The organism is Chitinophaga sp., from assembly GCF_039596135.1.
Lineage (GTDB): Bacteria > Bacteroidota > Bacteroidia > Chitinophagales > Chitinophagaceae > Chitinophaga.
This window is the reverse complement of record NZ_JBCNKH010000045.1, coordinates 1-54,154: the sequence shown is the minus strand read 5'-3', so window position 1 is coordinate 54,154 and position 54,154 is coordinate 1. Positions and strand designations below refer to the sequence as shown.

Here is a 54,154-nt window from a genome sequence, read left to right as displayed (position 1 = left end):
GATGGGTTGCGGAAGCAGGGAAGGAGGGTTGTTTTTCTGGCTGACGCCAGTGAGGAGAGACGGAATTGATGGCAATGAATGTTTGGTGATGGGTTGCGGCGGCAGGGAAGGAGGGTTGTTTTTCTGGCTGATTTTTAATACAAGAATATTTGATTGCTTTTGCCTGCAGGCAAAAGCAATTTTTTTGTAATTTCCCCCTGTAATTTAGAATTATGGGCTTGCTTGAAGTTAGAAATTTACGTAAAGATTATGCCTCGCATACAGCTGTAGATGATATTAGTTTTGTTATCCCTGAAGGTAGCATCTTTGGGCTGCTTGGCCCCAATGGCGCAGGAAAAACCACCCTGCTCCGCATGATCACCGGCATCTTTTATCCCGATCAGGGAGAAATACTTTTCAAAGGCAAACCTTTTCACCAGGAAAATGACATTCATTCCATCGGCTACATGCCGGAGGAAAGAGGGCTGTACAAAAAAATGAAAGTAGGGGAACAAGCACTCTACCTCGCACAGCTCAAAGGCATGACGGAAAAAGAAGCCAAAGAAAAAATCAAATATTGGTTCGATAAGTTTGATATCAACGCATGGTATAATAAAAAAGTGGAAGAGTTGAGTAAAGGCATGCAACAAAAAGTGCAGTTTATTTCCACCATTATCCATGAGCCATCACTGTTAATACTGGATGAACCCTTCTCAGGGCTGGATCCGATCAACTCCAACCTGATCAAACAGGAAATATTTGACCTTGCCTTGAATGGTACCACCATCATCTTCTCCACCCATCGTATGGAACAGGTAGAAGAGATCTGCGACCGTATCATTCTCGTGAATAAAGGGAAAAAAATTCTGGATGGAGAAGTGAAACAGATCAGGCATGATTTCAAACAACACCTGTTCCGGATAGGCTTGGGCAGAGTACCTAACTTTGCAGAGGTAATGACTTATCATTTCACAATTGTTTCACAGGAAGAGAGCGGTTATATCGTGAAACTCACTGAGGGCAGTACGACAAATGATATTCTGGCGCACTTTATCAGGCAGGAAATCCCTATTATATCCTTCCAGGAAATACTACCTTCTATCAATGAAGTGTTTATACAACAGGTACAGCAAATAGAAGAACCAATTAATTAATCCTATGAATAAAATCTGGCTCATCATCAAAAGAGAGTTCACTTTCCGCGTGCGCAAGCGGTCATTTCTCGTTGTCACCCTGCTGGTGCCCCTGTTCTTTGCTGCGATGATTGTAGTGCCGGTGCTGATAGCGACCAGTTCTGCCGATGAACAGCGCATTGCGGTGATAGATGATAGTCATTTGTTTCTGAACAAGCTGCCTGATGAGAAGGGGATTTATTTTAAGTTCCTGACGGAGACGGCTATTGATACGTTTAGCAAACATTATGAGGAGTATGGTTATTCTGGTGTGTTGTATATTCCTGCAATTGATATTGAAAGACCTTTGGGCATCACATATTACAGCAGTGGCCAGCCGGGTTTGGGTATAGAGAGCCACCTGAACAGGTACCTGAATACACGGATTGAAGAGGTGCGGATGGAGAAGGCAAATATTGATATTGCACAGATCAAAGGATTTAAATCTAATATTAGTATTGACTTCAGGTCAGGGAAGGAGGAGAAGAAAGGGAGTTCGGTGATTGCTTATGCAGTGGGGTATTCCAGCGGATTCATTATTTATATTATCCTGATGTTTTTTGGGATGTCAGTGATGAGAGGCGTGATGGAAGAGAAGGTAAACCGTATTGCAGAGGTGATGGTGTCTAGTGTAAAACCTTTTCAACTGATGATGGGAAAGATTGTAGGGATTGCGGGTGTAGGATTGTTACAGTTTTCTATATGGGTGGTGTTGATTTGTGTGCTACAATTATTTATACCTACGGCGGTGATGAATAGTGCGGCGCAGAATAATGCGAATAATAATGCTGCGATGATGGAAGCGGCGTCACAGTTAAGGTATGTAATGGATAGTATTAACTGGGGGCTGATCATTACCTGTTTTATATTTTATTTCCTGGGCGGGTATTTGTTTTATGCGGCGTTGTTTGCAGCGGTGGGGAGTTTGGTCAATGAAGATCCTACGGATGTGCAGGGGTTGACTTTCCCGATTACATTGCCGATAATTATTGGTATTATGGTGATGATTGCGGCAGTGCAGCATCCGAATAGTCAGTTGGCGTTTTGGGGGAGTATTATCCCGTTTACATCGCCGATGGTGATGATGGCGAGGATACCTTATGGGGTGCCGGGTACGGTGCCGTATTGGCAATTGGGGTTGTCGATGGTGTTGTTGATAGTGGGGTTTTTAGGGACGACGTGGATGGCAGGGAAGATTTATAGAACGGGGATATTGATGTATGGGAAGAAGATAACGTGGAAAGAGGCGATTAGGTGGATCAGATAGTATTATTTTTATACAAACAAAAGCTCCTTTGTCTTTGGCAAAGGAGCTTTTGTTTTTGATTGGGCCTGCGGCCTGAATATTTTTATGAGTTTAGCCAGAGTTCCCTTTTCGTGGCCTGGAATTCATCCCAGATTTCTGCGACTACATCTGCTGCAGGTATGATCTTATCAATGATGGCACTTACCTGTCCTACTTCCAGTTCTCCTTCTTTCATATCGCCTTCGAACATGCCTTTTTTCGCACGGCCTCTGCCCAGGAGGATTTTCAGCGATTCATTGTCAGCACCACTTTCTTCAGCAGCTTTTACGTGCTGGAAGAAGTCGTTTTTCAGTAATCTTACTGGGGTGAGTTTTTTCATGGAGAGGAGGGTATCACCTTCTTTCGCATTGAGTATGGCTTGTTTGAAGTGATCATGTGAAGAAGCCTCAGGGGTAGCAATGAATCGGCTACCTACCTGTACGCCACTGGCACCGAGTGCGAAAGCTGCTGCCATGGCTCGGCCTGTGGCGATACCGCCGGCAGCGATGACGGGTATTTTTACTGACTGGCATACGCTGGGGATCAATACCATGGTGGTAGTTTCTTCTCTGCCATTATGCCCACCGGCTTCAAAACCTTCTGCTACGATGGCGTCAACACCGGCTGCTTCGCTCTTGAGGGCGAAGGTGGTGCTGGCGACTACGTGTACCACTTTGATACCTTCTGCTTTCAGGATGGAGGTCCATGTTTTTGGATTGCCGGCTGAGGTGAAGACGATGGGAACTTTGTTTTCTATAATGATTTTTACATGTTCTTCAATATTCGGGTATAGAAGGGGGAGATTCACTCCGAAAGGTTTATTGGTTGCTTTTTTGCACTTTTCGATGTGTTCTTTGAGTACGTCGGGATACATACTACCGGCACCGAGAAGGCCAAGGCCGCCGGCATTGCTTACGGCACTGGCCAGGCGCCAGCCACTCGCCCAGACCATACCAGCTTGAATGATTGGGTAATCTATATGAAAGAGTTGAGATATACGGTTCATGACCGTAAATGTAAGGAGCTTATCTTAAACGGAAAGTGATGACAATCAGCCGAGGTCAATTTCTGTATTATCGGTGATGTTCAGGTTTTGACTGAGGCGATGGATTGGTATCGGTTAAGGATGACAATTAACCGAGGTCAATTTCTGTATTATCGCTGGTGTTCAGACTTTGACTGAGGCGCTGGATTGGTATCGGTTAAGGATGGCTTCAACCGAGGTCAATTTCTGTATTATCGCCAATGTTCAGGCTTTGACTGAGACCACGGATGTTAGCATCGCTACCAATCAGGGAAGATTTGAGCACCACTTCGTACAGGTTGCTGTAAGAGCCGATGATAGAATCCTTAACGATAGAGTAATTGATCACAGTATTGTCACCGATAGCGACATTAGGACCGATGATTGAATTTTTAATATTACACCCTTCGCCAATACTTACAGGAGGAATGATAATAGCATTCTCATAAGGAAGGATGGGACTGGCGGGTGCTTTATATTTACTGAGCAGGATAGCATTTGTTTCCAACAGGGTCTCTTTGCGGCCGCAGTCGAACCAATTACTCACTTTGAAGGGGGTAAACTGTACCCCATGTTCGATCATGCACTGCAGGGCATCGGTGAGCTGAAACTCATCATGTGACCTTCTATGTTCTATCATATTTCGTTCCAGGCAGTCGAAGAGCTGATCGGTTTCCTTGATTTTATAGATGCCTACCAGGGCCAGGTTCGACTTTGGGATCTGTGGTTTTTCCACCACCCGTGCGATGTCGCCGGCTTCATTGAGTTCGGCAACCCCGAAGCTGCGGGGATCATCCACTTTTTTCAGGCCCAGTTGCGAGACAGGGGAAGCGATGAGTTCTTTGATATTGCCTTCGCAGATGGTATCGCCGAGAACGATGAGGATTTCATCGTCACCTACTACTTTCCTGGTGAGCAGGATGGCGTGACCGGTACCTTCCCGTACATTTTGCTGTACGAAGTGGCAGGTGAGGTGAGGATATTTCTTTTGAACATAGTGCTGGATCTTTTCTCCCAGGTAACCGATTACGAAGACGAATTCAGTGATGCCTGCTTCTTCCAGCTGATCAATAATAATACTGAGAATTGTTTTGCCCGCGAGCGGGATCAACGCTTTAGGCTGAGTATATGTATGTGGACGTAGCTTGGTGCCCGCACCGGCTACAGGTATAATGGCCTTCATGTACCGCAGCGATTAGATGTTTTTAGTCTACTAAGGGCGTGAAGGTAGAACAAAATTTATAAATAGAATAGTGGAAATGCCCCTACACAGGGAGGAATGCATGGTATGTAATAGCTTGGTAGTGGAATTGACTGCCTTTATGTGGTTTTATAGAAAAAAAATCTAGTATTTGTTAAAATTGAACTATTGACTATCCATAAATTCGATTAACTTTGTCGCAAATTTTCAAAGTAAATGCAAAGAGATCAGCAAATATTTAATATCATCGGCCAGGAGCTGGAGCGTCAGCGTCATGGTATAGAATTGATTGCATCGGAGAACTTTACCAGCTTGCAGGTAATGCAGGCAATGGGTACAGTACTGACTAACAAATATGCAGAAGGTTATCCCGGACGTAGATATTATGGTGGCTGTGAAATTGTAGACCTGAGTGAACAGCTGGCTATTGACAGGGCTAAACAGATCTTTGGAGTTGAGTATGCAAACGTACAGCCTCACTCCGGTGCGCAGGCAAATGCTGCCGTATTGCTGGCTATCCTGAAACCAGGTGATAAGATCCTGGGGCTGGATTTGAGTATGGGTGGTCACCTGACGCATGGTTCACCGGTAAACTTCTCCGGTAAACTGTATCAGCCATTCTCTTATGGTGTGAACAAGGAGACTGGTCTGATTGAGTATGACAAAATGGAAGAGATTGCGCTGAAAGAAAAACCACAGGTGATTATTTGTGGGGCTTCTGCTTATAGCCGTGACTGGGATTACAAACGTATCCGTGAGATCGCTGACCAGGTAGGTGCTTTTGTAATGGCGGATATTGCTCACCCTGCTGGTTTGATTGCGAAAGGGTTGTTGAACTCTCCGTTTGAACATTGTCATTTTGTAACGACTACTACACACAAGACGCTGCGTGGGCCTCGTGGTGGTATGATTATGCTGGGTAAGGATTTCGAAAATCCGTTTGGGCTGAAGACACCGAAGGGTGAGATTCGTATGATGAGTAGTCTGATTGATACAGCGGTGTTCCCTGGTATTCAGGGTGGTCCGTTGGAGCATGTGATTGCAGCGAAGGCGGTTTCTTTCTTTGAGATTCTGTCTGACGATTATACTGTGTATGCACAGCAGATTGTTAAGAATGCACAGGCGATGTCTAAGGCATTGGTGGAGAAGGGGTACCAGATTGTATCTGGGGGTACTGATAATCACCTGATGCTGATTGATCTGCGGAATAAGAATATTTCTGGTAAGAAGGCGGAGCAGGTGTTGGTGAAGGCGGATATTACTGTGAATAAGAATATGGTGCCGTTTGATGATAAGTCGGCGTTTGTGACTTCTGGTATTCGTGTGGGGGTTCCGGCGATTACGTCTCGTGGTCTTAAGGAGGAGCATATGGGGCAGGTGATTTCATGGATTGATGAGTTGCTGATGGATGCGGATAATGAGGCGAAGATTGCGCAGGTGAGAGGTGCGGTGAATGAGTTTATGAAGGGGTTCCCGTTGTATCCTGAGTTGTAAGGAGATGTGAATTAAAATGTTTATAGTGAAAAAGCCTCCCAACCGGGAGGCTTTTTTTATGAGATTGAAGTTTGAGATTGGCCTGCGGCAGCAAGGAAGTGGCGTTTTTGTTCGGCTGGCGCCGATGGGGAGGGGTACTTGCAGCGAAGGCTGAGTTTTTTGAATGGGCCTGCGGCAGGGTATTCGAGTTTTTTGTTTTGTCGAATTGGCCTGCGGCAGCGTTTTATTCTTTCATTGATTTGGCGAAATTTCGGATATCTTCATTTCTGATTTTTCGAAATCCTACTATCGACTTTCCCATTTTAGGAATCAATGAATACCCCCAGGCCTGGAACATTTCATCACTTATATCTGTATGGCACAAAGGCATTCCATTTATCGGGTCAATCACTACAGGGACATGCACTTCCATGCTTGGCGTGTTTTTATCAAAAGTAGAGAACACACCAGCTGGTACATAAGCCATGACGGTACCCGCAAAACCATCTTTTCTGAATAGCCCTTCCAGGTCTTCGTAATCCACATACTTAATGGGATAAGGATAATCTGTACCAGCTTTACCTTTTTCAAAATCATCATCCAGCCAGTTATTACATAATATCAACGTCCTGTCTTTCAGGAAGATTGCGTTATGCTTGCTGGTAGACTGCATCATGGCTTTGGCTGTTTTATCATCTACATGTTCTGAAAACACATAGGTTGATAACCGGATGCCTACTGCCAGGTCCAGGAAATCCGGGAACCGTTCTGACATATTCTGAATATAAAACGGCCGGGTTACATCATTCTCAATGAAGTACATGTTGATGACGGGAACACTGAGATCTTTCGAATCGCTTTTCCACACCAGGTCAGATGTAAATGTTTGTGCAGATTTGGCATAATGGCTTTTACTAGGTTTCACATGTAGTGATTGACAATCCATTACGATGTAGCTTCTGTCATTCTTTTTTCGCAGCTTTTCAACTTCTTTTTCTGTTCTCTGTTCAATTGTAGCTGTGACTCCGTCCACGTTCCAGAATTGTCTGACAACTTCAGGGAAGTCCAGGTTTAACTGTTTGATTGCTTGCTTATACTCTTCTGCTTTTGCTTGGCTTTGACGACGTAGTTGTTTTAGAATACTCTTATCAGGGACTTCTTTTACTACGATAATTTTCGTCCTTTTTTTCAATTTCTCCAGGTCTTTTGATTTTACGAACTGGGCGGAGGCCACAAAGGCAGTTAACAAGAGGCTTAAACTAAGCAAGGCGGATATGGTACCTTTCATAGGGATAAGATTTAATTTAAACCACAGGAGCAAATATAATTTATTAAAAATTCTTAATGTGTAGAAAAGTCGCTACAAATAATTTTTTAACATTTTAGGCGGGGAGCCTGCGGCAGCAAGGAAGAAAGCATTTTTGTTTGCCTGACGGCGATGGGGGAGGTTCCTGCAAGGGAGGATGCATGGTGGTATTGGTTTGACAGGAGGGCTTGTGGGGAGGACCTGTAGTTATGTAGAAATATTTTAATTGAAATTTGGAATTATCATTTCCTTATCTAATTTTGTAGTGTACTAGTTAAGTAGTACACTAAATCACTTACTATGATAACTATCCAAAATCTTCATTTCCACTACAAAAAGGGTAGGCCATTGTTTGAGGGACTGAATTTAGAGCTGGAAGCCGGCCATGTATACGGCCTTCTAGGCAAAAACGGGGCAGGAAAATCCAGTCTGCTGATGCATATAGCCGGACTACTCTTTCCAAAAAGTGGGGTTTGTACAGTAATGGGCTACGAATCCCGCCTCCGTCAGCCAGCATTCCTCAATAACCTCTTCCTGGTACCCGAAGAGTTTTACCTACCGCAGGTTACCATCAATCGTTATGTAAACACCTACGCACCATTTTATCCCAACTTCGATGAAAAAGCTTTTCAGCAGTACCTGGATGAGTTCAAAGTACCGCGCGACCAAAAGCTCACCGAAATGAGCTATGGACAAAAGAAAAAGGTAATCATCAGCTTTGGTCTGGCTACCAACACGAAATGCCTGATCATGGACGAACCGACGAATGGCCTGGATATACCGTCCAAAAGCCAGTTCCGCAAAGTGATTGCTGCTGCAGTGAATGAAGAGAAATGTATTGTGATATCCACACACCAGGTAAGGGACCTGGATAACCTGATCGATAGTATTGTCATCATCGACAATCACAAGATCATTTTCAGACAAGATGTGGAAACCGTCACCGAACGACTGAGTTTCAGAAGCGTGAAGCAGCTCGGGGAGGCAGAGAATGTATTGTTCGCAGAAAGCTCTGTATTAGGTCATTCCATCATTACTGAAAATGCGGGTGGCACACCAGGAAGACTGGATATGGAATTGCTCTTTAATGCCGTGCTGGAGCCCTCCGGACGGATTAACCAACTCTTTTAATTTCCCTTATGCAAACAAATAATGTATTTCACGCACCGAGGTTTGGTGCGTATTTTAAAAAGCATATTGTTGATAATCTTCGATTGTACCTGATGTCGCTGGTTGTGTTGGTAGGTGTGCTTGTCGCATTAGGTCTGATTGGTATTTTCACAAATGACGGTGAGAACATAAAGGTTTCCTTTCTTCTCCCTTTCTACGCCATCCTGCTGTTTGGAGCTGGATTGATCTTTACTGGTTTTTCATTTATCCAGTTAGGCGACAAATCAAAAGGTATAGATTATTTGCTGCTGCCTGCTTCACACTTTGAAAAATTTCTTACTACACTGTTGATTACCACGGTAGGTTTTTTACTGGTATATCATATTGCATTTGGTACAGCAACTTTTATTGGGGCCGGTTTATTGTCATTATCAAGAGACGTTCACTTTATTGATAATAACCTGCCTGAGGGTGATGAGATAAAACTACTTTACCACTGGTGGTTTATGTGCCAGGCAATTATTCTGTTGGGATCTGCTTACTTTCCTAAGTACAGTATTATAAAAACATTGTTCGCTGTATTCATTATTATTTTACTTATCGGATTGGTAAATGCGGCGTTTATGAACATTTTGTTCTACGGCCATTTAACGCATTGGGCAGCGACGGCGCCGTTCTTTGGGGTGGCGATTGCTGATCATACCAAGGCGGATGAATATCATTCCATTTTCCTGGAGTCCCCGTTATGGATGCGACATACACTGTACTTCATCTGGCGGTTTGTATTACCCCCGTCCTTGTGGATATTGGCTTATTTCAGGTTAAAAGATAAGGAGATCTAAATTTTCAACTCATGGAATTTAAAGAATCACAGGCTATATATCTGCAGATTGCGGATTATGTATGCGAACAGATCCTGTTGGAAAAGTGGAAAGCAGAAGACAGGCTACCATCCGTGAGGGAACTGGCAGTGCAAACGGAGGTCAATCCGAATACGGTGATGCGTACCTGTGAATATTTGCAGCAATATGACATCATCTATAATAAAAGAGGGATTGGCTATTTCGTAGCGTCGGATGCGATGAAACGGATTAAACAGCTGAAGAAGGAACGGTTCATGGAGAATGAGCTGCCCCAGTTCTTTCGGAATATCTACTTGTTGGATATAGAGCTGGATGAGCTGAAGACGCATTATGAGAAATATAAGCGTTCACATTTCAGGTAATTAAATTTTACAAAAATGAAGACCAGTATAAAATTGTTACTCGTTTTCGTTGGCATCGTAGGGTTATTGATGCTGGCGTCAGATGTGGTATTATGGGCGTATTTTAAGAAGGGGATAAATGGAGATGGACAGAAATTACGTTTTGGGCGTTGGGAAGATAAAGTTGTGGCGTTGCGCCCGTTTAAGGCAATTGTGTTAAAAACAGATTACGATGCTCCTTTAAGAGTATATGCTTCCGACAAGTATAGTTTGAACTATCCGGGTTTTGATAGCAGTAAGGTGCGGTATTCACAGGAAGGAGATACCTTATATGTATCAACGGGTGAGGGTGAAGTAGTTAAAGTGAATTGCCCGCCAGTACAGTTTATCAGGGTGGTAAATGGCAATTCTCATCTCATGCTTTTTCATTTCTCCCAGCCTTCACTTTTACTGGAAGCATCGGATGATTGTGAGGTTGTACTAACACAATTGAATATCAAACAGCTCTATTTTAAGGGGGGAAAGTTTAACAAGATATCCGCTTTCGATGTGGGAAATATAGATTCAATGAATATCCAGTTGGGCTGGTATGGGAGTGTGGATTTAAATGATATGACTGTGGGTAGTTTGACGATCAAGGCTGATAGCCTGAAACAATTGAGCCTGAATGGGGCTGCTGCGGCAGGGTTAAAGCGGTTACAATATCCCTGATATAAGAAAAAACCGGATAAAACGAGCCTGTATCAAATATTGGCTCGTTTTATCCGGTTTATTTAATAGAGACAGGTAGTCTTGTATGCGGTTCTCAGGAAGTTCATTCATTACTGATACAACTTCGCATTATCCGGGTAACCGATAAAGATAGGTATCGTTTTAAGCGATTCCCGGTAGGTGATACCTCATATTTTTAGATCTGCGTAGCGAGATAAGCCATGGCACCAATGCCGGTTTCTATGGCGCGTTCGTCGATATCGAATGTAGGTGTGTGTACACCCGATGTGATACCTCTTGCCACATTTCCCGTGCCTAACCTGAAGAAGCAGGCTGGAATAATCTGGCTATAAAAAGCGAAGTCCTCAGCCCCCATTCTCACTTCTGTATCCTGTACATTTTCCTGTCCGAGGTATTCTTCTGCCTTTGTTCTGGCGCGGCTGGTCACTTCTTCATTGTTATACAGGCAGGGATAACCTACCAGTATATCAATTTCGATCTCTGCACCCATAGCATGGGCTAGTTCAGTCGCCTGTTTTTTGATGATTTCATGGGCTTTAAAGCGCCAGGTTTCATCCATTGCCCTGAATGTACCCATCAGTTTTACTTCGCTGGGAATAACGTTGGTCGTATATCCGCCATTGAATGCACAGATACTGAGTACAGAAGGAGAGAAAGGATTATTGTTCCGGCTGATCACCTGTTGTAAGCTCACTACCAGGTGCGAAGCCACGAGAATGGTATCGGTGGTAAGGTGAGGCTGGGCAGCGTGACCGCCTTTGCCTTTGATGGTGATATAAATTTCATCGGCACTGGCCATGTACTGACCTGCACGGAAGCCTAGTAACCCGGCTTCCATAGAAGGTTGTACGTGCATCCCGATGATGGCATCGGGGCGTGGGTTTTCCAGTGCGCCATCTTTGATCATCAGGCTTGCACCGCCGGGATGTTTTTCTTCACCGGGTTGGAACAGGATCTTGATGGTGCCTTCAAACTCATCTTTCAGCTGCTGCAGGATGCGGGTAGCACCGAGTACGCAGGTGGTATGTACATCATGGCCACAGGCGTGCATAACGCCGGTATTCAATGATTTATAAGGTACATCGTTTGCTTCTGTGATGGGGAGGGCATCGATATCGGCACGGAGTGCGATGGTTTTTTTAGAAGGGTTTTTCCCTTCTATGATAGCAACAATACCAGTACCGGCAATGCCGGCAGTATATTTCACACCGAATGCATCCAGTTGTTGCTGAATGTACTTTGACGTTTCAAATTCCTGGAAGGACAGTTCGGGATGTGCGTGAATATGTCTTCTGATAGCAATGAACTCAGGCGCGTACTGGTGCGCGAGTTCTTTAATACGATTCTTCATTCCCTGCCTCTTTCTCTGGTTGTAGATTAATAGTGGCAGGTACTACGAATACACCGCCGTTAAAACTGGATGATAATTTATCTCTCAGATCGGCAGCTTCGTCCCGGGTTTTGAAATCACCTACGCGGACTTTGAAGTAGGGCGCCTGGTAGTCCAGGTAAGTACGGTAGTCGGGATAGAGTTGCATCACCTTCGCTTTCATTTCGGTCGCTTCATTTCTCTTGTTGGTAGAGATGACCTGTACCCTGAAACCAGGTTGGTTACGGATAGCGAGGGTGTTGATATAGATCTGTTTTTTGATCAGCAGGTCCAGCCGGCTGTCTTTTACCACTTTCACGCCGCCGGTATTGGCTGCGGTGAGGGTATTGTCCTGGGCGGAAGCGAGGGTTCCGATCAGTAATCCGGATAATAATATGATTATGTGTTTCATGTTCAATCTTTTTAGCCGAAGGGGGTATGGTTAATATGCGCCGGTAGTACCGGTAGTAGCCTCTCCTTTAGCCTCTTTCATGAGCGCTACGCCGCTGGAAGTACCCAACCTGGTGGCGCCGGCAGCGATGAGCTCCTGGGCGAAGGCAAATGTACGAACTCCACCTGAAGCTTTTATCTGAATATTTTGTGGCAGATGGGCCCGCATCAGTTTTACGGCTTCGACGGTAGCACCTTTTTCGGCATAACCGGTGGAAGTTTTGACATAGTCAACGCCGTATTTTGCATATATCTCACAGCATTTTATGATTTCTTCTTCCAATAATATGCCACTTTCTATGATCACTTTCAGGACGACTTTTCGCGGTTGGTTGCGGATGACGGCCATGATGTTGTTTATTTCTTTTTCGATATAGTCCCAGTCTTTATTTCGGATGGCGAGGAGGTTGGCGACCATGTCTACTTCGTCGGCTTCGTCAACGATGGCGAGGACGAGTTCGGCGAGTTTGGCTTCGATGGCCGAGTAGCCGAAGGGGAAACCGATTACGGTGGCTACTTTGGTGGTGGTGCTGCTGGTGAAGGTTTTGGCTACCTTAACGAAGGGTGGGGGAACGCATACTGCGGCGAAGTCGTATTCAACGGCTTCCATGCAGAGGTTTTTGATGTCTTCGAGGGTGGTGGTAGGTTTGAGGACCGTGTGGTCGATGTATTTGTTCAGCTGCATAGTGAGTGGTTTTCGGGTGCGAAGGTAGGGAAAATTGTAGGATTGTCAGGAATGAACGGAAATGGTTGAAGTGAGAAAAGGTTTATGCAGAATGAACAAAATTGGATCGCTGAAAGTTAGGCTGGGAGGGGGAAAGAGGGTATTTTTGTGACGTAAATTATTATTCACAATTAAAACAAAAAAGTATGATTGACATTTTTCATCCAGATTACATGCTTAAAAAACTTGATGAAGCTTTAGAAAGAAGCAGGGAAGAATGGGAAAGGTTTACACCCGAGGAAAGGCTTCAGTATTTTAAACGTTTAGGGTGGGCTGGAGAAAATGGTAAAGCCACACCGGAGTTTGAAGTAATAAGGCGTCTCATGTTTCAATTCGATTAAAAATAATTCTCTTATGTACCAAATCAAAGAACATCTTATACTGGGTTTCCATGGATGTGATGAGGAAACCTGTCAGAAATTAATTAATTCTCCCAATGAATTCCATTTTAATAAAAACCCCTACGATTGGCTGGGGCATGGGATGTATTTCTGGGAGAATGACTTACAAAGAGCTTATCAATGGGCGCTGGAAAAACATCAACAAGGGAAAATCAAGCAACCAGCAGTATTAGGAGCTTTTATTGCTTCCGGGCATTGTTGTGATTTTCTGAATTTAAAATATACCGAAAAATTAGCAGCGTATTATAGGGAAATGAAAGATCAATCGGTTAAATTGCCTTGTAATGAAGATGTTAAATCAGATTCTTATAAGGATAAACTGCTAAGAAATTTAGATTGTTCTGTAATTGAATATATGCACGAACAAATTGGTATAATTCAGAAAATAGAAAAGCAAAATTTCGGTTTCAGCCTTACACCAAGCTTCGATACCGTTCGTTGTGTTTTTCCTGAAGGTGCTCCCGCTTTTCCAGGTGCTGCTATAAAACTCAAAAGCCATATCCAGATCTGTGTGCGTAACCCCAAGAGTATCCTCGCCTTTTTCCGTCCTCGCCTCGAACTCCCCTTACATCTAGCTGCGTAATTCCTTTTCTAAAAATAAAAGGGTGCCTCAGCAGAGACACCCTTTACTATTTTCATCAAGTAAGGACTACAAATCCTTTCCATGACATTGTTTATACTTCTTTCCACTTCCACAAGGACAAGGATCATTCCGCCCTACCTTAGGCCCCACCTTCACCGGATCCTGCCGCACCGGTTCTGCATTGGTAGCATACTCCTGTGCCTCATGACCATTCGTAGCTTCAAAATCCTGGTGTGTAGCCTTCAGCTTGCTCATATCAGTCTTCTGCTCACGCGCTTCCCTGATCGGTGCCTGCTGACGTTGCTGCTGTTGGGCACGATTATCATCCTGTACAGGAATACCACATTTACACAGGAAGGATACTATTTCTTTACTTGTCTCTGCATTCACCTCTTTAAAGAGGTTAAATGCTTCGAACTTATAAATCAACAGTGGATCTTTCTGTTCCCATACTGCACTTTGTACTGATTGTTTCAGGTCATCCATCGCACGCAGGTGCTCTTTCCACGCATCATCAATCAATGACAGGGTGATATTACGCTCCAGGGAGTTGATCGTTTCATACCCATTGGTATCTACAACTTTCTGCAGGTTTGCCAGTACATTCACTCCTCTCTTTACGAAGTCAGTAAATGGAATAGAGATATTCTCAACATGGTGACCCTGTTCTTCGTAAATCTGTTTGATGACAGGCAGTGTATTCTGTGCGATCTCCTGTGCTTTGCGCTGGTAGTTATCCTTTGCAGCATGGTAGATTTTAGACGCCAGTTGGTTTACATCCCCTTTTGTCAGCTCTTCCTGTGTTACATCCACATCGATCGCGAAATTGAGGATCGCATCCAGTTTCAGTGCTTCCAGGTCGCCGGTTTCCCTATGTGTAGTAGCAATGCTTTCTGCTACATCATAGAATGCATTGTCAATATCGATAGCCAGGCGCTCGCCAAACAATGCGTGATTACGCTTAGCATAGATCACAGTACGTTGTTTGTTCATCACGTCATCGTATTCCAACAGGCGCTTACGGATACCGAAGTTATTTTCTTCTACTTTCTTCTGGGCTCTTTCGATAGAACGGGTGATCATGCTATGCTGGATCACTTCGCCTTCTTTATAACCCATCCGGTCCATGAGACCAGCGATACGGTCAGAACCGAACATACGCATCAGGTCATCTTCGAGGGATACAAAGAACTGGGAAGTACCGGGGTCTCCCTGACGACCGGCACGACCACGTAACTGGCGGTCTACACGGCGGCTTTCATGACGTTCTGTACCAATGATGGCCAGACCACCTGCATCTTTTACACCGGGGCCGAGCTTGATATCCGTACCACGACCTGCCATGTTGGTAGCGATGGTCACAGCACCTTTCAGACCAGCTTCAGCTACGATTTGTGCTTCACGGGCGTGTTGCTTAGCGTTCAATACATTGTGAGGTACTTTCTCGAAAGTCAGCATCTTGCTCAGTAACTCAGACACCTCTACGGAGGTAGTACCTACCAGTACCGGGCGTCCTTCGTTCTGCAGTTTCTTTATTTCTTCGATAACTGCCCTGTATTTGTCACGTTTGGTTTTGTATACCAGGTCCTCATTATCCTTACGGGTAATAGGGAGGTTAGTTGGAATGGTAACAACATCCAGTTTGTAGATTTCCCAGAACTCACCTGCTTCTGTTACGGCTGTACCGGTCATACCTGCCAGCTTGTGATACATACGGAAGTAGTTCTGCAGGGTAACGGTAGCGAATGTTTGCGTAGCAGCTTCCACTTTTACGTTTTCTTTCGCTTCGATCGCCTGGTGCAGACCGTCAGAATAACGGCGGCCATCCAGGATACGACCTGTCTGCTCATCTACAATCTTTACTTTTCCATCCATTACCACATATTCCACATCTTTATCGAAGAGAGTATATGCTTTCAGCAATTGCTGTACGGAGTGAATACGGTCAGATTTCTGTGCGAAGTCCTGCAACAGGGCTTCTTTACGATGCATTTTCTCATCAGCGCTCAGTTCCTGCTTTTCGATCTCGGCGATCTCAGAGCCAACGTCAGGCATAATGAAGAAGTTTGGATCTTCACCGGATTGAGTGATCAGGTGAATACCTTTATCTGTCAGGTCTACGGTATTGTTCTTTTCGTCGATGCTGAAGTACAGTTCTTCATCCACCTTAGGCATTTCGCGCTGTTGGTCGGCGAGGTAGTAGTTTTCAGCTTTCTGTAATAATACTTTGATACCTGGTTCGCTCAGATATTTGATGAGCGCACTGTTTTTAGGTAAACCGCGCCATGCACGCATCAGGGCCAGACCACCTGTTTTAGGGTCGTCTTTACCTTCACCAATCAGTTTCTTAGCTTCCAGCAGGAACTGGGAAGTAGCCTGGCGTTGTGCCTCGATCAGGCGCTGGATGCGGGGTTTCAGTACATGGAACTCCTGGTCTTCACCACGGGGGATAGGACCAGAGATGATGAGTGGAGTACGGGCGTCATCCACCAATACGCTATCCACCTCATCCACCATGGCAAAGTGGTGTTTACGCTGCACCATTTCGTCTGGTGTATGCACCATGTTATCACGCAGGTAGTCAAAACCAAATTCGTTGTTGGTACCATAGGTAATGTCTGCCAGGTAAGCAGCACGACGATCAGCAGTATTAGGCTGGTGCTTGTCGATACAATCTACGGTGATACCCAGGAATTCGAAGATAGGACCATTCCACTCAGAGTCACGACGAGCCAGGTAGTCGTTCACGGTTACTACGTGAACACCTTCGCCAGCCAGTGCATTGAGGTAAGCAGGCAGGGTAGATACGAGGGTTTTACCTTCACCCGTAGCCATTTCGGAGATCTTACCTTCGTGAAGCACGATACCACCTATGAGCTGTACGTCATAATGTACCATGTTCCAGGTTACCTGGTTGCCAGCGGCAGTCCAGGTATTCTTCCACGTCACTTTGTCACCTTCTATGGTCAGGTAATCTTTCTTTACTGCCAGGTCCCTGTCCAGCTGAGTGGCGGTGGCAGTAATGGTAGAATTATTGGAGAAGCGATGTGCAGTTTCTTTTACAACCGCAAATGCTTCAGGCAATATTTCCTTCAGTATTTCTTCGATTTGTTTATCTCTGTCTTTCTTCAGCTTGTCTACTTCCTGATAGATGGTATCCTTTACGGTTACCTCTTCAGTCTGTTCAGCCTCAGCCTGTTTTTCGGCAATTACTCCGTCAATCTTCGACAAATGGGCTTTGATCCGTTGGCGAAAATCCTGCGTTTTGTTACGCAGCTGGTCTACAGGCAGGGATTGCAGTTTTTCATACTCCTCGTTGATCCTTTTCACCACAGGCATAATCGTATTGATATCTCTCTCCGATTTATGCCCGCCAAAAAGTTTTGTTAAGAAACCTAACATGTCTAGTTTATTACGAATGATTGTTAAAATAGTTGTAGGGCCATAGGAAACCTATGTTCCATTTCCGTTTCCTTACCCAAATATTATGCTTGGAAAGCGACCGATGACAAGGTGTCAGCTGCTCGGGTTTCTGGCAAGGCCCGTAAAATTAGGAATTATTTGCACATAGTAAAGCTGTAATGCCGTAGGATGACAGTTAATCCGGAAAAAATAAATTTTAATCCCACCAGAGGTACAGTGTCTTTGTGTCTTTCAGCTCCTGGACCAGGTCTTCCACATTTCCAACACCTTCTTCTGCTATATCCGGACAAAAAGCATGTATTTCCCTGGCAAAAGTATCGAGTTCCGCAGGGGGAATATGCGCTATCCTGGCTTCGAACCAGTCGCTACCTGCTCCCAATATTTCCAGGGAGTATCGTTTATGCCAATCATGCAATCTGATCAGTAAACTGTCATTGGAGATGTCGTAACTGGGGGCAGCAGTGCCTTTTAGTTTAATAATATCAAACTGATCGTTGGATTTGATCATGGCATATTGGTCAGGAAGATTTCCGTAATTTTCTACAGATTTAAATAGGAAATAACCTGCAGACCTGAGTTTTTTGCGGATCTGCTCATATTTCCCCGGTTTGGGGTTATATTCAAACTCTATCCCTGCATCTTCTCCAAGGATATGTAACGGAGCTGCAGTGAGTGCCCGGATAGCTGATATAGCGCTCCGGTCAAAATGCAGGGAATCTGCCAGAACACGATCCTGCTCACTGATGGGGGCATCGTTCCCGAAGTAGGTGCAGGAAAAGAGGAGGGTGACCGCCGCAAAGGATAGAAGAACTTTGCTCATAGGTATTATTATATAGTTCTCAATGTACAAAAATGAGTAAAACCGGACAACCTTGTATCAAAATCGGACATTAATTGGTTTTAAAGTGAATGATAATCAATGTGTTAAATTCGGCATTGACTTGGTAGGTCTACTCAAAATTATCTCATGATCAGCAATTATCTGCTCGTCGCCATCCGGAATCTGCGCCGGCACCGCTTTTTTTCTATCCTGAATATTGCAGGGCTGACTATTGGTTTGACCTGCAGCATGCTGATCTTTCTTTGGGTAGAAAATGAAAGGAGCTATGATACTACGCATTCCGGCAATATTTATAGAATTACCTCCAGGGTCGCAGGTGTAGATATGGCAGTGATGCCACCACCTGTCGCAGCTCAGCTGCCGGTTTTGTTACCAGCTGTAAAGCGGGCTACCAGTGTACGTACTACGCAGGGGTTATTCCAGGTCAATGATAGAGTTTTTGACGAAAGGCAGGTGTGCTATGCAGACAGCAACTTCCTGCGGTTATTCAATTTTCCGCTGGTAGCAGGGAATCCACAAACAGCCTTGTCAGGAGTAGATGGTATTGTAATGACTGAAACTACTGCCCGCAGGTATTTTGGAACCACTGATGTGATAGGGCGTACGCTTAAAATTAACAGTGACATCATTATACGTACCCTCACTGTAACGGGAGTATTAAAAGATATTACTTCTAATAATCACCTGCAATTCGATATCCTGTTACCCTATGCTTTGTACCAGCAAACAAAGGATTTTCTGAGTGCATGGGATAATTATGATGTATTCACTTATATTCAAACTGATACAAAGAATTTATCGCAGCTTACGACTGAGATTACCAATATTATTCGTTCCAATCAACCCGCCAACTCACCAGTGGTTTCGTTTAGCTTACAGCCACTCACCGCTATTCACCTGCATTCCGGCTTATTGCAGCTGGATGTGGATAACCAGGGGAATATTCAACATGTGCGCATCTTTTTATTGATCGCCATTTTCATCCTGGGCATTGCCTGCATCAATTTTATGAACCTGGCTACTGCTTTATCCAGCCAGCGGGCAAAAGAGGTGGGTATGCGCAAGGCCATCGGCGCATTGAGAGGTCAGTTGTTTATACAGTTTATCGGTGAGTCGGTGATGCTTTCATGTATTTCGTTTGTATTGGCGATTGTGGCCACGAGCCTGCTATTGCCGCTGTTCAATCAATTGTTCGGTACGCACCTGGTATTGGGCAATATTTTAGCTTTTATGGTCATTGCTGTAGGCACAGGTATTTTGGCAGGTAGTTATCCCGCCTTTTTCCTTTCTTCTTTTAAACCTGTGCAGGTACTGAAAGGCCGGATGCCGGCAGGAGGGAAGTCGCTATCTATGCGGAATGGCCTGGTCATCTTTCAGTTTACCGTCTCTACGGTATTGATGGTCAGTACCTTGGTCGTGTACAGGCAATTGCAATACATTCGTAACCGCTCTATTGGTTTTGACAAAGAACACCTGTTGTATGTACAAATGCCGCAAACCGGCGATCTCGCTGATAATACGCAGGCGCTGAAAGGAGCGTTGGATATGCAACCCGGGCTCACTGATTATACTATTACCTCTCAATTGCCTACTTATCTTAGCACTGGCACAGATGAGATCAATTGGCCTGGCAGAGAACCTGGGCTGCAAATCATTGCGCCACATTTCAATGTAGACCCTCATTTTCTGCAAACATTCCGCATGCAATTGAAAGCCGGCCGCTTCTTCCGTGAAGGTGATCAGAAAGTCTTTGTAGTAAACGAAACTGCTTTGAAGATGATGCATATAGCGGCCGAAAAAGCCATCGGTATGCCTTTGACCCTCAATGGAAAAAATGGCGAAATCGTTGGCGTGGTTAAAGATTTTAACTTCAAACCTGTACATAAAGCTATCGAACCCCTGGTGCTGAAACCTAATACTTTTGGCGGGTATCTTGTAATCAGGGTGACGCCTGGCAACCTGTCTCATACCATGGATATGGTGCGGGATATTTTTAATAAAGTATACCCTGACAGTCCATTTACCTACAATTTCATTGACAAAGAACTGGACCGCCTGTACATCTCCGAACAGAGGATGGGAAAGTTATTCAATATTTTCTCCCTGTTTTCAATCCTTATTTCCTGTCTTGGTTTATTTGGTTTGGCAGCCTTTACGGCACAACGCCGCATCAAGGAAATTTCTATCAGAAAAGTATTTGGTGCAAGCGAGGTCAACATCGTGGCTATGCTGTCTAAAGATTTCCTGAAACTGGTAGGTATCGCACTGCTAGTTGGTTTTCCGATTGCTGGCTGGATCATGAGCCATTGGTTGGATAATTTTGTATACAGGACCCGGCTCAACTGGTGGATCTTTGCGATAGCAGGGGCCGCTGCTATCCTAATTGCTTTTATTACAGTTAGTTATCAATCAGTAACTGCTGCCCGCAGCAATCCCAAAGACACGCTCTGAATCGCCATATAATCAATTCCTTTATCTGTATTACCTTGGTTTCAACTGAATGAGAGGTAAAAAATACACTTTAAAAAAAAGTTATTATTAACGACCGTTTAACACCTTCATTTGTTACAACAGTCTACCTTTACATTATTAGGGTTTTCATAGGATAGTAAAACAAGAGCCGGGTAGTCTTATCAGGCTCTTTCTTTTTATATAATACTTTGTATTTTAATATATTCTGCTTTTCCTACTCATATTCTCTTCCCATTTCCACTATAACATTTTTATATTACAATTCGAGTTCTGAACTAATAAAAATTTTCACTTTTCCGGCAAAAAAGAAATTTCATAGTGAAATTTCCCGGGAGTTTTCTACATTTAAAAGCTGTGAAGCAACGACGTTATGAGATAAAATCACGTGCACAAATAACCCGTTTCATGCTGCGGGATGAGAAAAACAACTCAAACCTATCATAAAGAACAAAAAGTATTTGCCAATGAACCGTAAGTTAAGAATGGGAATGATTGGGGGCGGAAAGAATGCCTTCATCGGTGCTATTCATAGAATTGCAGCGAACATGGATGGATTGATTGAACTGAAAGCAGGTGCCTTCAGTTCTGACCCGGAGCTATCCAAAGCCTCCGGCGAAATGTTATTCCTGAACCCTGACAGGACCTACCCTGACTATAAGACGATGCTGGAGGCAGAAGCAAACAAACCGGCAGATGAAAAGCTGGACTTTATTGCCATTGTTACGCCCAATCATGTGCACTTTGAACCAGCCATGCTCGCGCTGGAAAAAGGTTTCCATGTAGCCATCGACAAGCCCATCACATTTACCCTCGAAGAAGCCAAACAACTGAAAGCAAAGGTTGAAGCCACCGGACTCTCCCTGTTACTCACCCACACTTACACTGGTTACCCCATGGTAAAGCAGGCGAAACAAATGGTGAAGAATGGTGCTTTTGGCAAGATCAGAAAGATCTATGTTGAATATCCACAGGGTTGGCTCAGCACGTTCTCTGAAAAAGACAGCAAAGGCGCTGCCTGGCGTACGGACCCCAGCCGCTCTGGTAAAGCAGGTTGCATGGGGGATATTGGTACCCACGCTGCCAATCTGGCTGAATATATCAGCGGACTGAAAATCGACAAACTGTGTGCTGATCTCAACATTGTTGTTCCCGGTCGTGCACTGGATGACGATGGAGGGGTATTGTTGAAATTCGATAATGGTGCATCGGGTGTGCTCATCGCCTCCCAGGTAGCTGCTGGTGAAGAAAATAGTCTTACCATCAGGGTGTATGGTGAAAAAGGCAGCATCGAATGGCACCAGATGGAACCCAATACCCTGATCGTAAAATGGCTGGATAAACCTGCTGAAATTTACCGCGCAGGTAGTAACTATGGTGCTTTGCAAAGCAGTTATGCTATCCACAATACCCGCACTCCCGGCGGACATCCGGAAGGTTACCTGGAAGCTTTTGGCAACCTGTACCGCAACTTCGCCCTCACACTGCAGGCTAAACTGAAGGGTGAAACACCAGCGCCTGAAGCACTCGATTTTCCCAGTGTAGAGGAAGGTGTAAGAGGCATGGCCTTCATTGAGAATGTTGTGAAATCAGGACAGAGCAACGAAAAATGGACAAAATTTGAAATCTGATCTATTATGAAAACTATCAAAGGACCCGGTATATTCCTGGCGCAGTTTCTCGGTGACACTGCTCCTTTCAATTCATTGGAGAGCATCTGTAAATGGGCGGCAGGCTTAGGTTTTAAAGGTGTGCAGATCCCTACTTCAGATCCAAAGATCTTCGATCTGCAAAAGGCTGCTGAAAGCAAAACTTATGCAGATGAAATAAAAGGACTGGTGCAGTCAACCGGTTTGGAGATTACTGAACTCTCCACCCACTTACAGGGACAGCTGGTAGCTGTGCACCCTGCATTCAGCGATCTGTTCGATGCATTTGCACCTGCTGATAAAAGAGGAAAACCTGCTGCACGCACCGAATGGGCGGTTCAGCAATTAAAATATGCTGCTCAGGCAAGTCGTAACCTGGGCCTCAACGCTCATGCTACTTTCAGTGGTGCATTGCTCTGGCATACGGTATACCCATGGCCACAGCGACCTGCAGGCCTGGTAGAAACCGGTTTTAAAGAACTGGCGAACCGCTGGCTGCCGATCCTGAATGAGTTTGAAGAAAATGGTGTAGACCTCTGTTATGAAATTCATCCGGGTGAAGACCTCCATGATGGCGCTACTTACGAGCGCTTCCTGGAAGCGACCGGCAATCATAAACGTGCCTGCCTGTTGTACGATCCAAGCCATTTTGTATTGCAATGCCTGGATTACCTGGAGTATATCGACATCTACCACGAGCGGATCAAAATGTTCCACGTAAAAGATGCGGAGTTCAATCCTACCGGCCGTTCTGGTGTATATGGCGGTTACCAGGGTTGGGTAGATCGCCCGGGCAGATTCCGTTCACTGGGAGATGGGCAGGTAGATTTCAAAGCAGTGTTCAGCAAACTGACACAATATGATTTCTCTGGCTGGGCGGTAATGGAATGGGAGTGCTGCCTGAAGCATCCGGAAGATGGTGCGAGAGAAGGGGCACCGTTCATCAAAGATCACATCATCCGCGTGACAGAAAAGGCGTTCGACGATTTTGCCAGTGCAGGAGCGGACGAAGGCCTGAACAGAAAGGTGCTCGGCCTGGAATAAGGGGCTTTTCATCATAATTATCGTATTTAAAGTATAAGGTTGCTTATATTACACAATCTGTATTTGTCATAATCTGAAATAGGACTTATAAAATGGAATCAAAAATGAGAATGCGTTATCTGGCACCATTCGTATTAAGTGCATTTTTTTTAGCCTCTTGTGGTGGTAGTGATAACAGCAGCGAAAAGAAAGACACATCAACAAGCAGCAGCAGTGAAGCGCCTGTTGATAACTCTATGGTAAACAAAGGTGCGGCAGAAGCTGCAGCTTCGAAGGGCGCAGGTTTGATTGCACAGTCGGACTGCCTGACATGCCATAAAGTAGATACGAAAGTGGTAGGCCCTGCTTACAAGGAAGTAGCTGCAAAGTACGAAGCCACCGATGCTAACATCGACATGCTGGTTGATAAAATCATCTCCGGCGGTAGTGGCCACTGGGGTGAAGTTCCTATGCAGGCACACCCTAATGTATCTAAAGACGACGCCAAAGAAATGGTGAAATACATTCTGGCGTTAAAGTAGTCAAATAACTATCCGTAGCGGATTACGGGTGCAATAAATTTACGGGTCTCAACTATGTCATGCTGTGGGTGAACTGCGGAGCCATTGTATTCCACGTGGATTGATTCGTTCGTAATCCGCTTTGCTAAAATTCCAAAACCCAAACAAATCCATTAATCATATGAAATTGCTCATTCCCGTTTTGGCGCTCAGTCTCTCGTCGGCCACTGTTTTCGCGCAACAACCCAACACTTTAACTGCAAAGGAACAAAAGGACGGCTGGAAATTATTATTCGATGGCAAGACAACTACAGGCTGGCATACCTACCTGCAATCTGCTGCTACTGACAGATGGAAAGTACAGGATGGTGCATTTGTACTTGATACTGCTGTTAAAAAAGGTGGTGGCGACCTCGTTACCAACGACGAATTTGAAAACTACGACTTTACCTACGAATGGAAGATATCTGCAGGTGGTAACAGTGGCCTGATCTTCGGCGTACATGAAGATCCGAAATACGGTGCTACTTACCTGACAGGCCCTGAAATGCAGGTGCTGGACGATGCCCGCCACCCGGATGGTAAATACCCAAAACATAATTCCGGCGATCTGTATGACCTGAAAAAGTCTGCAACGAACGCAGCAAAACCAGTAGGCGAGTGGAACAAAGCGCGCATCCTGAAAAAAGACGGCCATCTCACCTTCTGGCTCAATGGCACCAAAACCATTGAAACCACTATTGGCAGCGACGAATGGAAGGAGCTGCTAGCCAATAGTAAGTTCAAAACCTGGGAAGGTTTTGCCAAATATGCGAAAGGACACATTGCCCTGCAGGATCATGGCAATGTAGTTAGCTACCGCAATATCAAGATCAAAACACTCTGATTAATATGAAAAAACTGTTTGTTGGTATTGTCTGTGCCACCGCACTGCTGATGCTGTATCCTATGACCCGGTTGATGGCTGCGGCGCCTCCCCGCCTGTTGGTTTTTTCCAAAACAATGGGCTTTCGTCACGATTGTATTCCAGTCGCAAAATTGGCTATTATACAACTTGGCAAGGACAATGGATTTGATGTGGACACCACAGAAGACGCCAGTGCATTTGATTACAAAAACCTCAAAAAGTATGCGGCTGTGTTGTTTTTAAATACAACAGGCAACGTTTTAGATGACAAACAACAGGCCGCTATGGAAAAGTATATTCACAAAGGCGGTGGCTTTATGGGCATTCATGCTGCTACTGATACGGAGTATGACTGGCCATGGTACAATAAGCTGGTAGGGGCCTGGTTCACCAGCCATCCGAAACAACAGACAGCTACCCTGCAGGTAGTAGACAGAAATAATGATGCCACCCGCCACCTGGGCGATAAATGGTCCAGATGGGATGAGTGGTACAATTTCAAAGATCTGAACCCCGATGTACATGTGCTCATCAAAATAGATGAGAGCAGCTACGAAGGTGGTAAGAACGGCGATAATCACCCTATGGCATGGTATCATGACTTCGAGGGAGGCAGAGCTTTCTATACAGAGCTGGGGCATACCAAAGAATCGTATAGCGACAAGACGTACATGCGGCATGTGCTGGGTGGACTCAGATATGTGATGGGATTGAAAGCTACGGATGCCGGCAATGCAGGAACCTTTTACTAATCATACAAAAAGCCCCCTGAGAATGGGGGCTTTTTCACGAAAACATCTATCATGCGATTGAGGTATATTATTTACCTGGCTGCGCTTTGCGGAATTATCCTTTCCGGTTGCCAGTCAAAGATCAGACCCGGTAATCCCAGGGTACTGGTATTCTCGAAAACTGCCGGATTCCACCACGCCTCTATTCCTGCCGGTATTGCGGCCATTGAAAAACTAGGAAAAGAAAATGGATTCGATGTAGACACTACTACCAATGCCAATATGTTTGTTGAAGACACCCTGCAGAAATATGCTGCTGTCATCTTCCTGAACACCACCGGCGATGTACTGAACAATTATCAGGAAGCAGATTTTGAAAGATATATTCAATCCGGAGGCGGTTATGTAGGTGTACATGCTGCTACGGATACCGAATATGAATGGGGTTGGTATGGAGGTCTGGCGGGTGCTTACTTTGACAACCATCCTGCTGGTACACACAAAGCGACGCTGATTGTAAAAGATAAGTCCTTTGGCCAGTTGCCCGATAAATGGGAACACGAAGACGAGTGGTACAACTTCAAAAAGATCAGTCCTAATATCAAAGTCATTATGACTGTGGATGAGAAGACGTATGAAGGTGGCAAGAATGGCGACAACCATCCTGTGAGCTGGTACCACGATTATGACGGTGGCCGTGCGTTCTATACAGAACTGGGACATACGGATGCCACTTACAAAGAAGAGAATTTTCTGAAACTGCTGCTGAGCGGTATCAAATATGCTATTGGCAAAAACCAGGTGCTTGATTACAATGCAGCGACTACGCTGAGAGTGCCGGATGAAGACCGTTTCACCAAGAATACGCTGGTATCCGGTGAGTTCTTTGAACCTACCGAAATGACCATTCTGCCTGATCTCAATATCCTCATTGCACAGCGCAGGGGCGAGATTATGTACTTTGATCAGCAGGCCCACAAACTTACGCAGGCTGGCTATTTAAGGGTATATTACAAAGCAGAAGTACCCAATGTGAATGCAGAAGAAGGTGTACTGGGCATTAGTGCAGATCCTGATTTTGCTACTAACCATTATGTATATATTTATTACTCTCCTGTTGATACTTCTGTGAACAGGTTGAGCCGTTTTACATTTGAAAATGGTAAGATCGATTCAGCGTCGGAGAAGATTGTATTGCAGCTGTATTCACAGCGTAATATCTGTTGTCATACAGGGGGCTCTATTGCCTTTGGTGCAGATCATTTACTGTACCTTTCCACAGGTGATAATACTACCCCATTCGATGAACCTGGTCAGCAATATGTATCAAAAGGCTATGGGCCGCTGGACGACCGGCCGGGTCACCTGAATTATGATGGCCGCCGCACATCAGCCAATACCAATGATTTGAGAGGAAAGATCCTGCGTATTAAAATTAACCCGGATGCTACTTATTCCATTCCTGATGGCAACCTCTTTAAGAAGGGAACGCCTAAGACACGTCCGGAAATTTATGCCATGGGTACCCGCAATCCTTATCGTATTTCAGTCGATCGGAAAACGGGGTATGTGTATTGGGGTGAAGTAGGACCTGATGCGAACAACGATGATCCGGAACGCGGGCCAAGGGGATATGATGAAATCAACCAGGCAAAGAAGCCGGGTAACTATGGCTATCCGATGTTTGTGGGTAATAACTATGCTTATCATCGTTATAACTATGAAACGGGGGTAGCTGGAGCTGCATTTGACCCTGCAAAGCCTGTGAATGAATCACGTAACAATACTGGCATCAGGGATTTGCCACCAGCTACGCCGCCGATGATCTGGTACCCATACGATAAGTCTCCTGACTTCCCGTCAGTAGGTAGTGGTGGTCGTAATGCCATGGCAGGACCTGTGTATTACAACGAGTTTTATCCTGCGGAGACACGTTTTCCTGATTACTACAATGGTAAGTTCTTTATTTACGATTGGGTAAGAGGCTGGATCAAAGCGGTGACTTTTGATAAAGATGGTAACCTGTCCAAGACAGAGCCATTTATGTCGCATACCAAATTCAATGCGGTGATCGATATGGAAATGGGACCTGATGGCAGACTGTATGTACTGGAATATGGTAATGGCTGGTTTAGTAAGAACAAGGATGCGGGGCTGGCCAGAATCGACTTCAATGGTGGCAATCGTGCGCCAATAGCGAAGATTCAGGCAAGCAAACTCTCTGGTGGTTTACCATTCAAGGTGAAACTGAGTGCGAAAGGATCTTCAGATCCTGACCATGATCCGCTCACTTACATCTGGTACCTGGGCAATGGTAATAAGAAAGAAACCAAAGAGCCTGAAACAGAGGTGACGTATTCTGTAGCAGGAGAATATGCGGTATCAGTAGAAGTAGTGGATGATAAAGGCACCAGTACCCGCAGTGAAGGCATTGCCCTGTATGCAGGGAATGAAACACCGGAAGTGAAGATTCATATTACCGGTAATCAAACATTCTACTTCCCTGGCAAACAGGTGGCATACGATGTACAGGTGAACGACAAGGAAGATGCTAACAATATAAAACCTGAGAACATGTACATCCATGCAGAATACATGGAGGGCAGTGATCAGGCGGCTATTCCGCAACAGGGGCACCAGGTCATTACGGGTGTGATAGCGGGTAAGAACCTGTTTGAATCAGGTGATTGTAAGACCTGTCATAAGCTGGATGAAAAATCTATTGGTCCTGCCTTTAAGCAGGTGGCGGAGAAATACAAAGATGATCCGAATGCAAAGGATTACCTGGCGGATAAGATCATCAAAGGCGGTGGTGGTGTATGGGGCGAAACAGCGATGTCTGCGCATCCTACACTCACAGCAGTAGAAGCACACCAACTGGCAGACTATGTAATGTCTCAGGGTAGTGATAATAAGGCGCCTGCATCCCTGCCACAGAAAGGCACTGTATCTCCAACGGCGGGTAAGCCGGAGAAGGATAATGGTATCCTGTACCTGGTAGCCAGTTATACCGATCAGGGTGGGCCTAATATTCGTCCGCTAACGGGTACGGCTACTGCAACGCTGAGAAGTCCTAAACTGGCAGCGGCTAATTTTGATGAGTCATTTGGTGTCACTACATTTGAGGCAGATGGTATCAAGTTCCTGATTCCAACTGCCAATAGCTGGGTGAGCTATAATAACCTGGATCTGACTGGCGTGACAGGTGTTGGTATCAGTTATTATTCACAGGAATCTTTGCAGTATGGATATAATGTACAGGTGTTCCTGGATAAGGAGAGCGGTACTAAGTTAGGAGAGGTGGTAATCGGTCCGGGAGCTAAAATAAAAGCACCTAATACGGCGATTATTAATTTTGCACCTGTGGCAGATGGTAAGCAGCATAATCTATATATAAAGATTACAGCGGCCGATGCGGCGGAAAAGACTTCGCTGGGTATTAGCAGGTTTGAATTACAATCAAGATAGTTTTTTACACTTCTACTTTTACAAAAAGGCTTTTGTCAGAAATGACAAAAGCCTTTTGATTTAATTCCTTGCTTTTTTACGTCCGGCATAGATATAATTGATCATCAATACAGCGATGAGGATGAACAGACCAAAGAACTCCCTGGTTTCTTCAATCCATGGTTGTGAGGCTTTCATGGTTTCAGCGATGTTCTCACCATGATGTTTGGTGGCCCAATCCCATACACCGTTCTGATCAAAGAATTTATATACTGCATAACACAGGTATACAAATATACCTGCGAGATAAGCCTTTCTATAAAATTTACCCATGGCTGCCAGGGCACAGCATGTGGCTCCGTACAGGTAGATAGGCATCCAGATGTATGGATCCGGATCGTTGTATTGCAATCCTGCGAAAATGATGAAAAGGACGCACCAGATGATGTTGAATATTTTCATTTCACCAATATATAAAAAAAATATACCTTTGCGCCGAATTCCTTATTTCATCACTTTTAAAAATACAAGGAATTATGCTGAACCGTACCCACATATCACCCATCGATCTTGCCGCTTAGTCCGGCAGGACACCCCATTTCCAATTAATTTTTCCTGATTAAAAATTTAGTTGCGGCATTGTTATGCCCGCACGAAGCATTCTTATGAGCAATTTGAAAGCAAAAGAGCTCAGCAGGATCGGCTATACAGACGATCGTGCCCGGAGCCTTGTAATTAATATATTTTCTAAACACTTTAAGCATCATACAAAAGAAGCTGCGATCACACTGCTGAATGATATTAAAGACAACCCTGCTACTTATCGTAACGATGAAGTACTGGGAAAAATAGCCGCTACCTTTCTGGATGAAGTAGCCATCAAACCTTTCCGGGCGCATACACTCCTGGAAAATGCAGGTGATGTAAAAGTATATGGCGCCAAAGAAATTGAGGCAGGTGCCAAAAGACAAATGGAGACGGCGATGACCCTGCCTGTATCTGTGCAGGGAGCTTTGATGCCGGATGCACATACAGGATACGGTTTGCCTATAGGTGGTGTGCTTGCTACGCACAATGCGGTGATTCCATATGCAGTAGGTGTGGATATCGGGTGCAGGATGGCACTCTCTATCTTAGATACAGGCGAGAGTTTTCTGAAGCGATATTCTTTTCAGTTAAAAACTGCGCTGAAAGAATTCACGCACTTTGGATTGGAGGGCGGATTAGAGATAGAACAGGAACATGCTGTGCTGGATCACCCGACATTTAAAGCAACGGAGTTATTGGGGAAGCTGCAATCAAAAGCGGAAAGGCAGTTAGGCACATCAGGTACCGGGAACCACTTTGTGGAATTTGGCCTGATTACATTGCGTGAAGACAATGCGGCGGGTATTGCGCCAGGTGAGTATCTCGCACTCTTATCCCACTCAGGTAGCAGAGGTGTAGGTGCGGCCATTGCGCAGTATTATACAAAGATTGCGATGGATACCTGCAAGTTGCCCAGGGAAGCACAGCAGCTGGCATGGTTAGACCTTGATACACAGGCAGGGCAGGAGTATTGGATGAGTATGCAACTGGCAGGTGATTATGCCAAAGCATGTCATGAACGAATTCACGCCAACCTGCTGAAAGCAACGGGTTTACAGGCACTGGCCACTATTGAGAACCATCACAATTTTGCCTGGGAAGACACCTTGGCTGATGGTCGCAAAGTGATCATTCACCGCAAAGGAGCGACTCCGGCACATGCTGGTGAGTTAGGCATCATTCCGGGTAGTATGACTACTGCTGCTTACCTGGTAACAGGCAAAGGAGTACCTGCTTCCTTATATTCTGCCTCTCATGGTGCAGGCAGGGCCATGAGCCGTAAGCGCGCAAAAGAAAGCGTTACCATGTCTGCATTGAAGAAGATGCTGGCAGATGCCAATGTTACACTCATAGGCGGTAGCGTAGAAGAAAATCCGCTGGCGTACAAAGACATAGAACGTGTGATAGATGCACAGCAGGAGTTAGTAAACATAGAGGGAAAATTTGTTCCCCGTATTGTAAGAATGTATAAAGAATAAGTAATGGACAAAGCTATTATACAAATAACCGCTGGCAGAGGACCTGCAGAATGTAGCCGGGTGGTGGCCAAAGTAACTGAAAAGTTATTTGTGCAATGCCGCAAAGCAGGAATTGAAATAGCATTGCTGGATAGTACACCCGGTGATCTGAAAGGCACCTTCTTATCCACATTGTTGTCAGTAAGCGGTGATATTGACAACTTAACAAAAGAATGGGCGGGTACGGTACAGTGGATTGCCCGTAGCCCTTATAGAAAGTTTCACAAGCGAAAGAACTGGTTTGTGGGTGTGGCTTTTTTTGACACTGCGAAACAAATGCAGTTCAACATGGCAGATGTTAAAATGGAAACATGCAGAGCATCGGGGCCTGGTGGGCAGCATGTGAATAAAGTAGAAACGGCGGTACGTGGTACGCACATTCCTTCCGGCATACAGGTGCTGGCAATGGATAGCCGTTCTCAATGGGAGAACAAGCAGCTTTGCCTGAAAAGACTGGAAGCAAAAGTGCGGGCATGGCAGGGCGAAAAGCTTATTCAGCAGCAACAGGAGCAATGGCAGGAGCACAATGAACTGGAACGTGGACGTGCGGTGAAAACAATAGAAGAAGCCTTGTAATTCGAGTAATTGTATAAAATACATTTAATAAAAAATGCCCACTAAAAGGTGGGCATTTTTATTTGTGAAAAAATTCTTTGCATAAAACAAATGAATGTGTTAATTTGGTATGCGTAACCAAAGTCTAATATCCACGATTATTATAAACAACGTTATGACATGAGAACAAGCTGTATGTAGTTTGAAAGCCTTTTTACCGTGCCCTCTTGAAATTGTGCTGTAGTAAATACCCAATATAAAATAAACCTTGACCGGAATTGTAACACACCCACACTGCGTTCGCGGGCAGTGCAGGGAGTAGTAGTATTTCAACGACTGGCATTATTGCAAAACCCTCTTTAATTACCCGGATTATGCTGTAACCGGCTGTTATCGCTGCGTCTTTTTCTCAACCAAAAGACACCGATCAGGCCATTCATTCACCTTAAAAAAACAACGTTTCACGTTATGAAGAAACATGTATGCCGCACCATTATATGGTGCTGGGCCTTGTTGCTGCTTGCCGGTAACGTACTTGCCCAAACCCGTATAACTGGTAAAGTTACTGACAAAGCCACCGGTAACCCCTTGCCCGGTGTTACTGTAGCAGTAAAAGGTTCAAACAGAGGTGGTGCCACTGACCCTAATGGACATTACGCATTACAAGCTAAAAAAGGTGATGTCCTCGTCTTCTCTTTTGTCGGCTACACTTCGCAGGAAGTAGCTGTAGGTGATGGACCATCACTCGACGTTATTCTCTCCGAAAAAATCGGTTCTCTCGATGAGGTAGTTGTAACCGGTTATGCCACACAACGTAAAAAAGACCTGACAGGTGCAGTATCTGTTGTAAACGTAGAACAGATTACCCGCCAACCCACTGCACAGGTGAGCAACCAGCTGCAGGGGCAGGTTTCCGGTATCATGGTACTCGGTTCCGGTCAGCCGGGCGAAGAGCCACAGGTACGCATTCGTGGTGTGAATACTTTTGGTAATAACACCCCGCTTTATGTAATTGATGGAGTGCCAACTCAAAATATTGTAGACATCAATCCAAATGATGTGGAATCCATGCAGGTACTGAAAGATGCGGGTTCTGCCTCCATCTATGGTGCCAGGGCGGCAAACGGTGTGATCATCATCACCACTAAAAAAGGAAAACCCGGCCAGGTAAGAGTGACTTACGATGCTTACTATGGTCGCCAGGTACCTAAAGGTGGTAATGTGTGGCACCTGCTCAATTCACAGGAGCAGGCTAACCTGAAATGGATGGCGCTGAAAAATACAGATCCGAATGTTGTGTACAACGATGGTCTGTATGGCTCTGGTGCTACCCCTGTTTTACCTGATTACATCGCTCCCGGTGGTTTGAAAGAAGGTGATCCAGGTACGGATCCTTCTCTTTACTTTGTAGATCCAAATTATAAGAACCCTTCAGACCTGGATAATTTCTACCGCATTACCAAAGCGAACAAGCAAGGTACTGACTGGTTCCATGAAATATTCAAGCCTGCGCCAACTACCAGCCACAACGTATCTGTAAGTGGTTCTACCGATCAGGGTAGTTATTTCCTCTCTTTCTATTATTCCAATCAGCAGGGTACGCTCAAAAATACCTACCTGAAACGTTACTCTATTCGCTCTAATAGTAGCTTCAATATTGGACAGCATGTAAGAATAGGAGAAAACCTGGAATACTCTGTGATCGATAACCCGCAGATCGATGCACTCACTGAAGGTAGCGGTATTGGTATGGCTTTTCGCGAGCAGCCTATCATCCCGGTATACGATATCAAAGGTAACTATGGTGGTTCTTTCAGTACAAACAGTGCACAGCTGGGTAACGCACGTAACCCTGTTGCCATCCAGGATCGCATCCGTAACAACAAAGGGATTGGCAACCGCCTGCTGGGCAACGTATTCCTGGAAGCTGATGTGCTGAAAGTATTCACACTCCGTACTTCGTTCGGTGGTGAGATCTTCTCTGCCAGCACACATAGCTTCACCTACCCGGAGTATGAAAATGCGGAAAATAACAAAACAAATTCTTATACCGAAGGTTCCAGTAATGGGTACAACTGGACCTGGACCAATACCCTGACTTATCATCAGAAGTTTGGCCGGCATAATATCACTGCGCTGATCGGTTCTGAAGCCTATGACAACCATGGCCGTTCACTCACCGGTACTACGCAGAGTTATTTCATCTTCGATCCAAACTTCACCAACCTCTCCACTGGTACAGGTACTGTGACCAATGGCAGTGGTACTTATTCAGATGGTTTGTTCTCGCTGTTCGGTCGGGTGGATTATAGTTACCACGATCGCTATTTGTTAGGTGCAGTGATTCGTCGTGATGGTTCGTCTAAGTTTGGCGACAACTATCGCTATGGTTGGTTCCCTGCTGTGAGTGCTGGTTGGCGTATCTCCCAGGAAAATTTCCTGCGGGATGTTTCCTGGCTCACAGACCTGAAAATCAGGGGTGGTTATGGTATCATGGGTAACCAGCTGAATGTGGAAAGTGCGAATGCCTTTACACAGTATGGTTTGAACAAAGGTTCTTCTTTCTATGATCTCAATGGTACCTCCAATACACTGGTATCAGGTTTTACCAAGACACACATTGGTAACCCGAATGCGAAATGGGAGAGCAACATTAACTCCAATATCGGTATCGATGCGAGTTTCCTGAAGGGTAAACTGGAATTGAGTGTGGATTACTACAGCAAGAAAGTAAAAGACCTGCTGTACAAACCTGAAATTTCTGCTACTGCGGGTCGTACCGATCCTCCTACAGTGAACATTGCACAGATGGAAAACCATGGTATAGACCTGTCACTGACAGCGACTGGTGTGCACCTGACGAAAGACCTCTCCCTGAAAGCGAATGCGACCTTTACTACGTTCAAGAACAAGATCGTAGCTATCTCTTATGATGCGCCTTACTTTGACCAGGAGTCACGTCGTTTTAATGGTAGCTTCATCATTCGCAACGCAGTAGGGCAGCCGGTTTCCAGCTTCTTTGGTTACAAGGTAATTGGTTTCTGGAATGAACAGGACGAGATCACGCAGGCAAACCTGGAAGCGCAGAAAGCAACTGGTAATGCAACGGCAGAATATCAGTCACAGGCAGCCCTGGGTCGTTTCCGTTATGCAGATGTCAATCATGATGGTCATATCACAGAGGCAGACAGAACTTTCCTGGGTAATCCAAATCCGGACTTCAGCTATGGTCTGAACCTGGAACTCGATTATAAAAACTTTGATTTTACCATTTTCCTGTATGGTGTGCAGGGTAATGAGATCTGGAACCAGGTACGGTGGTGGACTGACTTCTACGCCAACTTTGCTGGTGCAAAGAGCAAGACAGCACTGTACGATTCATGGAGACCAGATCATCACAATGCGACAGCGCCTATCCAGGAAAATGGCAACTCTTTCAGTACGAACAACGTACCTAACTCTTACCTGGTTGAAAATGGTTCTTACCTGAGGGCAAAGAACATAGGCCTGGGTTATACCCTTCCTGCTTCCATGTTGAAGAGGGTAGGTATCAACCGCTTTCGCATCTATGTACAGGCAGCGAACCTGTTTACGATTACGAAGTATAAAGGTATAGACCCTGAGATCTCTGGTGGTACAACCAACTTTGGTCTGGATGAAGGTGCTTATCCTAATCAGCGTCAGTACCTGGTAGGTGTAAATGTTGGATTCTGAAACTGTTAAAAATCGCTCACAATGATAAAGTCAAAATATATAATCATAGCGGCAGTAATGTCTACTGCCATACTGGTAGATGCGTGTAGCAAGAGTTTCCTGGAGCGCAGTCCCCAGGGAGCATTGCAGGGTACTGACCTGCAGAACAAAGATGGTATCCAGGCATTGCTCGTAGGGGTATATGCTGCACTGGATGGACAAAACAGTGGTACGACAGCGCTCAATGGAGGTAACCCATGGGAGGCTGCACCGAGTAACTGGATTTATGGTAGTGTAGCTGCCGGTGATGCACACAAAGGTAGTGATGCTACTGACCAGCCGCCTGTAAGCCAGATTGCCACAGGTGTGTTTGACCCAAGTAATGGATTTTTCAACACCAAATGGCAGGTATTGTTCGAAGGGATAGCCAGGGCCAATACATTGTTATCATTACTGCCTGACGCTACAGGTATGACAGATGCAGATAAGGTAGGTGTGAAAGCACAGACCCTGTTCCTGCGCGGTCACTACTACTTTGAGCTGAAGAAGATGTATGACAAAGTGCCCTGGGTAGATGAAACGAACATGGAAGATTACAAACAGCCAAATAATGTGGACATCTGGCCTAAGATCGAAGCAGATTTTCAGTATGCTTATGATAACCTGCCAGAAACACAGAGCAGTGTAGGCCGTGCTAACAAATGGGCGGCGGCCTGCTACCTGGCAAAGACTTATGTATTCGAAGCAAAGTGGCCTGAAGCGAAAGCGCTCTTTGATGTCATCACTGTAAAAGGCCAGACATCCAATGGCCTGCCTTATGGCCTGGTAGATAGATATGAAGATAACTTCGATCCTGTAGCAAAGAATAATAAGGAGTCTGTATTTGCCATTCAGATGACCGCTAATGATGGTACAGGTTCTATAGCCAATGCCAACCAGGGTGAGATGCTGAACTTCCCGTATAACAGTCCGTTTGGTTGCTGTGGATTCTATCAGCCTACACAGGACCTGGTGAATTCTTATCGTACAGATGCGAATGGATTGCCTTACCTGGATGATTATAATGATCATGCGGTGAAGAATGATATGAAGATTTTGTCTACAGAGGCATTCACACCAGATGCGGGTAACCTGGATCCAAGATTGGACTGGACAGTAGGTCGCCGTGGTATACCTTACCTGGATTGGGGTAATCACCCAGGCCGTTCATGGGTACGTGACCAGGATTATGCGGGTCCATATGCACCTAAGAAAAATGTATACTGGCAGTATGACCAGGATAAGTACAAGGATGCAAATTCATGGGCGCCGGGATCTGCCATCAATATTGTGTTGATCCGCTATGCAGATGTACTGTTGCAGGCAGCAGAGGCAGAAGCACAGTTGGGTAACTATACGGCCGCAGAAACTTATGTAAACCAGGTACGTGCAAGAGCTGGTAAACCAGCGACTGCTGTGTATAAATACATAAATGATGCGAGCCCGATGGGTGGATTTTCTTCAACACCTGCTGCTAATTATGTAGTAGCGGCTTATCCTGCAGGCACATTTGCAGCTGGTGGTAAGGACTATTCGCTGAAGGCCATCTACTTTGAACGTAAGCTGGAATTGGCGATGGAAGGGCAGCGGTTTTTCGACTTAGTACGTTGGGGGATTGCTGCTACGGAGCTGACTAAGTTCTTTGCGTATGAGTCAAAGATTACTACTGATATAACAGGTGGTAAGTTTGTAACAGGTAAAAATGAGCATTACCCGATACCTCAGCGTCAGATTGACCTGAGTGTAAAGAATGGTACGAAGACATTGGAGCAAAATCAAGGTTATTAATAATTTTTAAAAGTTCTCATTGAGTGATGAATGAGCCCGTCAGTACGGGAGCCTCTTAATCCGGGGCAGTTGAATTACGAATGGCGGCCATGTGCTGCCATTCGTAATTTTTTTTAACTTGTAATGTATGGTTAGATATATTCCTTTTGTATTCCTCGTTATTCTTTTCTCTTGTAAAAGCCGGCCTAAAGGAGAGGCGCTGGCAGCAAAGTATTGTAGTAGTTGTCATTTGGCGGTGTCACCGGGTTTATTAGATAAAGAAACATGGTTGAAGCATGTATTGCCGGCGATGGCGCCGAAGCTGGGGATTGGTGTGTGGGATGATGATAAGTATTATCCTGGAAAGGGAGGGATCTCCATTCATGAGTGGAATGAGATTGTGAGTTATTATAAGGAATTAGCGCCTGATTCGCTCCGTGCAGGCGGTGTGCCGTTAAAAGAAGATGAGACGCTTTTTGCTGTGCATACGGTTGCGGAGGAGGATACTGGTTATAGGGCGAGTACGACGATGGTGTCAATTAATCCATTTACGGGTGGGGTGTATTTTAGTATGGAGAATGGGAAGACAGCTTCGCTGTTTAAATGGGGTGGGATGCGCCCCCAAAAAATTATGGATCTGCAATCAACAGGGGTTGATTTAAACTGGGTGGCGCCGGATACTGGTATTTTGACTTGTATTGGGAATTTGAGAGCGGTAGATCAGCTGGCGGGTGTGGTATGGAGCATTACAAAAGATCAGGGTGTGCATACCATTGCCATGGGCCTGCCCAGACCTGTGCAGACCCTGCCATTTGGAAAAGACTATGTAACACTCGGGTTTGGACACAAATATGGGGGGCTTTACCTTGTAAATGAGGAAAACAGGAAAACGATCCGCGATGTTCCAGGGGCTATCCATGCCGAAACCGGCGACTTCAACAATGATGGTTACCCTGACCTGGTGGTGTTATTTGCCTATGATGATGAGGGGATCTGGCTATTCCTGAATGATCGTAAGGGTGGATTTACGAGTGAGAACATCCTTCGCTTTCCTCCGGTATATGGGTCTACCAGTTTCCAGCTGGCAGATATGAACCGGGATGGCAAGCTGGACATCATCTATACGGCTGGTGATAATGGTGATTATTCTATGATTCTCAAACCTTATCATGGGGTATATGTGTTCCTGAATAAGGGGGCGTTCAAATTTGATGTGGATAAACCTGATTTCTTTTACCACATTAACGGGTGTACAAAGGTGATAGCAGCTGATTTTGACCAGGATGGCGACCTCGACCTTGCTACGATAGCCTTCTTTGCAGATCTGAAAAATAACCCGGCAGAGAAATTTGTTTTTCTTGAACAAAAGAAACCCTTATCTTTTGAGCCTCATGCAGTTATGGGGTTGGCGTCCCGGGGTCGATGGATCTGTATGGCTGCAGGTGACTATGACAAAGATGGGGATGTGGACCTTGTTTTGGGTAGCTATTCGAGAGGGTTTATCATCCAGGAGGGGTATGAACCGGCCTGGAATATTCATTCTCCGCTGGTGCTATTGGAAAATAAGAAAAAATAACCGGGCCCGGCCTTACTCATCTATTAAATAGTAACTCAAGTTGACATTTTTTTTACATGATAGATCATAGTTGTAACAAATAAATCCTTATATTGCATACACAACAACAGGTAAGAAATCTAAATCGTGGCATGCTAACATAGAGATTAGCCCACCTTAGTTATTTTTTCCTGGACACATACTTTTAAATAAATTTGAACAATACGCAGGTATTGCTCTACCTATAAAGATACTCCTGATTGAACTGATCAGGTTTTAGAATGGCGGAAGGAGAGGCACACTGTGCCTCTCTTTTATTTACAACGAACTTAAATAACCTATGATACAGCCATTTAAACTACCACGCTACCTTTTGTAACTCTTTTATTATTTTTCATCATATTCAGCTAACTTTAAAGTCAAGACAATCAGGGTCTCAAAAAGATGGAACCATACTATTATGATAGTGCGTTGGTAAGAAACCGAATACATGCAATAATCACAACGCACGCCACGCCACAGGCACTTAACTGGCTAGAACAACAGTTACAGCTGCTACAGGAAGCGAAGACTACTCAGCGCTTCAACATCACTTTCACTGCTATGCCGCGTTTCACAGGTAAACAAGTCATACCGGACACCCACATTCAGGAAGCGAATAACTTTTTCATTTATAGATATACGTTAGACCGACTGGCCCGTACCTGGTGGTTGCTCCAGTTTCCTACGGAGGATCGCTCCCGTTATATAGCTGCTATTGAAGACCTCTTCTCGGCAGCTGATATGAATGAGCAGATCACGCTGTATGGGGCATTGCCATTACTGGCATATGCTGAAGAGTGGAAGCTGCGTACTGCAGAAGGCATCCGCTCAAACATAGGCGGGGTGCTGGAAGCCATTATGGTACACAATAGTTATCCTGCTCAGTACCTGGATGAACCAGCCTGGAACCAGCTGGTGATGAAAGCTATTTTTACAGATAAACCGGTGCATCTCATTACAGGGCTTGATGAACGTGCGAACCCGCAATTGGCACAGATCCTGCGCGATTATGCGCATGAACGCTGGGCGGCAGGCAGAAAAATTAACCCCATGTTATGGAGATTGATTGCGCCATTCATTGACCAGGACATGATGCCAGACATCAATCGCATCTGGGCATCGGACCAGATCATTGACAAAGAAGCTGCGGCGCTGGCCTGTGCACATACAGGGTTTGCGCCGGCAAAGGCTTTGCTGCAGGAATCGCCGGAGTTGGCTGCTGCTATTGCAGGTCGGTTGTTGACATGGGATACTGTAGCGGAAAAAGCGAATGTATAATTGATCAGAAACACGCCGGCAAAACAGGCAAAAGCATGGCCTGGCTGGCATTCGTCAGCATGAAAATGCAAATGTATAGCCTTAATTCATGATATGAACCTGCGGAAAACCGGAATTAACATCGAATAGCATAAACGTGTATCACACCTTCAATGTATATCCTGTAAACTTGCAGTAAGGCAACATATTATTTAAAACATATTACCAGGTCTCACGAAATTAATTTGAACATGTGTTGTAGTCACGAACTGAACGGAACAACCCAGCCATTGACAATGGTACCCGCGTATATGGAGCGTATAAAAGGAATGCAGTTTTTTGATCCGCATATCCACATGTCAAGCCGCACTACTGATGATTATCAGGCCATGGCTGCGGCTGGTATTACCGCCATTATAGAGCCTGCCTTCTGGCTGGGACAACCCCGAACTGGTATTGATACCTTCAGGGATTATTTCAATAGCCTGATAGGCTGGGAGCGCTTTCGTTCTTCACAATTTGGTATCAAGCACTATTGCACCATAGGCCTGAACAGCAAGGAGGCTAACAACGAAAAACTGGCTGAAGCTGTGATGGAAATACTCCCTCTTTTTATCTACAAAGAAGGTGTAGTGGGGGTAGGAGAAATAGGCTTTGACGACCAGACGCCTGCTGAAGAAAAGTATTACCGTGCACAGTTGGAACTCGCTAAGGAAGCGGTTTTGCCGGTGCAGATACATACCCCCCACAGGGATAAAAAGAAAGGCACCACACGTAGTATGGACATTGCCATTGAGCATGGCATAGATCCAAAAATGGTGATTGTAGACCATAACAACGAAGAAACTGTAAAAGAAGTGCTGGACAGGGGTTTCTGGGCTGCTTTTACCATTTATCCATTTACCAAAATGGGGAATGAGCGCATGGTAGAGGTTGTAAAACAGTATGGCAGTGAGCGGATTATGATCAATTCTGCTGCTGACTGGGGTATCAGTGACCCATTAGCTGTACCTAAAACAGCGGCCCTCATGCACGAAAGTGGTATTGACTCGAATGATATTCATTTGGTAACTTTCCGCAATGCTATTACTGCGTTTGCCCAAAGTGGGCAAATTAATGAAGCGGATTTTGAGATGGTAAAGCAAATAGACCAGAGCCTGAAGTTCAACGGAAGTACCGTATTGCGCGGTGGTCAACAACCTTTCCGTAATGCTCAGTCTACTATTATCAGTTAAACAACAGTATTAAGAAAATGACGAATGTCCTGGTTTAAATACCAGGCAGATCGTATGCCATAGCCAGGTGTTTGAACCCGGCAGGAAATTGTTCGTCGTGTTGACAAATTAAATCATGTATGTAAATATGGATCAATTGCAATTCGTATTTCGTCATTCGTCATTGAGAAAACCCGTGTACCCGGTGAATTATATTATTAGCAAATTACTAGGATATATACGTTTAATGCGTCCTGCCAATATTGTAACTGCTGTAGCAGATGTATTGGCCGGAATAGCCATATCCGGTTTTTTGGGGTCTGAAATGGTCAATTACCTGGATCATCTGTTGCCCGTACTTTGTCTGTGCCTGGCCACTGTAGGGCTGTATGGAGGAGGTGTGGTATTCAACGATGTGATGGATGCAAAACTGGACAAAATTGAACGCCCTGAACGCCCCATTCCCAGTGGCATTATTTCTTTGACCCAGGCGATCGTGCTGGGATCTTACCTGTTATTAGTAGGTATACTGGCAGCATTTACAGTGTCGCGTATTACTGGCTTTATAGCATTGGGTATTACTGCCAGCGCACTGGTGTATGATAAGTGGGGAAAACACCAGGCCTGGGGCCCTGTGAATATGGGTCTTTGCCGGGGATTGAACTTGTTATTAGGAATTAGTATTGTGATGCCGGCATTGCAAACATACTGGTGGATGGGCATTATACCTGTTATATACATTGCGGCAGTGACTTACATCAGTCGTGGTGAAGTACATGGGGGGAGTGCAGCATCCATGCGGATTGCAGCTGTTGCTTATGCGGTGGTGTATGGAACGATGGTGGCACTGGCATATTACAATGAACACCTGCTCATTGCAGCTCCGTTCATCTTATTATTTATCATTATGATTAACAGGCCGCTGTGGACAGCGATGAAAAATCCTACAGGGCCTAATATTGGAAAAGCTGTGAAAGGCGGGATCATAGCTTTGATAGCTATGAATGCAGCATGGGTAGCCGTGTTTTCCTCCCTGCAACATGCGCTGTTGGTATTGGTGTTATTACCCATATCTATGCTGATGGCAAGAGCTTTTGCTGTAACCTGATCTCTTACATGTGATATACCAAAAAAATCGCTTTTGCCACTGGCAAAAGCGATTTTTTTATGCTACTTTTAAAACGGCTTTATTTATTTGATGAGTACTCAACCATAGCTATGCACGTTATTCAACAGACATTCAGTGTTCCATATACCTACGAGGTATTTTTTACGACCCATCTCTTTGACTCAGGGAATCCACTGCTTAAGAACTACCTGGAATCCCAGGCTGCCAACAATCTCAGCAAGCGTTTATTTGTCATTGCTGATGAAGGATTGATCAGGCATCATCCGAACCTTCCCGCACAAATCAGGCATTATTGTGAAACCGTCAATGGTTTTGAACTCGCCGGCGATATCCTGGTTATTCCGGGTGGCGAGGCTGTAAAAAACGACCTGCCGTTATTTTATAGTCTCGTTGATGCGATTGACCAGTATTCCATAGACCGCCATTCATTTGTAATCGGCATTGGTGGTGGTGCCGTGCTGGACCTGGTAGGTTATGCAGCAGCAGTATCTCACCGTGGGGTACGTCATATTCGTATACCAAGCACCGTGCTATCGCAGAATGATTCCGGCGTGGGTGTCAAGAATGGTATCAATTACAAAGGCAAGAAGAACTTCCTGGGCACCTTTGCCCCACCCGCAGCCGTATTCAACGATGCGCACCTGCTGACAACGCTGGATATGAAGGATTGGCGGGCCGGTATTGCAGAAGCTGTAAAAGTAGCATTGATCAAGGATGCGCCTTTCTTTGAATGGCTGGAAGCAAACGCAACAGCGCTGGCAAACGGTGACCTTCCACTCATGCAGGAACTGGTATACCGCTGTGCAGCATTGCATATGGCACACATTGGTGGTGCCGGCGATCCATTTGAAAGCGGTTCTTCCAGGCCATTGGATTTTGGCCACTGGAGCGCCCATAAACTGGAACAGTTATCCAACTTCGAACTGCGCCATGGAGAGGCAGTTGCTATCGGTATGGCAGTAGATAGTGTCTATGCTTCACTGCTGGGCTGGCTGGATCAGGCATCTGCTTTGCGTATAGTAAAGTTATTACAGCAATTACAACTACCGGTATACCATCCGTTAATGGAAAATAAAGCAGGTATTCCATCGCCGGTAATCAAAGGATTGGAAGAGTTCAGAGAACACCTGGGAGGCAGACTCACCATTTGTTTATTAAAAGGGATCGGGGTGGCAGCAGAGGTTCATGTGATGGACCTGACACTCCTGGACAAAGCTGTAGCAACAGTGCGGTCGCTTTCCTAAAAACTAATTTTCATGCAAACAGTTTCAGGTCATCTTTCCTATTGCACGAATATCCACCCGGGTGAAACCTGGCCAGATCATTTCGCGCAATTGCAACAATATATTCCCGCAATTAAATCAGGTATTTCACCGGACAAACCTTTTGGCATTGGTCTGCGTCTCGCAAACACAGCCAGTTTAGAGCTTTCAAAAGAGCCGAACCTGCTGGCTTTCAGGCAATGGCTGAAAGAACAGGATTGTTATGTATTTACCATGAATGGTTTTCCTTACGGAGGCTTTCATCATACGGTGGTAAAAGACCAGGTGCATACACCTGACTGGACCACTTCGGACCGGGTGGAATACACCGCCCGTCTTTTCCGTATTCTTGCTGCTTTGTTGCCAGCAGGTATGGAAGGTGGTATTTCTACTTCACCTTTGTCATACAAACTATGGCATGATGATATAGAAGCGGCGATGGAAAATGCGACATTAAATATGTTGCAGATACTGGGACAGTTGGTACGTATTCACCGTGCAGGCGGTCCTGTCATGCATTTGGATATTGAACCGGAGCCGGATGGATTGATGGAAAATATACAGGAGTATATTGACTGGTACTTTGCATACCTGATGCCATTGGGTATCAATTACCTGCTGGACCAGTTTGATATGACAGAAAAAGAAGCTGGTGCTGCTATAAAAAGGCATATTCAATTATGCTATGACGTATGCCACTTTGCATTAGTATACGAAGCGCCTGCATTTGTACTTAGCAAGCTGCAGGAGTATGGATTGAAAGTAGGTAAGTTACAAATCAGTGCAGCCCTGAAAGCAGCGATGCCAGCAGCAACTGCAGAAAGAGAAGCAGTGGTCCATGCATTCAGTGCATTCAATGAACCGACTTACTTACACCAGGTAATTGCACGAAAATCGAATGGCGATTTTCTGCATTATCCTGACTTGCCACAGGCACTGGAAGATGCTTATAATATGGATGTAGTAGAGTGGCGTTCACACTTTCATGTACCGGTATTTTTAGAACACTACGAACTATTATATTCTACACAGTCTGACATTCGGGAAGTATTGCAATTGCAACGCGAACAGTTATTCACACAACACATGGAGGTGGAAACCTACACCTGGGGAGTGCTACCTGCAGGGTTGAAATTGCCTATGGATCAATCAGTTTCGCGCGAAGTGAGCTGGGTGATGCAACAGCTTGGATTTCTGAAAATGGAAGTATAGATTTGAGCACGAATTATATCCTAAGAATGGCCAACGATCATGAAAAAGACAGTTGTTATTGACGTAGTAGGACTTTCCTCCTCCCTGATTGGAGAGCATACGCCTTTTTTAAAGGCTTATGTAGAGCAGCACCAGTTGCGCACAATTCAACCTATGGTGCCTGCGGTCACCACGGCGGTACAGAGTACTTATGTCACCGGGCAGTGGCCCGCGGAACATGGCATTGTCGGCAATGGCTGGTACGACCGTCAGGATTGTGAAGTAAAGTTCTGGAAACAATCAAATAAGCTGGTAGATGCACCGAAGATATGGGAAAAGGCGAAGAAGGTAGATCCTGCTTTCACCGTTTCTAAAATGTTCTGGTGGTACAACATGTATTCCAGCGCAGATTATTCTGTCACACCACGCCCGCAGTATTTAGCCGATGGTCGTAAGGCACCGGATTGTTATGCACATCCATCATCTTTGCGCGATCATTTGCAAAAGGAGTTAGGTACTTTCCCGTTGTTCCAGTTCTGGGGACCAGGCGCCAATATCAGATCTACACAGTGGATTGCAGATGCATCTGTGATGACAGATGATATGTATGATCCTACATTGACATTGATCTACCTGCCACACCTGGATTATTGTTTACAAAAATTCGGACAGGATCTGCCCCGCATCAGCAAAGAACTGCATGAGATAGATGAGGTCGTGAAGCAACTGGTTACGCATTACGAAAAGAAGGATACCCGTGTGATCATTCTTTCAGAATATGGTATTACGAATGTAAATAACCCCATTCACCTGAATCGCATTTTCCGCCAGGAAGGTTTGATAGCAGTGAGGGAGGAACGCGGGTTGGAACTGCTGGATGCAGGTGCTTCCAGGGCATTTGTGGTAGCAGATCACCAGGTAGCGCATGTGTATATAAACGATCCTTCAGTGTACAAAAAGGTGCGGGCGATTGTAGAAAACACACCTGGTATTCAGCTGGTACTGGATCGTGAAGGTAAGCGGGCGCACAACATGCATCATGCACGGAGTGGGGAGCTGGTGCTGGTAGCAGATACCAACAGCTGGTTTACCTATTATTACTGGCTGGACGATGCGAAGGCGCCGGACTTTGCCAGGTTGGTAGATATTCATCGTAAGCCGGGTTATGACCCGGTGGAGATGTTTATGAATCCTGCGGATCCGTTGATCAAATTAAAGGCAGGTTTTAAGCTGTTAAAGAAGAAATTAGGTTTCCGGTACCTGATGAATGTGATTCCGCTGGATGCGACCTTAATTAAAGGTTCTCATGGGCGTATTTCGGAAGATAGGCAGTATCATCCTGTGTTGATAACTGCGAAAGGGGAGGAGACCGGCCCGGTAACGGCAGTAGATGTTTATGATGTGATCTGGAAAACAATGCAATAAAAGAAAATTGGTTGTCAGGGGATTTGCCTACCCAATCCCCTGATTTCCTATATCTCCTAGACTTGGTAGGCTATTCCCGCTCAAACTCACGCCTATAAGAGTTATAACCTAAAGTTATTTCCCATAACTTTTAGTAATAACCTAATCTCCCTGATAATTTTGTTGAACCTGCGCCAACACTGTACTTTTGGCTTGTCCGCGACACTTATTTGCTAAAAAGGAAATTCATCAAAACCAACCGACGACCTGCCAACCGGCACGTGTGTGTCTAACCTGTATATGATTGCGTTATTTCAACAGACTGATTATTGGGTAGTATTATCCATCGGATTGATCGTGGGCTATCTTTCCGGTTTACTCGGCAAAGGAGGGAGTGCGGTGAGTACGCCAGCGCTACAGATCTTTGCCGGAATAAACCCCTTCTATGCCCTGGCATCCCCATTGCCTGCGGCGATTACGAGTACGATATCGGCAACGGCGGTATATAGTAAAGAAAAGCTTTTTGACAAAAGAGTGATTGGATTGGGGGCACTATTTGGAGTGCCTGCTACGGTATTAGGGGCTTATATGAGCCGTTTTTTGCCGGGCGATACATTGATGATCTGTACTGCATTATTTATCATGGGAATCGGTACGACGTTGTTAATTTCCTTTTTGAGAAAAAAGCCGGAAGATGTACAGGCAGACGAGGAGTTTCACACAGGTTTAATGATTCTTGCGGCCACAGGTATTGGTTTATTATCAGGTTTGTTAGCCAACGCCGGCGGTGTACTGTTTAGCAGTTTCTTCATCAAGCGGTTAAGAATGCCGATTAAGCAGGCGCTGGCATGTTCTATCGTACTTTCAGCAATACTTTCTGTTCCCGGGGCAATCGCGCACTGGTACCTGGGCCATATCGACTGGAATATTGCATTGTTACTTTCACTCACGGCGATCCCATCTTCTTATTTAGGGGCTAAAACTGCGGTGAAAATGAAGTCGCCATTACTTGAAAAAGTATTCGCATGTACACTGATCGTGTTTGGGGTGTATGATATCATTTACACGGTCTTCTCTTAAAATGTCGGCCTCAGGCCACCCACCAAATAAAAAAGCTTTTACCTGCAGAGGTAAAAGCTTTTAGTATTTTTCAGGGGTATATAGGAGTCCTTAACGCTGCCAGCGTCAGGCGCAAACCTTCCAACCACAAAAATCCCGGGTCTTTAAACCCTTTGCTCCCGCATAATCTGCGCCCTTTCCTCAGGCGGTAATGAATCTACCACCAGGTCATAGGCATGCTGTAACAAAGATTGTAATTGCGGTACAGGTAAAGTATCCAATTGTTTTATCTGTACCCAGTGGTAACGGGCCAGATAGGGAGCCGGCACAATGCCCGGCTGGGAAATGAGGCGATGGAAATCTTCCAGCCTGCATTTGAGGGAAACCTGATGTGGAAAACTCTTTGAAATCATGCAGAAGAGCTTTTCACCTACGGAAAACCGTACATCATCGTCCCACTTATCTTCCCGCACTACGGCAGGGAAAGCAAGGCAGTAATTAAGGGTCAGGTCAAACATAATACTGGCAGCTTAAAAGTTAATAATAGTCCTGTCTCTCAGTGAAATTATAAAGCGCAAATGTTTACACAAGCGTGCAATAAACGTGAAATGGTAAAAGGCTCGTTGAGAAGATAGTTTTAGATAAGTCTCCTAGTGATATGGCAACGTTCCTAAAACCTTAGTGTTCCTGTTCCCTGAAATATTAATATTCCCGTTATAAATTTAAGTATCTTTTCTCAATACGGACACACATTTTAATGTTAAATCCACATTACCAGGAAGCTGTTCTGTAATTGGGGGTATATAGATTATTTAATAATATTTACCTTTTGCAGGATGAGTGCATCCTGCAAAAGGCAAAATGGGTTTATTTAAATTTCCTCGCCATCTTTTCTTCCAACACATCCAGCGGTACGCAACCATCTTTCAGCAATTCGTCGTGGAAGTCTTTGATATTAAATTTATTTCCCAACTCAGCAGTATACTTGTTCCTCAACTCGCGGATTTTCATTTCGCCAATTTTGTAGGACAAAGCCTGTGCCGGCATTGCCATATAACGCTCAATTTCTGCTGTAGCCTCCTGTTCGCTGGTTGGTTCATAGTCGAGCATGTACTTGATGGCCTGCTCGCGGGTCCATCCTTTGTGGTGTAAACCTACGTCCACAACGAGCCTGATGGCGCGATGAATTTCGTCGCCCAACCGGCCGAAATACATGTAGGGATCTGTATATATTCCTAACTCTTTTCCCAGGCTTTCGCAGTATAGTGCATAACCTTCCCCATATGCGCCAATCCAGTTAAATCTGCGGAATTTAGGCAACGAATCGTTTTCCTGTTGAATGGAAATCTGGAAGTGATGACCGGGTATTGCTTCGTGCAGAAACAGGCATTGCATACCGGTGTAGCCAAATTCTTTTGCATTCAGAATGGGTACATAGAATACGCCGGGTCTTGAACCATCTGCTGCTCCCTGCATGTACTCTGCACTGGCCGAAGCGGCGCGGAAAGCTTCTGTCTGCCTGATTTCAAAAGGCGTCTTTGGCAGGTGGCCATACAGCTCTTTTACCTTAGGCATGATCCTGTCTTTGATGCTCGCGAAACTATCAAGAATCTGTTTGGGTGTAGAGAAGATTTTGAATTTCTTATCTGTTCTGATATAAGTAAAGAAGGAGGGCAGATCGCCTTTCCAACCGGTCTCGGTCATTACCTGTTCCATTTCGCCTTTTATGCGGGCTACTTCTTTTTCGCCGATGGCAAATATTTCATCGGGGGTCAGGTTGGTGGTGGTCCAGTATTTACTGTAAAGGGCATACCAGTCTTTACCATTAGGGAGCGCGCCATAACCGCTGGTAGTACGTGCTTTGGGCAGGTATTCTTTTTCCATGAAGTCATGCAGCCGTGCATAGGAAGGCAGAATATACTGTTCTATGCTTGCTTTGTATTCGGATGCGAGTGCAGTATCCTTCAGGGTTCTGAGCGGTGCATAGAATACATTGCCGGTATCTTTCTTAGCAATGTCAGCCAGCTGTGGCAATATTTTTACCACGAGTGACTTTGGTAATACGATACCTGTTTCCATGCCTTTGCGCATGTTGGCAATAGCGGTGTCTGCCCATTCGGAGAAAGACTGCATGCGTGACATGAAGTGGCGGTAGTCGTCGTTCGTTTTGAATGGCTGTGCGCTGGCGCCGGAACCAAATAAAGGTAGTTGGAGAGTGAGGCCATTGAACTGATCGAAAGGCATGTAGTGATCAGGGAATTTCAGGCGCTCTTTGCCCAGGGTAAGTTCACGTTGCAACATGAGATAACTGATCAGGTCATTGGGCGTAAGACCGGCAGTATCTACACCATTGAGTGCTGTTTGGTAGCTGGTGTAAAAGCTATCGACGTGATGACGGAAATGCTCGCTGATATCAATTTGCAGGAGGCCATCGTACTGATGTTCACCATTCATGGTTGCTTCCAGTGGAAACAGTTCCATTCTGTCATCATAGTATTTTTGAACGAGGTGGTGCAGGGAATCGGCGCCGTTGCCGGATTTCTTGCCAGGCTGACCACAAGCCACTGCCAGCAGTATCGATGGCAGGAGGAAATAGTGTTTTTTAAACAGCATTTGGGTAGATTTTGTTGATAAGAACCGGCTAAAAATAAAAAAACACTCCGAAGAATCGGAATGTTTTATATAGAACAGTGAACAATGAAAACTTATTTATACCGGGTATTTATCAGCTCAACTCTTACCTGCCGGATTGTTTTTAGCTCCAGCCCGGATCGGATTTTTCACTTAACGGTCGACTCCGGCTTTACATACCCGCTGCAAAATTAGGTTAATAATTAAAAGCAACTTGTTAACCTATTTTAAATTTTTGATTTTTATGCTACGAAAGGATACGGTATTACCATGATCCTGGAGTAGGATGTGCCCTTCAGGCCAAAGACCAAAGTTATTCCAATTTTTGTATTTAGAAATCGCTACGAGGTCTTTAAATTCTTTGGACCCTCTTTCATACTCCACCATCTTTATGCCATTCAGCCAATGTTCCACATGATTATTTGGATATACAATGACGCGGCCATGGTTCCATTCACCGATCTTTCTAAATGCATTCTGGTTAGCATCTTTTTTCCTGGGGATCAGGTCGTACAAAGATGACAGGGTTCTGTCGCCATCGCGGCCCAGTTTGGCATCCGGGTGACGCTCATCGTCCAGTACCTGGAATTCCAGGCCTATGGCTGACTTCCCTTTGGTATCGTAATCTTCTTTTACAAAGTATTTTACACCACTGTTGGCACCTTCGGTCAGTTTGAAATCGAATTCCAGGTCGAATGCACCGTATTGTTTGTCGGTGATGATATCGCCACCTGAACCTTCTTCATCGCCGGTTGACTGGTGGATGGTAAGTAAACCATCTTCCAGGGTCCAGCCGGTGGTTGGGAAGTCCTGCTTATTTACTCTTCTCCATCCTTTCGATGTCTTGCCATCCCATAATAAGGAATACCCGTTCTTCTGCTCCTGTGGAGACACCGTGTTCGGAACATTATTCACCACGTAAATATTGTCGTAAGGAGAATATTGTGAAGCATCCGGGTTTTCTAAAATGCGGATATTGCGCCAGTGAATCTGTTTGCCTTTATCTTCAGGTTTGTAGATCTGGTGCACCTGCAGGGCAATGAAGCCTTTCAGTGTCATATCGTCAATCACATGTGCGCAGGCTACTCCATTGATCCATGTTCTGATCTCCGATCCCCTGCATTCTATTCTGTACTTATTCCAGTCTTTCTTTTTGAATGCCTTTTGCGCAGCTGGATTCAGGTCCAAAGGATAGAGCCAGCCACGACGAGCTTCGTCATACACACCACCACTCCACGCCCTGTCGCTAGGGTCTACTTCCATCTGGTAACCATGCACCCGACCATTGTTATAGTCAGGTTTGCTTTCGCTACGGAATTGAATACCATAGTTCATTTCCGCGTCCAGCTTAAGTTCCAGCTCTAAAATAAAATCACCGTAGTCTTTTTCGGTAGCTAGAAAGGAATTGGGGCTTCCCGTGACGGATGTACCCACGATTTCATCTTTTTTGGCCTCATAGGTAGCTGTCCCATTTACTTCTTTCCATCCTGAGAGGTCTTTACCATTGTAGAGTGAATGCCATTGAGCTTTCTTTTGTGCCGTTGCCCAACTGCTGAGGAACAGGACACTACAGACCAGTAACGTGTTTTTCATAACAATGAACCAAAACTAGTTTTAAAAATAAATAATAACACTCATTTATTCAACCGATTGCACCATTTATGTGATGAACGGTAGAAATTCATTTTAACCTAGGAGTACTAACTTCTCTCTAAATTTATGCAATCGTTTGCAATTTATGACGAATCTACTTAACTTGTATTACCCCGACCCGGAAAAAAGAAGAAAAACCTTAGGATAAAACGCGCATTGAAAGCTGTAGTTGGGCCATTGTATACTATAAGTACTATTATTCTGTTAATCTAAAATTCTACGTAATGAAGAACACGTTATCGAAAACGGGAGTGATACTCCTGTACCTGCTATTGTTGGGAACCCTCATCCGCGCACAACAGTTGGTGAACCTCTCGGGAAGGGTGACTGCTTCGGACGGAACTCCTGTGATCGGTGCCACAGTGGCAGTGAAAGGAAAATCGATCGGTACAGTCACCGACAACATGGGGGCTTATAAGCTGAAAGTCTCGCCGGGCGCCACCATCGTCATCTCGTTTATTGGTTATTTGCCACAGGAAATTCCCGTCAACAATCGAACATCTATCGATGTGCGATTGGCCGATGACAACAAGAAACTGGAAGAAGTTGTCGTAGTGGGTTATGGACAACAAAAGAAGAAAGATGTAACAGGGTCTATTGCTTCTATCAGCAGCAAGGCGATTATGGAAGTACCTGTTACAAATGCGCAACAGGCGCTGCAGGGAAGAACCCCTGGTATTGATGTTATTAATAATAGTGCGAAGCCGGGCGATGAACCGAGGGTACGTGTGAGAGGAACCCGATCGCTTTCTGCGGGAAATGATCCTTTGTATGTGGTGGATGGAATTCCTTTTGCAGGGGCGATGAATGACATCAATCCCTCGGATATCGTGTCGATGGACATCCTGAAAGATGCGTCGGCTACGGCGATTTATGGATCACGTGGTGCGAATGGGGTAGTGCTGGTGACTTCGCGAAAGGGTAAGAGTGCTAGCAGGCCCCTGGTCAGTTATAGTGGTATGTATGGGTATGTGCATGCACTGGGTCGTACAGATATGATGGATAGTAAGCGGTACATTGAAATGAAGCGGGAGGCTTACCGTACTTCGGGGTCATATGATGATAATAACCCCGATGCATCGGATGCGAAGATTTTCAATGCTACTGAGCTGGCGAATGTAAAGAAAGGAGTGAATACAGATTGGCAGGACCTGATGATTAGCTCCGGTTGGCAAACGAGGCATGCATTGGGCGTAAGTGGTGGAACGGAGAAGACAAAATATGCAGTGACGGGTGGGTACTTCAAAGATCAGGGGGTACTAAAGTTGCAAAGTTATGAGCGTTATAACCTGCATGTGGCAGTGGACCAGGAAATCAGCAAGCGCATTACAGTAGGTACTTCTATGCTGGCTGCCTATAGTACACGCAAAGGCAGTAGTTATAATGGTATGGGAGCGGCGTTGAAAATGTTGCCGATAGCAGCTCCTTATGATGATAATGGTAAGCTCATTACCTATCCAACTGGCGATAACCAGCAGCCGAATGCATTGTTGGATTATGTACCTGGCAACAGGGTGGAAAATCTTTATCACCTTCGGTTCTTTAATAGTCTGTATGGCGAAGTGACCATTCTCGATGGTTTAAAATATCGCCTGAATGTAGGAACAGATTTACAACAGAATAATTATGGGTTGTTTTTAGGAAAGAATAGTACTGACCTGCTCATAGGCGGAGGGGATGCGACTGCTACCAAACAAAGCCAGTTTGTATGGGCGTATACGGTGGAGAACCTGTTGACTTATAATAAGACCTTTCGTCAGAAACATAATATAGGTGTGACGGCATTGTATAGTGTGCAGCGCCAGCGGGAGGATAGTAGTTCGGCTTCGGTAAGAGGGATCCCGGTGGAGTGGCAGGAGTATTATGGTTTGGGGCAGGCAGCGAATGTGACGGGGATAGGGAGTAGCCTGGGTACATGGACCATTCTTTCTTATATGGGGCGTGTGAATTATGGGTATGACGACAGGTACCTGGTGACGCTCACTTTGCGTGCGGATGGGTCTTCCCGGTTTGCAGAGGGGCATAAGTGGGGGTATTTTCCATCAGTCGCCTTAGGCTGGAATATTACGAAGGAGAATTTTATGCGGGAGGTTACATTTTTTGATAACCTGAAGTTGCGTGCGAGTTATGGTAAGATCGGGAATACCGGTATACCACCGTATGCAACGCAGGGGCTTTTGGGTAGAACAACTTATTCTTTTAATAATAAAGGTACGCTGGGATATGCTCCCATTTTACTGCGTAATCCTAATCTCACGTGGGAGACGACTACCTCTTCGAACATTGGCCTGGACTTCAGTGTGCTGAAAGGCAGGATCAGTGGTACGGTGGATGTGTATAAGCAGAAGACGACAGATTTGCTGTTGCAGAAATTTTTACCGTATAGTAATGGGTTTGATTATGTGTTGGAGAATACGGGGGTGACACAGAATAAGGTGATAGAAGTACGTATTTCTACAGTGAATATAGAATCGAAGAGTGGGTTTAGCTGGACGATGGATGTGAACTTCTTTATAAATCGTGAGAAGATACTGGCGTTGGGTGAAGGGAAGACACAGGATATTGGGAATGGAT

General features: G+C 45.1%; 42 protein-coding genes. 30 read left to right on the top strand and 12 right to left on the bottom strand.

The annotated features are described in order from the left end of the window. The 3 genes from ABDW16_RS22215 to ABDW16_RS22205 all read left to right on the top strand — a co-directional run. On the top strand, positions 1-190 hold a 190-nt coding region (locus tag ABDW16_RS22215), incomplete at its 5' end, for a hypothetical protein (RefSeq protein ID WP_343672792.1). A gap of 22 nt (positions 191-212) precedes the next feature. After that, positions 213-1,133 carry an ABC transporter ATP-binding protein gene (locus ABDW16_RS22210; RefSeq protein WP_343672791.1) on the top strand — a complete coding sequence of 307 codons (921 nt, stop codon included), beginning with the start codon at positions 213-215 and terminating at the stop codon, positions 1,131-1,133. 4 nt (positions 1,134-1,137) lie between these two features. Beyond that, complete coding sequence (locus ABDW16_RS22205; protein WP_343672790.1) at positions 1,138-2,418, top strand: ABC transporter permease; 1,281 nt, start codon at positions 1,138-1,140, stop codon at positions 2,416-2,418. An 82-nt stretch (positions 2,419-2,500) separates the two neighbouring features. Here ABDW16_RS22205 and ABDW16_RS22200 read toward each other — a convergent pair whose 3' ends face one another. Then, positions 2,501-3,442 carry a DUF561 domain-containing protein gene (locus ABDW16_RS22200; protein WP_343672789.1) on the bottom strand — a complete coding sequence of 314 codons (942 nt, stop codon included), beginning with the start codon at positions 3,440-3,442 and terminating at the stop codon, positions 2,501-2,503. A 208-nt stretch (positions 3,443-3,650) separates the two neighbouring features. Further along, positions 3,651-4,643, bottom strand: a complete 993-nt coding sequence (locus ABDW16_RS22195) for a sugar phosphate nucleotidyltransferase (RefSeq protein ID WP_343672787.1) — start codon at positions 4,641-4,643, stop codon at positions 3,651-3,653. A 234-nt stretch (positions 4,644-4,877) separates the two neighbouring features. Here ABDW16_RS22195 and glyA point away from each other — a divergent pair, with 234 nt between their 5' ends. Continuing rightward, on the top strand, positions 4,878-6,155 hold the full coding sequence (gene glyA / locus ABDW16_RS22190; protein WP_343672785.1) for a serine hydroxymethyltransferase: 1,278 nt from the start codon (positions 4,878-4,880) through the stop codon (positions 6,153-6,155). A gap of 223 nt (positions 6,156-6,378) precedes the next feature. Here glyA and ABDW16_RS22185 read toward each other — a convergent pair whose 3' ends face one another. Then, positions 6,379-7,422: a hypothetical protein gene (locus tag ABDW16_RS22185; RefSeq protein ID WP_343672783.1), complete on the bottom strand. Its 1,044-nt coding sequence runs from the start codon at positions 7,420-7,422 to the stop codon at positions 6,379-6,381. Between the two features lie 318 nt (positions 7,423-7,740). Between ABDW16_RS22185 and ABDW16_RS22180 the strand changes: the two genes are divergently transcribed. Genes ABDW16_RS22180 through ABDW16_RS22165 form a run of 4 tightly spaced genes read left to right on the top strand, consistent with a single transcriptional unit; the run spans position 7,741 to position 10,465 of the window. Further along, positions 7,741-8,571 (top strand): ABC transporter ATP-binding protein, encoded by an 831-nt coding sequence (locus ABDW16_RS22180; RefSeq protein WP_343672779.1) that lies wholly within the window; start codon positions 7,741-7,743, stop codon positions 8,569-8,571. An 8-nt stretch (positions 8,572-8,579) separates the two neighbouring features. Beyond that, the gene (locus ABDW16_RS22175) at positions 8,580-9,392 is read left to right on the top strand and encodes a hypothetical protein (protein WP_343672777.1); all 813 of its coding nucleotides are present in this window, start codon (positions 8,580-8,582) and stop codon (positions 9,390-9,392) included. Between the two features lie 11 nt (positions 9,393-9,403). Next, positions 9,404-9,775: a GntR family transcriptional regulator gene (locus tag ABDW16_RS22170; protein WP_343672775.1), complete on the top strand. Its 372-nt coding sequence runs from the start codon at positions 9,404-9,406 to the stop codon at positions 9,773-9,775. Positions 9,776-9,790: 15 nt separating this feature from the next. Beyond that, positions 9,791-10,465: a hypothetical protein gene (locus tag ABDW16_RS22165; RefSeq protein ID WP_343672773.1), complete on the top strand. Its 675-nt coding sequence runs from the start codon at positions 9,791-9,793 to the stop codon at positions 10,463-10,465. Between the two features lie 196 nt (positions 10,466-10,661). On the opposite strand, the gene ABDW16_RS22160 is transcribed toward ABDW16_RS22165, so the two are convergent. Genes ABDW16_RS22160 through deoC form a run of 3 tightly spaced genes read right to left on the bottom strand, consistent with a single transcriptional unit; the run spans position 10,662 to position 12,990 of the window. Then, positions 10,662-11,837, bottom strand: coding sequence for a M20 family metallopeptidase (locus ABDW16_RS22160; protein ID WP_343672771.1), 1,176 nt, complete (start codon positions 11,835-11,837; stop codon positions 10,662-10,664). Continuing rightward, on the bottom strand, positions 11,821-12,267 hold the full coding sequence (locus ABDW16_RS22155) for an SPOR domain-containing protein (protein ID WP_343672769.1): 447 nt from the start codon (positions 12,265-12,267) through the stop codon (positions 11,821-11,823). Before ABDW16_RS22155 ends, ABDW16_RS22160 begins: the two co-directional genes overlap by 17 nt. 30 nt (positions 12,268-12,297) lie before the next feature. Further along, a complete protein-coding gene (deoC, locus tag ABDW16_RS22150) occupies positions 12,298-12,990 on the bottom strand; it encodes a deoxyribose-phosphate aldolase (RefSeq protein ID WP_343672768.1) in 693 nt (230 codons plus the stop codon). A 185-nt stretch (positions 12,991-13,175) separates the two neighbouring features. Here deoC and ABDW16_RS22145 point away from each other — a divergent pair, with 185 nt between their 5' ends. After that, positions 13,176-13,370 (top strand): hypothetical protein, encoded by a 195-nt coding sequence (locus ABDW16_RS22145; RefSeq protein WP_343672767.1) that lies wholly within the window; start codon positions 13,176-13,178, stop codon positions 13,368-13,370. Positions 13,371-13,383: 13 nt separating this feature from the next. Beyond that, positions 13,384-14,013: a hypothetical protein gene (locus ABDW16_RS22140; protein ID WP_343672765.1), complete on the top strand. Its 630-nt coding sequence runs from the start codon at positions 13,384-13,386 to the stop codon at positions 14,011-14,013. Positions 14,014-14,079: 66 nt separating this feature from the next. Here ABDW16_RS22140 and secA read toward each other — a convergent pair whose 3' ends face one another. Both secA and ABDW16_RS22130 read right to left on the bottom strand, forming a co-directional pair. After that, the gene (gene secA, locus ABDW16_RS22135; RefSeq protein ID WP_343672764.1) at positions 14,080-17,415 is read right to left on the bottom strand and encodes a preprotein translocase subunit SecA; all 3,336 of its coding nucleotides are present in this window, start codon (positions 17,413-17,415) and stop codon (positions 14,080-14,082) included. A gap of 217 nt (positions 17,416-17,632) precedes the next feature. After that, positions 17,633-18,256, bottom strand: coding sequence for a DUF4253 domain-containing protein (locus ABDW16_RS22130; protein ID WP_343672762.1), 624 nt, complete (start codon positions 18,254-18,256; stop codon positions 17,633-17,635). Between the two features lie 147 nt (positions 18,257-18,403). On the opposite strand from ABDW16_RS22130, the gene ABDW16_RS22125 reads away from it, so the two are divergent. The 7 genes from ABDW16_RS22125 (at position 18,404) to ABDW16_RS22095 (ending at position 29,045) form a co-directional block, all read left to right on the top strand. Then, a complete protein-coding gene (locus ABDW16_RS22125; protein ID WP_343672761.1) occupies positions 18,404-20,728 on the top strand; it encodes an ABC transporter permease in 2,325 nt (774 codons plus the stop codon). Between the two features lie 485 nt (positions 20,729-21,213). Beyond that, the gene (locus ABDW16_RS22120) at positions 21,214-22,377 is read left to right on the top strand and encodes a Gfo/Idh/MocA family oxidoreductase (protein ID WP_343672760.1); all 1,164 of its coding nucleotides are present in this window, start codon (positions 21,214-21,216) and stop codon (positions 22,375-22,377) included. A 6-nt stretch (positions 22,378-22,383) separates the two neighbouring features. Further along, the gene (locus tag ABDW16_RS22115; RefSeq protein WP_343672759.1) at positions 22,384-23,439 is read left to right on the top strand and encodes a sugar phosphate isomerase/epimerase; all 1,056 of its coding nucleotides are present in this window, start codon (positions 22,384-22,386) and stop codon (positions 23,437-23,439) included. A 104-nt stretch (positions 23,440-23,543) separates the two neighbouring features. Next, entirely contained in the window at positions 23,544-23,960 is a 417-nt protein-coding gene (locus tag ABDW16_RS22110; RefSeq protein WP_343672757.1) for a c-type cytochrome, read from the top strand. Positions 23,961-24,120: 160 nt separating this feature from the next. Next, entirely contained in the window at positions 24,121-24,825 is a 705-nt protein-coding gene (locus ABDW16_RS22105) for a DUF1080 domain-containing protein (RefSeq protein ID WP_343672755.1), read from the top strand. Between the two features lie 5 nt (positions 24,826-24,830). Next, on the top strand, positions 24,831-25,598 hold the full coding sequence (locus ABDW16_RS22100; RefSeq protein ID WP_343672753.1) for a ThuA domain-containing protein: 768 nt from the start codon (positions 24,831-24,833) through the stop codon (positions 25,596-25,598). Positions 25,599-25,649: 51 nt separating this feature from the next. Then, positions 25,650-29,045, top strand: coding sequence for a ThuA domain-containing protein (locus ABDW16_RS22095; protein WP_343672752.1), 3,396 nt, complete (start codon positions 25,650-25,652; stop codon positions 29,043-29,045). 60 nt (positions 29,046-29,105) lie between these two features. Here the strand turns inward: ABDW16_RS22095 and ABDW16_RS22090 are convergent, their stop codons facing one another. Further along, positions 29,106-29,486, bottom strand: coding sequence for a transmembrane 220 family protein (locus ABDW16_RS22090; RefSeq protein WP_343672750.1), 381 nt, complete (start codon positions 29,484-29,486; stop codon positions 29,106-29,108). A 203-nt stretch (positions 29,487-29,689) separates the two neighbouring features. Between ABDW16_RS22090 and ABDW16_RS22085 the strand changes: the two genes are divergently transcribed. The 12 genes from ABDW16_RS22085 (at position 29,690) to ABDW16_RS22030 (ending at position 47,317) form a co-directional block, all read left to right on the top strand. After that, positions 29,690-31,090 (top strand): RtcB family protein, encoded by a 1,401-nt coding sequence (locus ABDW16_RS22085; protein ID WP_343672748.1) that lies wholly within the window; start codon positions 29,690-29,692, stop codon positions 31,088-31,090. Positions 31,091-31,093: 3 nt separating this feature from the next. After that, on the top strand, positions 31,094-31,705 hold the full coding sequence (gene prfH / locus ABDW16_RS22080; RefSeq protein WP_343672747.1) for a peptide chain release factor H: 612 nt from the start codon (positions 31,094-31,096) through the stop codon (positions 31,703-31,705). A gap of 447 nt (positions 31,706-32,152) precedes the next feature. Then, positions 32,153-35,398 (top strand): TonB-dependent receptor, encoded by a 3,246-nt coding sequence (locus ABDW16_RS22075; protein WP_343672746.1) that lies wholly within the window; start codon positions 32,153-32,155, stop codon positions 35,396-35,398. A 21-nt stretch (positions 35,399-35,419) separates the two neighbouring features. Next, the gene (locus tag ABDW16_RS22070) at positions 35,420-37,204 is read left to right on the top strand and encodes a RagB/SusD family nutrient uptake outer membrane protein (RefSeq protein ID WP_343672745.1); all 1,785 of its coding nucleotides are present in this window, start codon (positions 35,420-35,422) and stop codon (positions 37,202-37,204) included. A gap of 127 nt (positions 37,205-37,331) precedes the next feature. Continuing rightward, a complete protein-coding gene (locus tag ABDW16_RS22065) occupies positions 37,332-38,759 on the top strand; it encodes an FG-GAP-like repeat-containing protein (RefSeq protein ID WP_343672744.1) in 1,428 nt (475 codons plus the stop codon). 423 nt (positions 38,760-39,182) lie between these two features. Further along, positions 39,183-40,058: an EboA domain-containing protein gene (locus tag ABDW16_RS22060; protein WP_343672742.1), complete on the top strand. Its 876-nt coding sequence runs from the start codon at positions 39,183-39,185 to the stop codon at positions 40,056-40,058. Positions 40,059-40,288: 230 nt separating this feature from the next. After that, positions 40,289-41,272, top strand: coding sequence for a TatD family hydrolase (locus ABDW16_RS22055; RefSeq protein ID WP_343672741.1), 984 nt, complete (start codon positions 40,289-40,291; stop codon positions 41,270-41,272). 127 nt (positions 41,273-41,399) lie between these two features. Beyond that, complete coding sequence (gene eboC, locus ABDW16_RS22050; RefSeq protein ID WP_343672740.1) at positions 41,400-42,359, top strand: UbiA-like protein EboC; 960 nt, start codon at positions 41,400-41,402, stop codon at positions 42,357-42,359. A 110-nt stretch (positions 42,360-42,469) separates the two neighbouring features. Continuing rightward, positions 42,470-43,624, top strand: a complete 1,155-nt coding sequence (locus tag ABDW16_RS22045; RefSeq protein WP_343672738.1) for a 3-dehydroquinate synthase — start codon at positions 42,470-42,472, stop codon at positions 43,622-43,624. Positions 43,625-43,636: 12 nt separating this feature from the next. Then, positions 43,637-44,854 (top strand): metabolite traffic protein EboE, encoded by a 1,218-nt coding sequence (gene eboE, locus ABDW16_RS22040; RefSeq protein WP_343672737.1) that lies wholly within the window; start codon positions 43,637-43,639, stop codon positions 44,852-44,854. 39 nt (positions 44,855-44,893) lie between these two features. Further along, positions 44,894-46,258, top strand: a complete 1,365-nt coding sequence (locus ABDW16_RS22035; RefSeq protein ID WP_343672736.1) for a nucleotide pyrophosphatase/phosphodiesterase family protein — start codon at positions 44,894-44,896, stop codon at positions 46,256-46,258. A 279-nt stretch (positions 46,259-46,537) separates the two neighbouring features. Beyond that, positions 46,538-47,317 (top strand): sulfite exporter TauE/SafE family protein, encoded by a 780-nt coding sequence (locus ABDW16_RS22030; RefSeq protein ID WP_343672735.1) that lies wholly within the window; start codon positions 46,538-46,540, stop codon positions 47,315-47,317. A gap of 143 nt (positions 47,318-47,460) precedes the next feature. Here ABDW16_RS22030 and ABDW16_RS22025 read toward each other — a convergent pair whose 3' ends face one another. From ABDW16_RS22025 to ABDW16_RS22015, 3 genes are all read right to left on the bottom strand, one after another. Further along, complete coding sequence (locus tag ABDW16_RS22025; protein ID WP_343672734.1) at positions 47,461-47,814, bottom strand: MmcQ/YjbR family DNA-binding protein; 354 nt, start codon at positions 47,812-47,814, stop codon at positions 47,461-47,463. Between the two features lie 349 nt (positions 47,815-48,163). Continuing rightward, positions 48,164-49,909 (bottom strand): DUF885 domain-containing protein, encoded by a 1,746-nt coding sequence (locus tag ABDW16_RS22020; protein ID WP_343672733.1) that lies wholly within the window; start codon positions 49,907-49,909, stop codon positions 48,164-48,166. 240 nt (positions 49,910-50,149) lie between these two features. Next, positions 50,150-51,520 (bottom strand): DUF1080 domain-containing protein, encoded by a 1,371-nt coding sequence (locus tag ABDW16_RS22015; protein WP_343672732.1) that lies wholly within the window; start codon positions 51,518-51,520, stop codon positions 50,150-50,152. Between the two features lie 284 nt (positions 51,521-51,804). Here ABDW16_RS22015 and ABDW16_RS22010 point away from each other — a divergent pair. Next, the coding region (locus ABDW16_RS22010) for a SusC/RagA family TonB-linked outer membrane protein (RefSeq protein ID WP_343672731.1) at positions 51,805-54,154 on the top strand (2,350 nt) is incomplete at its 3' end.

What these genes read in the sequence shown, in the direction of transcription:
- ABDW16_RS22210 (WP_343672791.1), top strand. Translation starts at nt 213, where the DNA reads ATGGGCTTGCTTGAAGTTAGAAATTTACGTAAAGATTATGCCTCGCAT.
- ABDW16_RS22205 (WP_343672790.1), top strand. Translation starts at nt 1,138, where the DNA reads ATGAATAAAATCTGGCTCATCATCAAAAGAGAGTTCACTTTCCGCGTG.
- ABDW16_RS22200 (WP_343672789.1), bottom strand. Translation starts at nt 3,442, where the DNA reads ATGAACCGTATATCTCAACTCTTTCATATAGATTACCCAATCATTCAA.
- ABDW16_RS22195 (WP_343672787.1), bottom strand. Translation starts at nt 4,643, where the DNA reads ATGAAGGCCATTATACCTGTAGCCGGTGCGGGCACCAAGCTACGTCCA.
- glyA (WP_343672785.1), top strand. Translation starts at nt 4,878, where the DNA reads ATGCAAAGAGATCAGCAAATATTTAATATCATCGGCCAGGAGCTGGAG.
- ABDW16_RS22185 (WP_343672783.1), bottom strand. Translation starts at nt 7,422, where the DNA reads ATGAAAGGTACCATATCCGCCTTGCTTAGTTTAAGCCTCTTGTTAACT.
- ABDW16_RS22180 (WP_343672779.1), top strand. Translation starts at nt 7,741, where the DNA reads ATGATAACTATCCAAAATCTTCATTTCCACTACAAAAAGGGTAGGCCA.
- ABDW16_RS22175 (WP_343672777.1), top strand. Translation starts at nt 8,580, where the DNA reads ATGCAAACAAATAATGTATTTCACGCACCGAGGTTTGGTGCGTATTTT.
- ABDW16_RS22170 (WP_343672775.1), top strand. Translation starts at nt 9,404, where the DNA reads ATGGAATTTAAAGAATCACAGGCTATATATCTGCAGATTGCGGATTAT.
- ABDW16_RS22165 (WP_343672773.1), top strand. Translation starts at nt 9,791, where the DNA reads ATGAAGACCAGTATAAAATTGTTACTCGTTTTCGTTGGCATCGTAGGG.
- ABDW16_RS22160 (WP_343672771.1), bottom strand. Translation starts at nt 11,837, where the DNA reads ATGAAGAATCGTATTAAAGAACTCGCGCACCAGTACGCGCCTGAGTTC.
- ABDW16_RS22155 (WP_343672769.1), bottom strand. Translation starts at nt 12,267, where the DNA reads ATGAAACACATAATCATATTATTATCCGGATTACTGATCGGAACCCTC.
- deoC (WP_343672768.1), bottom strand. Translation starts at nt 12,990, where the DNA reads ATGCAGCTGAACAAATACATCGACCACACGGTCCTCAAACCTACCACC.
- ABDW16_RS22145 (WP_343672767.1), top strand. Translation starts at nt 13,176, where the DNA reads ATGATTGACATTTTTCATCCAGATTACATGCTTAAAAAACTTGATGAA.
- ABDW16_RS22140 (WP_343672765.1), top strand. Translation starts at nt 13,384, where the DNA reads ATGTACCAAATCAAAGAACATCTTATACTGGGTTTCCATGGATGTGAT.
- secA (WP_343672764.1), bottom strand. Translation starts at nt 17,415, where the DNA reads ATGTTAGGTTTCTTAACAAAACTTTTTGGCGGGCATAAATCGGAGAGA.
- ABDW16_RS22130 (WP_343672762.1), bottom strand. Translation starts at nt 18,256, where the DNA reads ATGAGCAAAGTTCTTCTATCCTTTGCGGCGGTCACCCTCCTCTTTTCC.
- ABDW16_RS22125 (WP_343672761.1), top strand. Translation starts at nt 18,404, where the DNA reads ATGATCAGCAATTATCTGCTCGTCGCCATCCGGAATCTGCGCCGGCAC.
- ABDW16_RS22120 (WP_343672760.1), top strand. Translation starts at nt 21,214, where the DNA reads ATGAACCGTAAGTTAAGAATGGGAATGATTGGGGGCGGAAAGAATGCC.
- ABDW16_RS22115 (WP_343672759.1), top strand. Translation starts at nt 22,384, where the DNA reads ATGAAAACTATCAAAGGACCCGGTATATTCCTGGCGCAGTTTCTCGGT.
- ABDW16_RS22110 (WP_343672757.1), top strand. Translation starts at nt 23,544, where the DNA reads ATGAGAATGCGTTATCTGGCACCATTCGTATTAAGTGCATTTTTTTTA.
- ABDW16_RS22105 (WP_343672755.1), top strand. Translation starts at nt 24,121, where the DNA reads ATGAAATTGCTCATTCCCGTTTTGGCGCTCAGTCTCTCGTCGGCCACT.
- ABDW16_RS22100 (WP_343672753.1), top strand. Translation starts at nt 24,831, where the DNA reads ATGAAAAAACTGTTTGTTGGTATTGTCTGTGCCACCGCACTGCTGATG.
- ABDW16_RS22095 (WP_343672752.1), top strand. Translation starts at nt 25,650, where the DNA reads ATGCGATTGAGGTATATTATTTACCTGGCTGCGCTTTGCGGAATTATC.
- ABDW16_RS22090 (WP_343672750.1), bottom strand. Translation starts at nt 29,486, where the DNA reads ATGAAAATATTCAACATCATCTGGTGCGTCCTTTTCATCATTTTCGCA.
- ABDW16_RS22085 (WP_343672748.1), top strand. Translation starts at nt 29,690, where the DNA reads ATGAGCAATTTGAAAGCAAAAGAGCTCAGCAGGATCGGCTATACAGAC.
- prfH (WP_343672747.1), top strand. Translation starts at nt 31,094, where the DNA reads ATGGACAAAGCTATTATACAAATAACCGCTGGCAGAGGACCTGCAGAA.
- ABDW16_RS22075 (WP_343672746.1), top strand. Translation starts at nt 32,153, where the DNA reads ATGAAGAAACATGTATGCCGCACCATTATATGGTGCTGGGCCTTGTTG.
- ABDW16_RS22070 (WP_343672745.1), top strand. Translation starts at nt 35,420, where the DNA reads ATGATAAAGTCAAAATATATAATCATAGCGGCAGTAATGTCTACTGCC.
- ABDW16_RS22065 (WP_343672744.1), top strand. Translation starts at nt 37,332, where the DNA reads ATGGTTAGATATATTCCTTTTGTATTCCTCGTTATTCTTTTCTCTTGT.
- ABDW16_RS22060 (WP_343672742.1), top strand. Translation starts at nt 39,183, where the DNA reads ATGGAACCATACTATTATGATAGTGCGTTGGTAAGAAACCGAATACAT.
- ABDW16_RS22055 (WP_343672741.1), top strand. Translation starts at nt 40,289, where the DNA reads ATGTGTTGTAGTCACGAACTGAACGGAACAACCCAGCCATTGACAATG.
- eboC (WP_343672740.1), top strand. Translation starts at nt 41,400, where the DNA reads ATGGATCAATTGCAATTCGTATTTCGTCATTCGTCATTGAGAAAACCC.
- ABDW16_RS22045 (WP_343672738.1), top strand. Translation starts at nt 42,470, where the DNA reads ATGCACGTTATTCAACAGACATTCAGTGTTCCATATACCTACGAGGTA.
- eboE (WP_343672737.1), top strand. Translation starts at nt 43,637, where the DNA reads ATGCAAACAGTTTCAGGTCATCTTTCCTATTGCACGAATATCCACCCG.
- ABDW16_RS22035 (WP_343672736.1), top strand. Translation starts at nt 44,894, where the DNA reads ATGAAAAAGACAGTTGTTATTGACGTAGTAGGACTTTCCTCCTCCCTG.
- ABDW16_RS22030 (WP_343672735.1), top strand. Translation starts at nt 46,538, where the DNA reads ATGATTGCGTTATTTCAACAGACTGATTATTGGGTAGTATTATCCATC.
- ABDW16_RS22025 (WP_343672734.1), bottom strand. Translation starts at nt 47,814, where the DNA reads ATGTTTGACCTGACCCTTAATTACTGCCTTGCTTTCCCTGCCGTAGTG.
- ABDW16_RS22020 (WP_343672733.1), bottom strand. Translation starts at nt 49,909, where the DNA reads ATGCTGTTTAAAAAACACTATTTCCTCCTGCCATCGATACTGCTGGCA.
- ABDW16_RS22015 (WP_343672732.1), bottom strand. Translation starts at nt 51,520, where the DNA reads ATGAAAAACACGTTACTGGTCTGTAGTGTCCTGTTCCTCAGCAGTTGG.